Genomic DNA, 57,190 nt, shown 5'->3' with positions numbered 1-57,190 from the left:
CGGCGGTCCCGACTGCCATCGTGATCCGCTCCGGCGCAACGGTCACCGAGAGCCGTTCCTGCGCGAACAGCCCTGCGAACCCGAACCCGATGATCGCGCCGACCGCGATCGCACCGACCGTGCCCCACGGATCCGGCACGGCGGCGGCCAGCTCGAACACGCCGCGGAACGGAGCCCACGACAACCCGGCGATCCGCTCCGACATCAACCGCAGCAGGAGCACCAGCAGCGCCCCCACCAACGGGCAGATGATCCACGTACCCCGGCGGAGAAAAGCGTGCTGGGCCACAGTGGTCGGTCCGGATTCGGCAGCCATACGACCATTATCGCCGGAACCGGACAAAGGAAGGCCCGGGGTGCCGCCACAGCACCCCGGGCCTTTGATCCCCTCTCCGGTGTGGTCAGGCTCCTGCTTCCTTGAGTAGGCAGTCGACTGCCGCGTCGTTGCGGGCGGTTTCCTTCTCGATCACGTCGTCGGGCGGGTAGAAGCCGTCGATGCCGCCGCTGTCGGACGGGTACATCTCGAAGGTGTAGGCCAGGATCTTGTGCTGGGCCCACATCCAGTCGAGGATGTCGCCGTCGGTGATGTAGAGCGCGCTGGACTGCTCCGCGGTGTAGCCGTTGGTCTGGGCCATCTCACCGCCGACCTTGGCGAACCGGTCGTACTCCTCCTGGGTCATGCCCTCGGTGACCTGCTCCTGGGTGTGCCCGAACGGCCACAGCACCAGCTCGGAGTAGGTGTGGAAGTCGATCGAGGCCTTGATCTGCTGCTTGCCGCCGACCACGCGGGAGTCGATGAAGTCGCGCAGCGCCGTGGTTTCCGGCGCCGACCACGCGGCGGTGCCCCGGTAGTCCTCGGCGTTCGGGTCCTCGCTGGAACCGCCGCAGCAGCCCCACTTGTAACCCCAGTTGCGGTTGAGGTCGGTGCCGCTGTCCTGCCGGTTCTTCCGCCAGCCCGCGAAGTCACCGGACTCGATGTCGTGAGACGAGCCGTCCGGGTTGACGATCGGGATCACCCAGATCTCCCGGTTGTCGACCACGTCTTTGATCGCCGGGTCGGAGGCGTAGCCGTCGGTGAACCGGGTGGCGATGCGCAGGCACATCTCGGTGGTCAGGTGTTCCCGGGCGTGCTGGTTGCAGTCGAACAGCACCTCGGGCTCGTCCTCGTCCTGCCCGACGTTGTCGCTGATCTTCAGCATCGGGATGTCGCGGCCCTCGAAGGACTTGCCGATGCTGGACTTCGCCGCAATGTCCGGGTGGTCGGCGACGATCTTGTCGAGCGCGGCGTTCGTCTCGTCGTAGGTGTGGTAGCCCTCATAGCCGGGCGGGAACTCGCCGGGGGCCGCCTTGCCGCGGTTGATCCGCTGCAGCGCCTCGCCGATCCCGGTTCCGCCGTCGAGCGAGAACCCGGAGGCCCGCAGCTGCGCGGCCTGGTCGGGGGTGGCTTCCACGGTGGCCACGCCGTCGCGGACTCCAATGACCTGCGCGCCGGTCCGGTTGATCTCGGTGCGGCTGGTGCTGTCGGTGTTCGGAACCGTGTAGACCGCTGGGCCCTGCGCGGCGGCCGTCGGCTCCGCGGACACGCTGGCCTGGATCGGGGCCAGCAGGACCAGACTCGCGGCGGCCGCCACGGCCGCTGCCTTGCGCCGTGAGCTGAACATCGGGTCTCCGATCGATCACTGGTGGTGATGTGGAGAGGTTGTAGGAGGGCATCGATGTTGGCAAGCCACTGGCGAACAATGGTCGCCCGTTGACGTTTTCCCGAATGGGGTCTTTTCCGGCTCACCCTGCGTGGCGGTGCGGGAGGCGGAACCTCAGACGCCGCCTGGACTGCGGGAACCCGCGGCGGTGCAAGCTGCGAGGGTGGGTCCGAAAGCGCCTGTCGGCTGGCGGCACCGTGACGTGCCGGTCTGATCGGGCGATGCGGCTGCGGGCGCCGACCAGGCTGAAAAGGGCTCGATGGCGGACGCGGGGTGTGACCGCCGACCGGGTTCGGGGACAGCTCTCGGTGGCGGCGATTACCCTGGTTGGTGCAACCTCGAGGCCTTTGGAAGGACGCTCATGCTCACCCGTACCGACCTGCGCGGTCGCGTTCCGTCCACCGTCGAGCTGCGCGCCACGCTGCCGCGCGCCGAGATGGACGTGGAGCACGTGCTGCATCGGGTTCGGCCGGTAATCGAGGCGATTCGCGACCGGGGTGTTCCCGCGGTTCAGGAATTCACCGAGAAGTTCGACGGAGTTCGACCGGAACGGGTGAGGGTCGAGGCGGCCGAGTTGCGCCGCGCGCTCGACGAGCTGGACCCGGCGGTGCGCGCCGCGCTGGAGGAGTCGATCTCCCGCGCCCGCAAGGTGCACGCCGATCAGCGCCGCACCGACACCACCACGCAGGTCGTGCCCGGTGGCACCGTGACCGAGCGCTGGGTGCCGGTCGCCCGCGTCGGCCTGTACGCGCCGGGCGGTCTGGCGGTGTACCCGTCCAGCGTGGTCATGAACGTGGTTCCGGCTCAGACCGCCGGGGTCGAGTCGCTGGTGGTGTGCAGCCCGCCGCAGGCGGAGTTCGGCGGCCTGCCGCACCCGACGATCCTGGCCGCCGCGCAGCTGCTCGGCGTCGAGGAGGTCTGGGCGGTCGGCGGTGCGCAGGCGGTGGCGCTGCTCGCCTACGGCGGCGAGGACACCGACGGCTCGGAGCTGACGCCGGTGGACATGGTGACCGGGCCGGGCAACGTCTACGTGACCGCTGCGAAGCGGCACCTGCGCAGCCTGATCGGCATCGACTCCGAGGCCGGGCCGACCGAGATCGCGGTGCTGGCCGACGGCACCGCTGACCCGGTGCACGTGGCCGCGGACCTGATCAGCCAGGCCGAGCACGACCCGCTGGCGGCCAGCGTGCTGGTGACTTCGTCGCCGGAGCTGGCCGACGCGGTCGACGCCGAGCTGGAGCGCCAGGTGGCGCAGACCAAGCACGTCGAGCGGATCCGCACCTCGCTGACCGGTGAGCAGTCCGGCTGCATCCTGGTGTCCACTGTGGAGGACGGCATCCGGGTGGTGGACGCTTACGCCGCCGAGCACCTGGAAATCCAGACCGCGGACGCGGAATCCGTTGCCGCGCAGGTGCGCAACGCGGGCGCGATCTTCGTCGGCCCGTACGCGCCGGTGTCGCTGGGCGACTACTGCGCCGGTTCCAACCACGTGCTGCCCACCGGCGGGTGCGCGCGGCACTCGTCCGGGCTGAGCGTGCAGAGCTTCCTGCGCGGCATCCACGTGATCTCCTACAGCGAGCAGGCGCTGCGCGACGTCGCCGACAAGGTCGTGGCGCTCGCTGACGCGGAAGACCTGCCCGCCCACGGCCAGGCGATCACCGCCCGTTTTCCCCGCTGACCCGAAGGTTGAACACATGAGTGACGTGCTCGGCGCCGAAACGACGTTGGCCGACCTGCCGTTGCGGGAGGACCTGCGTGGTCGGAGCCCCTACGGCGCACCGCAGCTGGACGTCTCGGTCCGGCTCAACACCAACGAGAACCCCTACCCGCCGCCGCCGGAACTCGTCGACGACGTGACCGCGGCGGTGCGCGAAGCCGCCACCGAGCTGCACCGCTACCCCGACCGCGACGCCAAGGCGCTGCGCGCCGACCTGGCCGCCTACCTGTCCGGGGCGACGGGGGTGCCGCTGGTGGCGGAAAACCTGTGGGCCGCCAACGGTTCCAACGAGGTTCTGCAGCAGATCCTGCAGGCCTTCGGCGGTCCCGGGCGCACCGCGCTCGGCTTTGAACCGTCGTACTCGATGCACCCGATCCTGTCCGCCGGCACTCGCACCGACTGGGTCCCGGCGCCGCGCCGCGCGGACTTCAGCCTGGACGGTGCCCAGGCCGCCCGGATCGTTGCCGAGAAGCAGCCCAGCGTGGTCTTCGTGACCAGTCCGAACAACCCCACCGGGCAGTCGATTTCGCAGGAAGACCTGCGTGCGATCCTCGACGCCGCACCGGGCGTGGTGGTGGTGGACGAGGCTTACGCCGAGTTTTCCGCCCGCCCCAGCGCGGTCGAGCTGATCGAGCAGTACCCGACGAAGGTCATCGTCAGCCGCACGATGAGCAAGGCGTTCGCGTTCGCCGGCGGACGGCTCGGCTACCTGGCCGCCGCACCGGCGATGATCGACGCGCTGCTGCTGGTTCGGCTGCCGTACCACCTCTCGGTGGTCACGCAGGCCGCCGCGCGCGCCGCGCTGCGCCACGCCGACGCGACGCTCGGTTCGGTGCGGGCGCTCATCGACGAGCGGGAGCGGGTGGTGCGCGAGCTGGCCGCGATGGGCTTCTCACCGGTGCCCAGCGACGCCAACTTCGTCCTCTTCGGACGGTTCGGGGACGCCCACCGCGCGTGGCAGCGCTACTTGGACGCAGACGTGCTGATCCGCGACGTCGGCATCCCCGGCCACCTGCGGGTCACCATCGGTACGCCGGAGGAGAACGACGCCTTCCTGGCGGCCGGCAAGGCAGTGAGCGAGGAGATCGAGCAGTGACATTCCAGCCGGGAACCCGCATCGGCCGGGTCGAACGCACCACCAGCGAGTCCTCAGTGCTGGTCGAGCTGGACCTCGACGGCACCGGGAAGGTCGACATCGACACCACGGTCCCGTTCTACGACCACATGCTCACGGCCCTGGGCACGCACGGCGCCTTCGACCTGAAGGTGAAGTCGACCGGTGACGTCCACATCGACGCCCACCACACGGTGGAGGACACCGCGATCGTCCTCGGCCAGGCCCTGCGCCAGGCGCTGGGCGACAAGAAGGGCATCCGCCGCTTCGGCGACGCCTGGATCCCGATGGACGAAACCCTCGCGCACGCGGCGGTGGACGTCTCGGGCCGCTCGTACTGCGTGCTCACCGGAGAACCGGAGCAGTACAACAGCTTCACGATCGGCGGCAACTACCCGTTCGTCCTCAACCGCCACGTGTTCGAGTCCCTGGCCTTCCACGCCCAGATCAACCTCCACGTCCGCGTGGTCCACGGCCGCGACCCCCACCACATCGCGGAAGCCCAGTACAAGGCGATCGCCCGAGCCCTCCGAGCAGCGGTCGAACCAGACCCCCGCTTCGCCGGAGTGATCCCCTCCACCAAGGGCGCCCTGTAAGGCGATGCCCATCCCCGCCGCTGCGGCGATCCGCTGCAGCGGCGGGATCCATCGCCTGGCGGAGCGAGCCCCCTGTCGCGGCGGCGGGTGCTGTCCGACCAGCATGTCACGATGCGCCCATGAACGTTGCTGACCGAACCATGCCCCCGTTGGACGCCGACGAGCGGACCACGTTGGAGAGCTGGCTCGATTTCTACCGCACCACGCTCGTGCAGAAGTGCGGCGGTTTGGCCGACGACCAGCTCCGCCGGGCCTCCGCGGAGCCCTCGCCGATCACGCTGGTCGGCCTCGTCCAGCACATGGCGGAGGTCGAGCGGAACTGGTTCCGCCGGGTGCTGGTGCAGGAGGACGCCCCGCCGATCTTCGACCCGAACGCGGACCCCGACGGCATCGACGGTGGCTTCGACCTCGCCGAGGACGCAACGCTCGACCAAGCCCTGTCCGTTTGGCGGACCGAGGTGGCGCGTGCCCGCGAGAACTGCGCAACCCGCGCCCTGGACGACAAGAGCCCCTTCATGGGAGCCCAGGTGACCCTGCGCTGGATCTACACCCACATGATCGCCGAATACGCCCGACACTGCGGCCACGCAGACCTGATCCGCGAACGGATCGACGGCGCCACCGGGGTCTGACTTCCCGCGCAGGCCGAACTTTTCGAGCTGAAGGCACCTTTTCGCCGCTTTCCGGCGCGGGCTTCGCGTACATTCCGTTCGGCCGGTGCTCAGCGATTTCTCCCTTCGCCCTTCCCCCTTTGGTATGACAGTGCGGAGAGTGCGTTGATCGGCACTTTCCGCACTGTCGTCAGAGGGGGATTCCGGTGGCGCGTCAGGAACGTCCGCTGCGCGATTTCGCGGTGTTGCTCTACGGGGCGGGCCTCGGGTTCCTGACGAACCTGGCGACCAACAGCACGGACGGCTGGGAACCGCCGTTCACGCTGGTCCGGGACCATTCGGAGTACCTGCTCGGCGCGGGTGTGCTGGTGCCCGCCGCGTACTACGCGTGGCGACAGCGGAAGCTGCGCACCGAGCACGACTGGGACGTGGCGAAGCAGGGCAACCCGTACCCGGGGTTGCAGTCCTTCGGGCCGGAGCACGAGAAGGTCTTCTTCGGCCGCGATCGCGCGGTCCGCGAGCTGCACGAGCGGTTGGAAGTGCCCGGCGGCGAGCCGGAGGACCGGTTCCTGCTGGTGGCGGGACCATCGGGTTCGGGGAAGTCGTCGCTGGTCAACGCCGGTTTGGCGGGGTTGTTGCGGCGGCGGAACTGGTGGCTGAGCGAGCCGGTCGCGCCGGGGCGCGACCCGTTCGGCGCGCTGGTGCACGCATTCCAGGGCGAACTCCCGAAGGCCGAGGGCGACGCGCTCGTCCGGGATCTGCGGATGGAAGCGCAACGCGCGCTGGAGCGCTTGAGACGCACCGACGAACCGCGATCGACGCATCCCGAGGTGCTGAACGCGTTGCTCGGAGAGGCGGTCCGACTGAACCGCCCGGCCGTGCTGCTGCTCGACCAGTTCGAAGAACTCGTGACGCAGGTCGATGCCCGGACCCGCCAGGAGTTCATGGCCCTGCTGCACGCCGCGCTGGCCGACCACCGGCGCCTGCACGTGGTGGCGACGATGCGCGCGGAGTTCATCGGTGTCTTCCTGCCGGAGCCCAGCGGTGAGCTGTTGCGCAACCCCTACGTCGTGACCCGACTCAACCGCGCGGAACTCCGGCAGATCATCACCGGCCCGGCCCGCAAGGCCGGAGTGGAGATCGAACCCGAAGCGGTGGCGGCCATGATCGACGACGCGACCGAAGCCGGTGCGGACGTCCTGCCGCTGCTGGCCTACCTCCTGCACAACCTCTACGAGGACTATGGCGGCGACGGCCGGATCACGTTGCAGGAGTACGTGGAATCGGGTCGCGTCGCCGAGGCGATCTCGTCCACCGCGGGCAAGGTCCTCGCTCGGCTCTCCCGCCAGTACGACGAAGCACAGGTGATGCGAACGCTGCTGAGGTTCGTCTCCTTCGCCTCGCACGCCGACGAACCGACGCGCAACCGGGTCCGGCTCGACGATCTGGACGAGGAGGAGAAGCACGTCGTCGAGGAGTTCTTGCAAGCACGACTGCTGGTCGACGACAGCGATGGTCATCGAGACCTGGCGCACGAGGCGCTGCTGCGCCAGTGGGAACCCCTGCGCAACTGCCTGGACCAGCAGCGCCCGCTGCTCCGCAAGCGCACCACCTTCCAGCAACGAGCCCAGGAGTGGGACCAGTCCGGCCGCCGCGGGGACCTGCTGCTCCCGGAGAGCCAGGTCGACGAGGCCGTGGAGGTCACGACGGCGGTCGAGTGCAGCGCGTTGCTCGACGAGTTCTGCGAAGCATCGGTGGAATCACGGCGGAAGGCCAGGAGGAACCGGGCGATAAGCGCGGCCCAGCAAGCAGATCTGGTGAAGAACTCGAATCCGCAACTGGCGCTCGCCATCGCCCGGGAGATCGCCGAGCTCAGCCCGGGAGAGGTCACCGCGGCCGTGCTCTGGGCCCGGCTGCGCGACCCCCTCGTCTGGAGCATGCGCCGCCACGCGGACCGCATCGTCGCCGCTCGCTGGGACGACGACGGGCGTTTGTGGGCGGTGGACGACGACGGCGTGCTGATGGTCCACGACGTCGAGCAGGAGCAACCCGTTCAGGTCCGCCACCTGCCGGGGAAGGGGCGCCGGTTCGTGGCCGAGTGGTCCAGCGGCAGCGAGTTGATCTTCGGTGATGCCGAGGGCTTGAAGCGCTGGGATCTGGTGGCCGACGAGGTCGAGTTCGTGGACCGGCGGGGCCCGGTACGGCACCCGCTCGCCAGGTCTTCGGACGGGTGGCTCGCCTACGACTGCGACGGCCAGATGGTCGTGCGGGCGCCTGGCGAAACCGGCCCTTCCACTCAGCTGGGGAGTTCGGACGTCGTCGGGCATGCGGAGTGGGCTCCGACGGGGTTGCTGGCCCTCGGCGACAACAACGGCCTCGTCCGCGCCTGGAACCCCGGAACGGGCGAGACGACGGTCGTTCATGAGCACGTCAGCGGGGTGAACTCCCTCTCGTGGTCGGAAACCGGTCTGCTGGTCAGCGCGGACGACCAGGTGGTTCGGGTGTGGGACCCCGAAACCGGTGAAACCGAGGTCCTGCGCGGCTGGGAGAACGGCCTCCTCGGTGCCACCTGGATGAGCCGGGAGCAGCTGGTCATCGGGACGGGGTCGGGTGGCAGTATTCGGATCGACGTCTGGAACTGCAGGACCAAGGCACTGCGCACGATTCGACGCTGCTCGGAAAAGGTGTGGGAGATCTTCCCCGCCCCGGGCGAGAACCTGCTGATCTGCATGAGGTCCGGTTCCGCGGAGCTCATCCGCACCGACCTGAGCCATCACGTGGGACACCGGCAAGGAGTCGCAGCCGCCGGTGGTTCCGCGCACGGCACCGACCTGCTCACCGTCGGAGCCGACGGCAAGGTCTGGCGGATCGACTCCGAGGGTTCTGAGCAGCTCGGGCGCGATTCGCATTCCGGTACCGCTGACGTGCTCGCTTGGTCGGCAGACGGCCTGCTGGCCAGCGCGAGGTGGGACTTCAAGAGCTACAACGAAGTGCTGGTGTGGGATCGGCATCGGGCAGCGACCTCGCTCGTGCAGCGCGGCAGCGGTGAGATCACCGACATCGCGTGGTCGCCGGACGGCTTGCTCGCCTGGGGCGACCAGAACGAAGTGCACGTCTGGGATGCGCAGCGGCGCGAGTCCCGGACCGTGCTGGAATTCGCCGGGCGACCGGAAGCCCTCGCCTGGTCCAACACCGGTCTGCTCGCGGTCGGCACGAGTTCCGGCGGGCTGAAGACCTGGGACCCGACTTCGGGGACCGCGAGGGTGCTGCAGAAGGAGGACAACCCGCTCAGGGAGATCGGAACTGTCGCTTGGTCGGCGGAGGGAGAGCTGGCCACCGGAGACTACAGCGGTGCGGTGCGGGTGTGGGACCTCGAATCCGGTTGGTCGACCTTGCTTGCCATGCACGCCGACACTGTGCAGGTGGTGGCGTGGTCCCCGGACGGACTGCTGGCCAGCGGAGGCGATCAGACGGTTCGACTGTGCGACCCGGAGAACGGGCGGAGCCTCATCGTCGATCAGCAGGACGATGATCTGAAAGCGCTGGCTTGGTCGATCGGAGGTGTGCTCGCCAGCGGGTGGAGCGAAGGCGCGGTGCGGATCCTGGAACCGGACACCGGCGAGTCCCGACTCGTGCACGAGCATCCGCACGGTGTCGAATCCATCGCCTGGTCCGGGGCCGGGCAGCTCGCGAGCAGTTCCGGAGCTCTGGCGGACCCGGTGCTCATCTGGGATGCGGACGCGTCCGCAACGCATCGGCCCGAACCCGACATCGGAACCACGTGGCTGGTCTGGTCTCCAGATGGCGAGCTGACCACTTCGGACGGTGATGCCCGGATTCGATTGTGGTCCAGGGATTTTCGGCGGAGTCAGGTCATCCGGCAGCACGACGGTCCGGTCGATGCCGTCGCGGTGTCCGGCACCGGTCTGGTCGCGTCGCTCGGTGTGGACGGCGATCTCCGCACATGGGACGGGAGGACGGGGGACAGCCGAGTGATCTCGGCCGACGAAGCCGATGTCAGCGCGCTGGCGTGGGATTCGGGCGATCGGCTCGCAGTGGCGCGCAGGGACCGCGGCGTCGCCCTGTGGGACCCGGCGACCGGTGAGTTCGCCGATCTGACGGCCCGGATCGCGCGCGTCAGCACGATGACCTGGAACGCGAGCGGCGTGCTGGCCATGGGTGGTGACGACTTCGTCGTCCGCCTCTGGCAACCGGAAACCGGGCAGATCAGCGAACTGCGCAGGCACACGGCTGTGGTGCGAGCCCTGGTGTGGCTGGACGAGGACCGGCTGATCAGCGCGGGCGACGACGGTCTGCTGATCTGGGACGTGCCCCGCGAGCGAGTGCTCGTCATCGGGGACGCGGTGGAGGTCGCCCACTTGGCCTGGATGCCGGGTCGGGGGCTGGCCAGCGCGGACGACGAAGGCCGGATCAGCCTGTGGGATCCGGAATCGGGCCACGTCATCGCGACCTTCCAAGCCCACGAGGACAACATCACCGTGCTCGCCTGGCGGGACGACGGCCTGCTGATGAGCGCGGGCCGGGACCGCAGGGTGCTCACCTGGAAATTCGACACCAACACCGAAGCACTCCTCCGCGAAGCGGACGAGCGCGGCGTGCGGCGTCTCTCGGACCAGGAGCGCGTCCGCTTCGGCCTGGCCTGATCACCGAGAAGCGCCGCCGACCGGGGCGGCCAACGGCGCTTCTGGCTATTCGCAGGCGACGCCGTCGTGATCCCGGTCCAGTCCGCTCCGGTATCCCGGTTCGCCGGCGTAGAGGGGAGCGGCGCCGGCCTTCTTCGCTGCGGTGCAGTTCGGGTAGTACGCCGAACTGCTGTCGCCGCCACCGGACTTCTCCTCCGGTGTCGGCGTCGGCGCTGGCGGCGGCGGTGGCTTCGGCGGTCCGTCGGGCTGGGCCCGGGTGCGCTGCGGGTCGTCTGGCGCGGGGTCGACGTGGTCGGGGTCGCCGTCGCCGTCGCGGTCGGGCAGCGTCGGCCGGAGGCTCAGGTTCGCCGACAGGCTGGGGTAGTCGAGCCCGGTCGGGCACGCCACAGCGTTCGGGGAGACGTAGAGCGTGATCGTCGCTGGTGGGCTGATCGACGCGCCGGCCGGGACGTTCGTGCCGCACACCAGCGTCTCGGCGATCCAGGTGACGTCGTCGGCGTAGGCGGCGACCACCTCCGAGGCGACCTCGCCGGGGAGTGCCTCCAGGTCCTGTTGCGCTTGAGCGGTGGCCGTCCCCACCAGTGAGGGCATCGTCGGGGGCGGTGGTGCGGAGGGGCTCGCCGGTTGCGTCGACGTGCTCGGAGCGGTGGTGGGGCTGTGGTCCACGGCTGATCCGCCGCACGAGGCGAGCGCTCCGGTCAGCCCGACCGCGCACGCACTGATCGTGAGTTTCCTTCGCGTTCGATTCACGGCGGGCAAGCTACCAACGTAAATCGCCACGCGTAGGCGTTTCCGGAAACCAAACACCGATCAGACCAACCCGACCAACCCCAGCCGTCCGCCGGGCCGGGTCCCCGGAGGGGGTGCCGTTGTGCTTCGTGCGAGGCGGCCCCTTTTGCACAGCAGACATTTGACCGAACGCCCGACACGGGATCGGCAGCCGAGCGCCGCACTCCGGTTTCCGTTGCCTGGCCTGTGATTACTCGGACCGGTGATTGGCCGGATTCCTTCGCCACTATGAAGGCGTAGCGATCCTGGAAGCTGACCTGGTCCTCGGGATGACACTGCGGATCTCGGTAATTCCTTTGGCGATCTCTTCGTCGGAGTACTGCCTCTTGGCGCGGGTTCCTGAACCGCCTCCGCTGATCCCGCTCCTCGTCTGTTCGCTGACGTCGATCACGTTGCGGGCCAGGTCGAACCGGTACAATCAGCGCTGCCGCCGTAGTAGCGGTCCCGGTAGTTGGTCAACGACGGCAGCCACACCACAAGGTGGAACTTCACCGGCGTGGTTCCCTCCACGGAGGGTGCCTCGCGGCGCGGCTTCTTCAAAGCGGCGCCACCAGAACATCATGCAACGTTCAGTTCGAGGGCCCTACGCGGATTGGATGGATGACTAACCTCCGTCCGGATTTGCCCCTCAGAACGGAATGCACATGTCCTCTTCTCTCGGTGCCCGGCTTCGGACGGTTATCGCTTCTGGTGTCCTTGCTGCCGGACTCATCGCTGGCGCGATGCCGAACGTCCAAGCTGCCCCGCAGAACACCAAACCGACCGCAATGCCCCCGAGCTCGAGCACTTGCGAGATCGGATTGTCCCCGCTGCTCCCGATGCCGAAGCCGAAAGCCGACGGCAGGGGAACAGCGATGGACGGGATGCAGCCGGACTACGCGCGTTCCTACGCCCGTGGCACGCAGTTGACCGACGAGGTGGTCAACTACCGACGCTGGGAATGGAACCAGATGTACACGTCACTGGACGTCCAGCAGAAGGCAACCCCGGACGACCTCGACGTGTACCGCCTGCAGGCCGACGCCTACCTTGTCAACAGCGCGTACCCGGAAGCCCTGTCCCAGCTCGACCAAATTCTGCGTCGCAAGCCCGACGACATCCAGGCACTGGCTGTCACGGCGCTGGTCCAGCACTTCATGGGCAACAGCGACGACGCGCGGTGTCGCCTTTCCCATCTGCAGAAGCAGTCTCCGGCCGCGGCTCTCGACCTCCAGGGCTTCATCGGGAACACCGACGCCGACCAGTACGCGGTGTACGGCTCCGAGCCGCGGCAGGACGCCGACCCCGACGTGATCGCGGTGTTCGGGCAGTCTCCGAACCCGGACGGCACACCGTCCGCGGGCCTGCTCACGCGACTGACGAAGGCGAAGGAGATGGCCGACCGCTTCCCCGAGGCGTGGATCGTCGTCAGCGGCGCCGCGGTTCGCACCCAGTACGCCGAGGCCGACGTGATGCGCGACTGGCTGGTCCAGCAGGGCGTCGACGCTGCGCGGATCATCACGGACGACAAGGCTCGCGACACCGTTGGCAACGCGATGGGCATGGTCGCCGCCTTCCAGCAGTACGACCTGCACAACGTCCTCGCCGTTGGCACCGTCCAGCACCTGCCACGGGCCGTGACGACGCTCAAGGCTCTCGCCGACCGGTATCACTGGCCGATTGCGGTCGATGCTGCCGGTGGCGGGGAGGTCCCTGAGCCATCGAGCCAGGTGGGAGAGCGTCGCTACACCTATGTCACGGCTGCACGCGCGGCCGGCCTGTTCGAGTTGGACGACTTCGCGAAGTACGGCAAGCGTTGAGGGCTGCAGTCGCCCGAGCGTGGAGAGTGCCTGCCGGGCAGGGATTAGCCACGGTGCGTGCACTTCCCGTTACGCCAACTGGATGACACGAATGGTTCATCGTTGCGTCACGACGGGTCTTTCGGCGCTTCGCACTCGTCGGTGACGATGTCTGCTTGTGACTGAGGTTTCTCGACGCCGGGTGCTTGTTGGGGCTGTTGGTGCCGTTGGCGCCGCTGCTGCTGGTTCGCTTCTGCCGCCTTCACTGCACCGGGCCATGGCCCAACCGGTGCCAGAAGGTGGTTTGGACGCGCTTGAGCACGTCATCGTGCTGATGCAGGAGAACCGGTCTTTCGACCACTACTACGGGACTCTGCAGGGGGTTCGCGGGTTCGGGGACCGGCATCCGCTGCAACAGCCCGATGGTCGTTCGGTGTTCCAGCAGCCTGCCGTCGGCGGCGAGGTGCTGCCGTTCTCGCTGCGGCAGGGGGCTGAGCGGGAGGGGCGGCCCGTTTCGGACATCCAGTACCTCGGCGCCCTGGACCACAGCTGGGGCGGCAGCGGCAAGGCCTGGGCTCGCGGCTGGAACAACGACTGGATCGCTGCGAAATCCGCCGCGACCATGACCTACTACGAGCGGCAGGACATTCCGCTGCAGTACGAGCTGGCGGACACCTTCACCATCTGCGACGCCTACCACTGCTCGGTCTTCGGCTCCACCAACCCGAACCGCAACTACCTGTTCTCCGGCACCACCGGCTACGAGCCGGGTACCACCAAGCGCGCGGTCGGCAACGACGCCTACGACTACGGCCACGCCGGTTACGAGTGGACCACCTACCCGGAGCGGTTGGAGCAGGCCGGGCTGTCCTGGCAGATCTACCAGGAGTGGGACAACTTCACCGACAACCCGGTGGAGTACTTCCAGACCTTCAAGGAGATCGGGCACAAGGTGCTCGGCCCGGTGGACGGGAAGTTCCGCACCACCGAGGAGTTCTACACCGCGCTGTTCGACAAGCCCGCCGAGGAGCAGGAACGACTGCTCGCGCAGCTGGAAACCGGTCGCGCGGCGTTGACCGATGCCGAGCGGAGCCTGTTCGACCGCGCGATGTACCGCAGCAAGCCGGGCACGCTGGTCGAGCGGTTGCGCGCCGACATCGCGGCGGACCGGTTGCCGCAGGTCGTCTGGGTGGTGCCGTCCTCGACGGACTCCGAGCACCCCGGCAGTTCGACGCCGGTCGGCAGCGCGAACCTGATCTACCAGGTTTTGGACGTGATCGCGGATCCGAAGGTCTGGCCGAAGTCCGCGCTGCTGCTCAACTTCGACGAGAACGACGGCTTCTTCGACCACGTGTCGCCGCCGGTGCCTCCGAAGCCCGAGTCGGGGGAGGGCGACGACTACTTCGAGGGGCAGCCGATCGGCCTCGGCCCGCGGGTGCCGATGACCGTGGTTTCTCCTTGGACCATCGGTGGTTTCGTCAACTCCGAGGTCTTCGACCACACTTCGGTTGTGCGACTGCTGGAACGCTGGACCGGTGTGCAGGAGCCGAACATCAGCTCTTGGCGGCGGACCGCGTGCGGCGACCTGATTTCGGTGTTCGACTTCGACAACGCTGCCGAGCCGCCCAAGCCCGCCCAGCCGGGGCCGGTGCCTGAGCCGATCAAGCGCTGGCACCCGAAACCCCCTGCGGAGCAGGCGCTTCCGGTGCAGGAGCAGGGACGTCGGCCGGCCCGGACGTTGCCTTACCAGCCGCAGGTTTCGGGGGCGTTGGACGGCGAAACCGTGGCGCTGCGACTCGGAAACGTCGGCGCCGCATCCGCGCACTTCGCCGTCTACCCGTACGCCGGGGAGCTGCCCGAACCATCCCATGTGGACGTTCTTGGCGAGCAGGTGGTGACCGTGCCGGTCCGCGACGAGTACCGCCTGGCGGTGCAGGGGCCGAACCGGTTCTGGTTCGAGCTGAGCGGATCGCGTGGCGGAAAGGCTGCCGACGTCGACGTCCAGACCCGCCACACGGACCGCGGTCTGGCGCTGGAACTGCGCAACGGCGGGCGGCAGGACATCACCCTCCGCTTGCGCTCCGTCGGCTACACCGTCCACGAGGAGCAGGTCCGCGTCGCGGCGGGCGGAGCTCAGCCGTTGGAGTGGCCGACGGACCAGGGCTGGTACGACGTCGAGGTCACCACGCCCCAGGACAAGACCTTCTGCCGCCGCATCACCGGCCGAGCCGAGAACGGCCACCCCGGCGTCACCGGCTGACCCGGGTGAGCAGAGCCCGCGCTGGTAGGCGCGGGCTCTGCCGCTCAGGTGGTGCGGCGGGACCGGGACAGCGCCAGCCAGCCGAGGGCCGTGGCGATCAGACCCACCACCAGGTCGATGTAGCCGCCGACTATGCCGTAGCCGGTGCCCGGGCCGCCTTCGGCGGCGGCCACGACGAATCCGCCGATGACCATGCTCAACAGCCCCGCCGCGAGTGCCGCGGTGGCGCCCCGCCGCCCGGCTCCGATGCGTTTGGTGGAGCGGACGAGTGCCAGTCCGCCGACGACCGCGCCGCCCAGCCCTGCCAGTGCGGCGATCACGGACCAGAGGCGCCCGGGGGCCATGGTGTAGGCGCTGACTTGTTGGGCTTCGAACTGGGTGGCGGTGTCGGCGAGCAGGCGCAGTGACATGAGGTGCTCCGCGTGTGGTCGGCCCGGACGGACCGGGCTGCTGGGTTTTCCGGGAGTTCGATCATGTCCGCAAGACCCGTCTCCAGTCGTCGTGCAGCTGCGGGCAATTCGTGCTGCCACGGATGCTGCAGAGTCCGCCGGACTACCGCGGCTGCGGTAGGTGGAAGCTCATCCGCCGAGAGGCGTTGCACACGCGGGAATCCGGCTAGGGTGCACGCATGCGCGGAGGCCGGATCACTGTCCTGGACTGGGTGATCGCCTTCGGCGTGGCCGCGGCCTTGCTGGTGACCGGGCTTTCCGAGCAGCACTCCGCAACGACGCTCGATCCACTCGGCTACGCATTGTTGGTCGCCGGTGGGCTGGCGCTCGTCGCGCGCCGTTGGCTCCCGGTCACCGTTCTCGTCGCGACCGGCGTGTCCGCGCTGGGGTACCAAGCCGTCGGGTTCGACGTGCCCGCTGTTGCGTTCCTGTTCGCGGTGTACGCCACGGTTCGGGCAGGACACCGCGTCGTCGCGATCGTCGGTTCGGTGCTCATGCTGCTAGCGCTGCCGTTCGCGGTGCTGGTGTCCCCGCTCGACTTGGCCGTCGGCGAGGCTTTCGCGCGGACCCGGGACGTCCTCCAGATCGCCTGGCTGATCGCCGCCGGGGCGGCGGGCGAGGCGCTGCGGCAAGCCGAGCGCCGGGCGGACGAGGCCGAGCGCACCCGCGAGGAGACCGCGCGGCGCCGGGCGGACGAGGAGCGGCTGCACATCGCACGGGAGCTGCACGATTCGCTCACCCACCAGATCTCCGTCATCAAGGTGCAGGCCGAAGCTGCCGTCCACCTGGCCCAGAAGCGGGGCGAGCAGCCACCGGAGGCTCTACTGGCGATCCGGCAGGCAGGCCGCGAGGCGGCCCGAGAACTGCGGGCGACGCTGGAAGCGCTGCGCGACGACGACAAGAACCCGCCGCGCGGGCTCGACCACGTGCCGGAACTCGTTCGCCAGGCCCGCACGACCGGCCTGGACGCGGAGCTGACGATCGAGGGCGAGCGCAACGACGTGCCGTCCGCGGTCGACCGGACCGCGTACCGGATCGTCCAGGAATCCCTGACCAACATCGCCAGGCACGCAGCCGCCACCACCGCGTCGATCCGGATCGACCATCGTCCCGATGCCCTGGTCATCCGCGTCGATGACGATGGCGAAGCCGCTCCGAAGGCCTCAGCACCCGGCGTCGGACTGCTCGGGATGCGGGAACGAGTCACCGCTCTCGGCGGCAAACTGCACGCGGCGCCACGCGACGAAGGCGGCTTCACCGTCCGAGCAGAACTCCCCGTGGAGCGAAAACCGTGATCCGAGTCCTGCTGGTCGACGACCAGCCGCTCATCCGCGGAGGATTCCGCGCGCTCCTCGACGCCGAGGACGACATCGAGGTGGTGGCCGAGGCCGCTGACGGCAGCGAAGGCGTGGCCCTGGCCAGACAGCACCTGCCGGACATCGCGCTCATCGACGTCCAGATGCCGGTCGTCGACGGCATCGAGGCAACTCGCCGCATCGCTGCGGATCCGGCGCTGGCCGAGGTGCACGTCGTCATCCTGACCAACTACGGCTTGGACGAGTACGTCTTCAACGCCCTGCGCGCGGGCGCGGCCGGATTCCTGGTCAAGGACATCGAACCGGAGGACTTCCTCCACGCCGTGCGCGTCGCTGCCCGCGGCGATGCCCTGCTCGCACCGTCGATCACCCGCAAGCTGATCGACCGCTTCGTCGCCCAGCCACTCGAAACCGGCACCAGCCCGGGGCTGGAGGAGCTGACCAACCGCGAGCGCGAGGCAGTCGCACTGGTCGCGCACGGCCTGTCCAACGACGAGATCGCCGAACGCATGGTGATCACCCCGATGACCGCGAAGACCCACGTCAACCGGGCCATGACCAAGCTCCACGCCCGAGACCGAGCCCAGCTCGTGGTCCTGGCCTACGAATCCGGCCTGGTAACCCCGCGAAACCCCTGACGGCCTTACCAGGCCATCCGACGCGTCGCAGGCATCGGAGCAGCCGGTTCGCGCTCGTCGTCCTCCGAAGTGGTCGCCCGGCGCGAGACCACGCGAGACAGCAGCGACGGCTTCTTCCGCAGCTGGGACAACGCCTTCGACGCTTCCGGATGCCCGTTGAACAGCGCTTCCCGGAGCCATTGCTCTGCCTCGTCGCGATCCCGGCCGGTGAACATGATTCCGAGCCGGAACATGGCCTCGACGTGGCCCTCGACCGCAGCTCGCTTGTACCGCTGCAGCGCCGCAACGCGCTCCTGCGCCGCTTCCGAAAGCACCCCCAGCCGGAACATCGCTTCGACGTCGTCGTCCGCGGCTCGCAGGTACCAGTCCTGCGCGGTCGCGGTGTCGCCGTCGTTCTCCGCGAGCGCACCCAGGTTGAACATCGCGATGGTTTCGCCGCGATCGGCCGCCAGCCGGTACCAGTTGCGCGCTTCCGGGATGCGCCCGTCGTCCTCGCAGAGCACGCCCAAGTTGTTCATGGCGCTGGCGTGGCCGACCTTGGCCGCGCGCCGGTACCACTGCTCGGCCTCCTCCTGCCGGTCGTGCTCGTGCAGGAAGAAGCCGAGGGCGAAGACCCCCTTCAGGCTGTTCTTGGCCGCTGCCGAGCGGTAGTGGAACTCGGCCTCGCGCAGCCGGCCGGCCTTCTCCTCAACACCCCCGAGATCGGCGCTGGCGTCGGCGTCACCCGCGTCGGCGGCGTCCCGGAACTGCCTGCTGTCCTTGGCCTCGGCGCTGGCCTCGCGCAGCGATTCGGCGAAGTTGGCCACGGCTCTCTCGCGCTCGCGCGCTGCCTCCGAGAGGTTCGTCTTGGCGTCGATCCGGCCCAACCGCTGCACGAGTTCGCTCAGCTCGTGCTCGGGGACGCGTCCGGAGACCGCCGCCATGCGGAACCAGCGCACGGCCTGGGTGACGTTGCCCTGCCGTCCTTCCACGATGCCGAGGTGGAGCATCGCGTCGTCGTCGCCGTTGGCCGCCCCTCGCCGGTACCACTCCTCGGCCTCGGTGCGCGAGCCGTTCTCCTCGCAGAGCGCACCGAGGTGGAACATCGCGCCGGGGCTGCCGGTTTCCGCCGCGCGCTCGAACCACTGGACCGCCTCCTCTCTGCGGTCCTGCGATTTCAACAGGATGCCGAGGGAGAACATCGCTTCGGGGGATCCGTCTTCCGCCGCTTCGCGATACCAGGTCTCGGCGTCCGAGGGCTTGCCCTCGGCCCAGAGGTTCTGGCCGAGCCGCAGCATGGCCTCGGGGTGGCGGGCTTCGGCGGCGCGGCGGATCCAGGTGGCGGCTTCCGATTTGCGGCCGCGTTCGCCGAGGACGATCGCGAGGTTCAGCATCGCGTCGGTATCGCCGTTGCGCGCTGCCTGCTCGTACCACTGCTGAGGAGTCGTGGTGTCCGCTTCGGCTGCTGGCTCTGGTTCGGGTTCCGGTTCGGGCTCGGGTTCCGGTGGTGCGTAGGCCTGGTTCGGCGCGAGGGCGAGCATGTCGGACGTTTGGGTGCCGAGCCGTTGCGGCGGTGGCTCGTTGCGACTCGCCATCACCCGCCGCAGACCCTGGTACAACGCGTCCAAGGTCAGCAGTTCCGGCTCGTCCGCGATGCCGTCGCGCAACAGGGCGAGCAGCTCACCGGTGAACGTGGTGTGCTCGGCGCCTTCCGGAGCGGTGGAGGGGTCGTTGGCCGGTGCGGAGGTCAGGGTGTAGGAGCCGTCGATCTCGATCTGCCCGGCCACCATGGTTTCCTGCTCGCCCATGGCAGCGATCGCGCGTCCTGAGAAGCAGCAGTCGAGGATAACCACGCGGTTGCGCGCGGTGGAACTCGCGATGATCTCGCGGATGCCGCTGAACGGCAGAGCGCTGAAACTCAGCAGATCGCTCTGGGTTTCGGGAAGCGACAGGTACAGGTGCCCGCTCTTCAGGCCCACCAGCCCGTGTCCCGCGTAGTAGACCAGCAGCATGTCCTGAGCCTGCGAGGCGGCGTTCTTCAGATGTGCGCCCAGTGCAACGCGGTCGTCGGGATCTGACAGCACCGTGCAGTGCTTCGGATCGAGCCCCGCTCCTCGCTCGCTCGTCAGCGCGGCGGCGAGGTCCCGCAGGTTGTTGCGGACAGCGGGCAAGCCGGTCAGGTGGGCGAAGGTACTGGTTCCGATCAGGACGGCGCGCGAGGTGTCCCGGCAGGGTAATCGCACGTCATTCCCCCCTGCTCGGACCGCGCCTCCGACGGTGGGTGCGCTTCGAGCTGCCGCAGCACGCGCACCACCTCCTCCGGGTTCGGGACGCGTTTGGCATCGAACTTCACGCGCCGCTTCGACCCGTCGTCCTCGATCTCGACGGTGAGGTCCGAATGCCGCTGCTGGAGCCACACCCACAGCGAACGGGCCAGCACGGTCACCGCTCCACCTGCGCCCAGCGAGACCACGAGCGCATCCGCGAGCGCCCCCATCTGGCCGGGCTCCGGTGCGGGCTGGTCGAGCGAGACCTGCCCGCGGAGCTCGTTCTCCAAAATCAGCCATTGATACAGAGACAGCAGCTCTCCGTGCTGATCGGATGCGTCCGTCACCTGAATTCGCGCTGCCATCTGTCCCCCAGCAGGTCACATCGAGTCGATCTTGTAACTGATAGTGACTTTATTGCCGTGTGGTTCCGGAAGGCAAGCGTCCTAGGTGTGCAACGCCCTCAGCTGCGGAGCTGCTAGGAGTGGCTCGGTAGGCTGCTGGGTATGGGCGATTTCCTCCCGATCCTCCTGCTCGCGCTCGCGGGCTTCCTCATCGGCGGCGCTTACTCGACGTGGAAGACCGCGCGCGGGTTCGCGATCATGCTCGCCGTCGCCGCCGTCATGGCCGTCGCCGGCGGCATCGGCTGGATGATCTACGGGTGAACCGCCAGCGCGATTTCGCGTGATCTTCGAACGTAGAAGGGCGCCTTGAGTCACGAGCTGGCTCAAGGCGCCCTCCGCTTCAGGCCGAGTGAGCAACGAGGTCCTGGTCGGCGATAGCGACCGCGTCGCGGAGCAATGCGAAACCGCGGCGAGTGCAGGTGAGCACCAGCTCGTCGTTGCCCTGGAAGATCAGATTCACCTCGTCTCCCGCCGCGTCGTACTCGTGCGTGACCACAGCGGTCTCCGATATCCCGACCAGCGTGGCGGTTTCAACCCCTTGCCCTCGATACACGGCCGACTCCCCTCCGGGTACATGACCCGAACTAGGTAAGGTTCAACTGACGAATTCTTCAAGGGGAGTAACTCCCCTTGAAGAAGAGTTATGGGTAGTCATACGCTTCTCGTAAGTCCCTGAACGGGTGGTTGGAGGCCGCGACATGGGCTACGGCCGACCGACGGTGGAGCGGCGTCAGCTCGGCCTGATGCTCAAGAAGTTGCGAGAGCGGAAGGGTGTCTCGCAGAACGACGCGGCGGCAGCGATCGGCCGGAAGCAAGCCCGCATCAGCAGGGCGGAGATCGGCGTCGGATCGCTCGCGCAGGACGAACTTGCCGAGCTGCTGAATTTCTACGGAGTACCCGAGGGCGAGCAAGCCACTGCACTTGCTCTAGGTGCACAAGCCCGAAAACGGCAACGCGGTCGGGCCTACGCGGACCAGCTGCCGCATTCCTTCGAGCGCCTTGCCGACCTTCAGGCCGACGCCAAGTCGATCGGGTTCTACGAGGCCGGTGTTGTTCCGGGATTGGCTCAATCGGCCGATTACGTTCGTGCGGTCATCGATGCTGGTGACGGCGTCTGGTGGAGCTCGTCGGAACACGAGGTGGAAAGCCGGGTCGCATTTCGTCTCGAGCAACAGCGCCGGGTTCTGGAGGCCAACGAGCCCAAGCGTGTCGCCCTCGTTCTCTCCGAGGCCGCCGTGGACCAGGTTGTCGGCAGCGCGTCCGTGCTGCGTGGGCAGCTCTTGCATCTCCTCCAGCTCGGTGAGCGTCCGAACGTCACGGTCCAGGTGCTGTCGAGCGGTGTGCGGAACAACCCGTTGTTGGGCGGAGGGCTCGTCACGCTCGACTTCGGGAGCGCGGTTCCCCGAATCGCTTTCGTCTCGGTGCTCTACGGACCTGGGATCTACCACGATCAAGAAGAGGACACTGCTCCGATGTTCCGCGCTTTTGAACGGGTGCAGGAACTGGCGTTGGACGAGGCGTCAACCCGAGACTTGCTGATCGACAAGCTGAAGGATCTCAGGCAATGAGCTATGACACCGGATGGTTCAAGAGCAGTCGCAGCTCCGCAGCCAGCAACACGTGCGTAGAGGTTCGATTAACCGACTTCGCCGTGGCGGTGCGGGATTCGAAGGCTCCTGACGACGGGCACATCCAAGTCAGCCACACCGCATGGCGGAGATTCCTGGCCAGCCTCAGCTGAAGCACTCGGCGCATCGCTGGTCGCTAGATGAGCGAAGGGCGTCTTCCCGTTGATCGGGGAGGCGCCCTTCGCGCTGTTGGGGCAGCCCTCGGTGTCCGCCGCTTCGGATGGTCTGTCCAATAGGGACTATTCCCTGCTGGAAGAACGGCTTTATACTTCGGGGTTCTCCAAAGAGTCTTCCCTTTTCGGAACTCTTCCGGTCCACCCGCCAGCCGGAAAGAGTTCACGGCTTCGGCACTGATCGGAAACCGGCCGCCCTCTACATTTCCTGAGGCCTGTTTTGGCCGGTTTCGGCCTCAGGTCCTCTGTTTCCGCTCTTGGAGAGGGACACCATCGTGGAAAGACGGAATTTCCTCCGCGCCGCCGTGGTCGGTGGCACCGCGGTCACCCTGGGATTCAGCGTCACCCGGGAATCCATCGCCTACCCCGCCCAGACCGGTACCAGCCCTTACGGAGCTCTGCAGGCCGCTGACGCCAACGGCATCCAGCTGCCCGCCGGCTTCACCAGCCGCGTGATCGCCCGCTCCACCAAGACCGTCGGCAACACGGGCTACACCTGGCACAGCGCGCCCGACGGCGGCGCGTGCTTCGCCGACGGAACCGGCTGGATCTACGTCTCCAACTCCGAGATGAGCAGCGGCGGCGGTGGTGTCAGCGCCGTCAAGTTCGACGCCGACGGCACCATCACCGGCGCCTACCGCACCCTCTCCGGCACCACCCGCAACTGCGCCGGCGGCGCCACTCCGTGGAACACCTGGCTGTCCTGCGAGGAAACCGACTTCGGCTACACCTGGGAAACCGACCCCCGGGGCATCAACCCCGCTGTCCGGCGCGATGCGATGGGCCAGTTCAAGCACGAGGCCGCCGCCTGCGACCCCGACCGCAGGGTCATCTACCAGACCGAAGACCAGTCCGACGGCTGCTTCTACCGGTTCATCCCCACCACCTGGGGCGACCTGTCGGCCGGCGGCACGCTGCAGGTGCTCGTGGAGAACGGCAGCACCCTGTCCTGGGTGAACGTCCCCGACCCCGACGGCAACCCCACCGCCACCCGCAAGCAGGTCTCCGGTGCGAAGCTCTTCAACGGCGGTGAAGGCGCGTTCTACCGCAACGGCACCTGCTACTTCACCACCAAGGGCGACAACCGCGTCTGGGCCTACGACGCGGTGAACAACCAGCTGCACATCGCCTACGACGACAACCTGACCTCGAATCCGCCGCTGACCGGCGTGGACAACATCACCGGTGCCGCCGTCGGCGACCTGTACGTCGCCGAAGACGGCGGCAACATGGAGGTCTGCATCATCACCCCCGACGACGTCGTCGCCCCGTTCCTCCGCATCAACGGCCAGTCGGGCTCCGAGATCGCCGGTGTCGCGTTCAACCCCGCCGGAAACCGCCTGTACTTCTCCTCCCAGCGCGGCGCCACCGGCACCAGCAGCGGCGGTATCACCTACGAAGTCACCGGCCCCTTCCGCACCACCCTCTGATCCCGCCTGATCACCTTCTGGCACGTGGCGGTCGGCGCCGAAACCGCCGACCGCCACACCGGATGTGCGAAGGGCGTCTCCCCGTTGATCGGGGAGACGCCCTTCGCGCTGTCGCGTCAGCTCTTGGCCGCGACCTTCTCGGTTTCGTCCTCAGCGGAGGGTTTGCCGTCGTGGTCGTCGGCGAAGGACTGCTCGTTGAACGGGATTTCGCCCGCGAACACCTGCTTCATCTGGTCCCGGTCGATCTCCTTGGTCCAGGAGCCGATGAGGACCGTGGCCACCGCGTTGCCCGCGAAGTTGGTCAGGGCGCGGGCCTCGGACATGAAGCGGTCGATGCCCACGATCAGGCCGACGCCGTCCAGCAGTTCCGGGCGGTGCGACTGCAGACCGCCGGCCAGGGTCGCCAGGCCCGCGCCGCTGACACCGGCCGCGCCCTTCGAGGCGACCATCATGAACAGCAGCAGGGACACCTGCTCGCCCAGCGACAGCGGGTCGCCCAGGGCGCTGGCGATGAACAGCGACGCCATCGTCAGGTAGATCATGGTGCCGTCGAGGTTGAACGAGTAGCCCGTCGGCACCGTGATGCCCACGACCGGCTTGCTCACGCCGAGGTGCTCCATCTTCGCGATCAGCCGCGGCAGCGCCGCCTCCGACGACGAGGTGGACACGATCAGCAGGAACTCGCGGCCCAGGTAGCGCAGCAGCGAGAAGATGTTGACCCGCGCGAACATCCAGAGGATCGGTCCCAGGACCAGGAAGACGAACAGCAGGCAGGTCGTGTAGAAGCCGACCATGATGATGGCCAGGCCCTTGAGCGCGGCCACGCCGGTTGCGCCGACCACCGCCGCGATCGCGCCGAACGCGCCGATCGGGGCCGCCCACATCACCATCGCCAGCATCTTGAACACCAGTCGCTGGATGTGCTCGATGCCGCGCAGGATCGGGGTGCCCTTGTCGCCCAGCGCCTGCAGCGCGAACCCGGCCAGCAGCGCGACGAGCAGCGTCTGCAGGACCTGGCCCTCGGTCAGCGAGGACACCAGCGTCTTCGGGATGATCCCGAGCAGGAATTCCGTGGTGGTCTGCGTTTCCTCGCTGGCCTGCTCGGCGCCCTGACCGCGCATCTCGTCGGTGATTTGCAGGCCCTCGCCGGGGTGCAGCACGTTGCCGACCGCGAGGCCGATGATCAGGGCGACCACCGACATGATCATGAAGTAGCCGAGGGCGAGACCGCCGACCTTGCCGACCTTCGCGGCCTGCCGGACGCCGCCGACGCCGAGCACGATGGTGCAGAAGATGACCGGCGAGATCATCATCTTGATCAGTTCGACGAAGCCGGTGCCCAGCGGCTTGAGGGCCTTGCCGAGGTCGGGGGCCAGGAACCCGACGGCGATACCGGCCAGCACGGCGACGATCACCGCGATGTAGAGGTAATGCGTCCGGTCCCGGCGACGTGGTGTCGCAGCGTCTTTGCTTGCCACTGTTGCGCTCCTACCTGGACGAGCCGGGTCATACTCGCGGCCACCCGTGGTCCAGGTCACGGTGTGGCCGGGAGAGACTATCTGTGCCCGGCAACACTTTCGTCACGCTTGTGTTCATTCTGTTCACAAATGTGATGCCTCGTCCGGATTCCCGGCGCGGCCGTGCAGGGCGATCTCGGCAGCTCGTCGCACGACGTCGGAGGTCGTACCTGCGATTTCGGCGTGCATGGCGGCATCGATCGCTCCGAGCAGTGCGCCGGTGAGCTCAGCTCGTCGAGTTCGTCGGGGTAGGCGTCGCGGAGGGCGTGCGCGAGCTGCTGCTGCAGGGATGCGTTGCGCAGCAGCGCGCCTGCGCGCAGAGCCGGGACTTCGGCGGATCGCGGCGACTACTACCAGACCGCCGGAGCGCGCTCCGGCATTCGCCAGGCGGAGCCCGATGTCCGGAGAACCTGTCTCCGGTGGTCGTTTTGCGTGGCGGTGCGGGTGGCGGAACTCAGACGCGGCCTGGACTGCGGGTGCCCGACGCAAAAGATCAAGAAACCGGGTCGAAGACAGGCTCCAAAAGGACTCAGGCGCCGCAGGTGGCCGGATTTCCGCAGGTCGAGGGTGATGTAGCCTCCTGGAGTCACACCCCCATTCGTCCACGGGTCCGTCATGCCTACTGCCGATGCGCGCAACTGGTCCGGCCGCGTTCGACCGCAGTGGAGCCTCGCCAGACAGCTGTTCGTGCTCCAGGTCGTCGTGGTGGCCGTCGTGGTGCTCGCCGGCACCGCGCTGGCCTGGTACGACGCGCGGCAGCGCAACGAGGACGCGGCCCGCGACAAGGTCGTGGCGGTGGCCCGCACCCTGGCCGCGCAACCGGACGTCCAACGCGGGCTGGTCGAGCCGAACCCGACCGCGAACCTGCAGCCGCTGGCCGAACGGGTTCGCGCCGACACCGGGGTCGACTTCATCACGATCATGTCCCCGCAGGGCATCCGCTACACCCACCCCGACCCGACGCAGATCGGCCAGCCGTTCCTCGGCCACATCGAGCAGGCCGTCGCCGGGCAGGTGTTCACCGAGATCTTCCCGGGCACGCTCGGGTTCTCGGTCCGAGCCGTGGTGCCGGTCTACGACGACGCGCGTCGGCTGCTCGGGCTGGTCTCCGATGGCATCACGGTGCAGACGATCTCCTTGGAGCTGGAGAAGCGCGTCACCTGGCTGGTGCTGGTCGCCGCGGGCGCGCTGCTGGTCGGCGGGCTGCTGACGTACCTGGTCAGCGCCGGGTTGCGCCGCCACACCCACGGCCTGCGCCCCGCCGAGCTCAGCCGCATGTACGAGTACCACGACGCGATCCTGCACGCGGTGCGCGAAGGCCTGCTTCTGATCGCCCCGGCCGGCCGGGTGACGTTGTGCAACGACGGGGCCGGTCTGCTGCTCGGCTTGGATCCGGTCGCGGTCGAAGGTCGGAAGGTGTCAGAGCTGGGACTGCCGGAATCGCTCGTCGAGACCCTCGGCGCGGGGCGGACGGTGTGCGACGAGGTGCACCTGACCGACGAGCGGGTGCTGCTGGTCAACGTCTCGCAGATCCGCAGCGGCGGCCGCGATCTGGGCACCGTGGTCACCTTCCGGGACCACACCGAGCTGCAGGCGTTGAGCGGGGAGCTGGACTCGATGCGCGGCTTCGCCGAAACGCTGCGCTCGCAGGCCCACGAATCGGCCAACCGCCTGCACGCGGTGGTGTCGCTGATCGAACTCGACCGCGCGGACGAGGCCGTCGCGTTCGCCACCGCCGAGCTGGAGCTCGCCCAGCGGCTCACCGACCGCGTCGTCGGGGCGGTCGGGGAACCCGTGCTGGCCGCGGTGCTGCTGGGCAAGAGCGCTGAAGCCGGGGAACGCGGGGTGGAGGTCGTGCTCACCGACGACACCGAGATCGACGACGTCGACCTGGCGCACGTCGACTCGCGGGACCTGGTGACGATCCTCGGCAACCTGATCGACAACGCGGTGGAAGCCGTGGCGGAGCGCCTGCAGCCGCGCGTGGCGGTGACCGTTCGGTCCACTTCGGACGGTGTGCTGATCCGGGTCGCCGACAACGGGCCGGGCGTGGATCCGCAGAGCGCTCGGCGGCTCTTCGAGCGCGGCTGGTCGACGAAGGATTCGGGCCGCGGTCTCGGGCTCGCGCTGGTCGGGCAGAGCGTGCGCCGCCACCGCGGCAGCATCGAGGTGACCAGCGACGGCGGCGCGGTGTTCACCGTGCGGCTGCCGTCCGGATCGGACGTGGTGCGGTGATCTCGGTGCTGGTGGTGGAGGACGACCCGCTGGTCGGCGAGGCCCACGAGGCCTACGTCAACCGCATCGACGGCTTCGAGGTAGCCGGCCGGGTCCGAACCGGGCAGGCAGCGCTGCGCTTCGTCGAACGCACCCCCGTCGACCTGGTCCTGCTCGACCTGCGCCTGCCCGACATGGACGGCCTGCAGGTGGCGCGAGGCCTGCGCAACGCGGGTAGCACCGCGGACGTGATCGCGGTGACCTCCGTCCGAGAGCTGAAGGTGGTGCGCGCCGCGGTGTCCAGCGGAGTGGTCCAGTACCTGCTGAAACCGTTCACCTTCGCAGGAATGCGGGAAAAGCTGGAGCACTACGCCCGATTCCGGGCAAGCCTCGGCCACGACCGAGAGGTCAGCGGCCAAGGCGAAATCGACCGAGCCTTCGCAACCCTCCGAGGAGTAGACCGCGCAGCCCTCCCAAAGGGAATGAGTGACGAAACCCTGGCATCAGTGGTCTCAGCACTCCGCGCAGCCCCGGAAGGCGCCCCAGCAGGCACGGTAGGCGAAGCCGCTGGAGTCTCCCGAGTGACGGCCCGCCGCTACCTCGAATACCTGGTGAACAACGGCATGGCAGAACGCCGCCCCCAATACGGCGGCGTAGGCCGCCCAGAAATGACCTACCGCTGGACAGGCGAAGCCTGACACCCACTGTTCAAGCGGTGGTGACGGCCGTCGATTTTTCCTGGAACTGGCTCCCTCCCGACCGCAGGCTCCGTCGAGAACGCGGCCAGTATTAGGAAAGATCGCCTCGCCCCAGGTGACCACCTACCGCTTTGAACCCGAAGCAACCCCGTCCCCAACGGCACCTCTCATCGCACAGCCCGCCCGGGCTGTCACCCGCGGTCCGCGGTCGGCCGAAGAAGCGGCGCCCCCGGCCCGAGCTCCGCGAGCTTGTCGTCGGCGTTGTGCAAGGTGCAGGTCCGCAGCGACAAACAACCACACCCGATGCACCCGGTCAGCCGATCGCGAAGCCGCTGCAACCCGTCGATCCGCGCGTCCAGCTCGTCCCGCCACCGCCGAGACAGCCGCGCCCAGTCCGCCTTGGTCGGCGCGTGGTCGTCGGGCAGCGTGGCGAGCGCTTCGGCGATCTGCTCCAGGCTCAGGCCAACGCGTTGCGCAGAACGGATGAACGCCAGCCGGCGCAGCACCGACCGGTCGTAGCGACGCTGGTTGCCGGTGGTCCGGGTGCTGGAGATCAGCCCGCGGTCCTCGTAGAAGCGCAGGGCGGTCTGCGCGACTCCGCTCCGGTGGGCGACTTCGCCGATGGTGAGCAGTTTCGGAAGCTTCGACACGCCCGCCAGGCTAACCCGAAACACTTCGAGCATGCTCGAGGTTTTCCCGAAATCGGGTCTTGACCTCCAGTTCGCTCGAAGTTCCACCCTGGCTGCATGACGATCACCACGACGTACGGCTACGCCGATCTCCGGCCGCTGATGAGCGCGATGACCGGCGACGAGAAGCACTCGGCCGCCGCGACCTCCACACTCGACGTCCTGTGGGTGCTCTACGACCAGGTCCTGTCGGTCGACCCGCAGCGCCTCGACGACCCCGAACGCGACCGCTTCCTGCTGTCCAAGGGCCACGGCCCGATGGCCTTCTACGCGGTGCTGGCCGCCAAGGGCTTCCTGGATCCCGCCGAGCTGCCCGGCTTCGGCCAGTTCGACTCCAGACTCGGCTTCCACCCCGACCGCGTGCTGGCTCCCGGTGTGGAGATCGGCAGCGGCTCCCTCGGACACGGCCTGCCGCTCGGCCTCGGCGTCACGCTGGGCCTGCGCGCTCAAGGGCACGACCGGCCACGAGTCGTCGTCCTCGTCGGCGATGCCGAACTCGACGAGGGCAGCAACCACGAGGCCATCCAGGTCGCCGGGCGGTGGGGACTGGAGCAGCTGACCACCGTGGTGGTGGACAACAGCTCCTCCAGCACCGGCTGGCCCGGCGGCATCGCCGACCGCTTCGCCCGCGAGGGCTGGGCCGCGCGCACCGTCAACGGCCGCGACCACGGCGAACTCCGCCGCGCCCTCACCGACACCCACCCGGACCGCCCGCTCGCGGTGGTCGCCGAAGTCGAACCCAAGGAGCTGTGATGACCGCCCCGACGATCGCCGCCACCATGCGCGACCAGTTCGCCCAGACCGTCGGCGAAGCGCTCGACGCCGACCCGCGAGTGGCCGTCGTGCTGGCCGAGATCTCCGCGGACCGCTTCACCGAAGCCGCGCAGCGCCATCCGCGCCGGGTGCTCAACGTCGGCATCCGCGAGCAGGCCATGGTCGGCGTGGCCGGCGGGCTGGCGCTGACCGGACTGCGGCCGGTGGTCCACTCGATCACGCCGTTCGCGGTGGAGCGACCCTTCGAACAGCTCAAGCTCGACCTCAGCCACCAGGGCGTCGGCGCGATCGTGGTCAGCACCGGCGCCTCCTACGACTACCCGACGGCGGGGCGCACGCACATGGCGCCCGGCGACGTCGCGCTGATCGACACGCTGCCCGGCTGGACCGTGCACGTCCCCGGCCACCCGGCCGAGGTCGACGCACTGCTGCGCTCGGCGCTGCCCGGCGACGACCCCGTCTACCTGCGGCTTTCCGAACGGGTCAACGCCGAGCCGCTGGTGACGGGTCCGGGCTGGCGGACGGTCCGCAGCGGCAGCAGGGGAGTGGTGCTGGCCGTTGGACCGATGCTCGACCCGGTGCTGACCGCCACCGCCGCGCTGGACGTGACCGTGCTGTACACGGCCACGGTCCGGCCGTTCGACGCCGCCGGACTCCGCGAAGCGGTGGGCGCGGCGGGCCCCGAGGTGGTGCTGGTGGAGCCGTACCTGCGCGGAACCTCGACGCACGAGGTCAACGACGCGCTGGCCGACATCCCGCACCGGTCGCTGGCCCTGGGCGTCCGCCGCGATCAGGAGTTGCGCGCGTACGGAACCGCCGAGGAGCACGAGTCCGCGCACGGCTTGGGGCCGACCGCGATCGCCGCGTCGATCCGCGACTTCCTGGACGGAGGCCGATGACCTTCACCGACAGCGAGGTCGAGTACTTGGAGAGCCAGACGCTGGGGCGGCTGTGCACGCTCGGACCGGAAGGGCAGCCGCAGGCGCGACCGGTCTGGGTGCGCCTCGGGCCGGACGGGACGATCGACATCGTCAGCTGGTCCAACACGACCTCGCAGAAGTGGCGGAACGTCAAGCGGGATCCACGGGTCTCGTTCGTCGTCGACGACATGGACGGGAAGTGGGGAGCGCGCGGCATCGAGATCCGCGGGGCGGCCGAGGCGCTGCTCGGGGTCGGGTCGACCGAAGACGGGTTGAGCGGCGATGTCATCCGCATCCGCCCGGAGCGCGTCCTCGCGTGGGGCATCGACGTGGAACGCCTCGAAGCCCGCAACGTGGGGTGACCGCCTGCGCCGGTAGCCTGGGGCCGTGGCACGAGTCGTCATCTTGGACTACGGATCAGGCAACCTCCGCTCCGCCGAACGCGCGCTAGAGCGCGTCGGCGCCGACGTCGAGGTGACCGCCGACCATCGTGCCGCGATGGAGGCCGACGGCCTGGTGGTCCCCGGCGTCGGGGCGTTCGCGGCCTGCATGGAAGGCCTGCTGGAGGTCGGCGGCGACAAGATCATCGATCACCGGCTGGCCGGTGACCGTCCGGTGCTGGGCATCTGCGTCGGCATGCAGGTGCTCTTCGACGAGGGCGTCGAGCACGGCATGCAGGCCAACGGCTGCGGCCAGTGGCCGGGCACCGTCGAGCGGCTGCACGCCGATGTCCTGCCGCACATGGGCTGGAACGAGGTCGACGCCCCGGAGGGCAGTGCGCTGTTCGCCGGGATGGAGCCGGGCACCCGCTTCTACTTCGTGCACTCCTACGGCATGCGCCGCTGGGAGCTGGATCCGTCGGACTCGATCGCGCCGCCGCTGGTGACCTGGGCCGAGCACGGCGAGCGGTTCGTCGCCGCGGTGGAGAACGGCCCGCTGACGGCGACCCAGTTCCACCCGGAGAAGTCCGGCGAGGCGGGCGCTCAGCTGCTGCGCAACTGGCTGGGCACCCTGTGACGCGCCGCTCCGGCATGATGAGCCAGCGCACGATCCGGCTGATCGCCATCGTCCTAGCGGTCGGCCTGGTCTCCGGCATGGGAGCCCCCTACCTGATCCAAGCCGGCTTCCCCCTCTGGACGGTCCTGCTCCTCGTCGTGATCGTCCTGGCAATCCCGGTCACTGCAGTCCTCTACGCGGAACGCTCCCGCCGCTGAGCCGTCCTGGGGGGTGTCAATTTCGCGAGAAATTGGGCCAGCCCTTCGCCCGACCACCGCCCCTCAAGGTGGCGCTACGCGCCGCTGTCATTTACACCCGGGTGAACGTCAATTTCTCGCGAAATTGACCAACTCAGGCGTGCCGGCGGGTCGCTCGGGTGGGGGAAGGGGTGCCAATTTCTCGCGAAATTGGCAGGGCCTCGGGTGACGTCGGGGTGCGTTGGGTTGGGCTGGGTCGTGGGTGGTCGGGGCGCTGCCAGTAGGGTTGGGGCGTGAGCTTCACCTTGCTTCCCGCAGTTGACGTTGCCGACGGGCAGGCAGTCCGCCTAGTGCAGGGCGCCGCCGGTTCCGAGACCTCCTACGGTGACCCGTTGGAGGCCGCGCTGACGTGGCAGCGCGCGGGGGCGGAGTGGATCCATCTGGTCGACCTGGACGCCGCGTTCGGCCGCGGCTCGAACCGCGAGCTGCTCGCCGAGGTGACCGGCAAGCTCGACGTGCAGGTGGAGCTGTCCGGTGGCATCCGCGACGACGCCTCGCTGGAGGCCGCGCTGGCCACCGGCTGCGCGCGGGTCAACCTCGGCACCGCCGCGCTGGAGAACCCGGAGTGGGCGGACCGCGTGGTCGCCGAGTACGGCGAGCGGGTCGCGGTCGGCCTGGACGTGCGGATCACCGAGCAGGGCCACCGGCTGGCCGCCCGCGGCTGGACCAAGGACGGCGGCGACCTCTGGGAGGTGCTGGCGCGCCTGGACGCGGCTGGCTGCCGCCGCTACGTGGTCACCGACGTGAGCAAGGACGGCACCCTGCAGGGCCCGAACACCGAGCTGCTGCGCGAGGTCTGCTCCCGCACTGACGCCCCGGTGATCGCCTCCGGCGGTGTGTCCAGTGTGGACGATCTGGTGGAGCTGTCGAAGCTCGCCCCGGTCGGCCTGGAGGGCTCCATCGTCGGAAAGGCGCTGTACGCCCAGAACTTCACCCTCGAAGACGCCCTGGCGGCCGTCCGCTGACCCAGCGGTCGGATCCGGCTCGGGCGTACTTGCCCGGCGGGATGCCCAGGATCCGCTTGAAGTGCCGGGCGAGGTGGGACTGGTCGTAGAACCCCGCCTCGGTCGCCACCTCGCCAGGTGGCCGTCCTTCGAGGAGCATGCGGCGGGCGAGGTCGACGCGCCGCGACGTCACGTACTGGTGCGGTGCGATGCCGAACGCCGTGCTGAAGGCCCGCACGAGATGCGCGGGATGGGCGTGGAGCATCTGCGCCGTCTCCGCCAACGTGGTGCCTTCCAGCAACCGTGAGTCGAGCACGTCGCGCAGGTCTCCAGCGATGCCACGGTCAGATGCCGTGACGACGGCCAGCTTCGGTCGCAGGTGCTCGCGCAGACGCTGGCTGATGAGGGCGAGTCTGCTCTCTGCCTCGAACTCGTCTCCCCGGTTGGCCAGAGCGGCGTGCAGCTGCCCGATGCTCTTGCGCAGCAGGGGATCGGTGAAGTCCGGGTCGTCGACGGCCGCTCCGATGAAGCTCTCGTCCAGCTGCGTCGTGTCGAGGTAGAGCACGCGCTTGCGGAAGCCGTTCGGGGTGGCGGGCGAGCCGTTGTGCGGGACCTGCGGCGGCAGCAGGCTGACGGTGTCGTCCGGGGTGCCGCGCTCGTGGCGGTCCAGGTCGTAGCGGACCGCGCCGTCGTCGACGATCAGCAGCGTCCACGCGTCGTGGACGTGCATCGGGTACGCGTGCTCGGTGAGATGGGCGTGCAAGACCTCCGTGACGCCCGGAACCGACGGCCGCCAAGCAGAGATCTCCTGCTGGTGCGCCATGCAAAGAACGTACAAGACGGCGGCGGCGTGCACGGCGCAGTCTCGGAGCATGGAAACATCGCCTGCCCCGATCCGCTTCGACAACAAGATCGCCGTTCTGCTGCGCGAAGACCTCGAACCCTGGCAGCGGCTGAACGTGACGGCCTTCCTCGTCAGCGGGCTCGGCACGGCGGAACCCGAGGTGATCGGCGAGCCGTACGCGGACGCCGACGACGTCGAGTACCTGCCGATGTTCCGCCAGCCCGTGCTGGTCTTCGAAGGCGCGAAGGAGCTGCTGACCACCGCGCACACCCGGGCGCTGTCCCGCTCGCTGCGCACCGCGGTGTTCACCGCTGACCTGTTCAGCACGGGCAACGACCGGGACAACCGCGCAGCCGTGCGCGCGGTGGGCACCGACGCGCTCGACCTGGTCGGGATCGCCGTGCACGGGCCGCGCAACGGGGTGGACAAGGTCCTCAAGGGGGCGCGGATGCATCACTGACGGCGCCCGTCCACAGTGCCGCGCGGCCGTGTCTCTACCCTGGAGGCATGGCCGTTGCGGTGCGTGTGATCCCCTGCTTGGACGTCGATCAGGGGCGGGTCGTCAAAGGTGTCAACTTCACCGATCTCCGGGATGCGGGCGACCCCGTCGAGCTCGCCCGCGCTTACGACGCGGAGGGCGCTGACGAGCTGACCTTCCTGGACGTCACGGCTTCCTCCGGTGATCGGGAGACCACCTTCGACGTGGTCCGCCAGACCGCCGAGCAGGTGTTCATCCCGCTGACCGTCGGTGGCGGCGTGCGCAGCACCGAGGACATCAACCGGCTGCTGCGCGCCGGCGCGGACAAGGTCAGCCTGAACACCGCTGCGATCGCCCGTCCCGAGCTGCTCAGCGAGGCCTCACAGCGCTTCGGCGCCCAGTGCGTGGTGCTGTCGGTGGATGCACGCCGGGTGCCCGAGGGCGAGCAGCCGACGGCGTCCGGATACGAGGTCACGACGCACGGCGGTCGGCGCGGCACCGGGATCTGCGCGGTCGAGTGGGCGGCGAAGGGCCAGCAGCTGGGCGTCGGCGAGATCCTGCTGAACTCGATGGACGCCGACGGCACCAAGGCCGGGTTCGATCTGGAGATGATCCGCGCGGTGCGGGCGGTCGTGGACGTGCCGCTGATCGCCAGCGGCGGCGCCGGAGCGGTCGAGCACTTCGCGCCCGCCGTGCACGCGGGAGCGGACGCGGTGTTGGCCGCCAGCGTGTTCCACTTCGGGCAGCTGCGGATCGGCGAGGTCAAGGACGCCATGCGGGCGGAAGGGATCACTGTTCGATGAGCGGTCTGGACCCGGCGATCGCGGCTCGTCTCAAGCGCAACGCCGAAGGGCTGGTCCCGGCGATCGCGCAGCAGCGCGGCACCGGCGAGGTGCTGATGATGGCGTGGATGGACGACGAGGCGCTGCACCGCACCCTCACCACCCGCCGCGCCACCTACTACTCCCGCAGCCGCCAGCAGTACTGGGTCAAGGGTGAGACCTCCGGCCACACCCAGCAGGTGCACGACGTCCGCCTGGACTGCGACGGCGACACGATCCTCCTGGTCGTCGACCAGGAAGGCGCGGCCTGCCACACCGGCGACCGAACCTGCTTCGACGCCGACGCCCTCCTCCCCCCCGAGTCCTGAGCCCGATCAGAGGTTTCCAAATTTAGGGAAATTCGGAATCCCCGGTGATTCCGGTTTTAGGGAAATTCGGGATCCGGTCAGCGGTCGGTGGGGCCGAGGTCGCCGGTGAGGTAGCGCTGGAGGTTGGGGCCGACCGCGGCGACCACCGTGTCGTGGTCGGCCGACGCCAGGGGTTCCAGGTGGACCACGTAGCGGGCCATGCCCAGGCCGACGATCTGCGATCCGGCCAGCGAGGCGCGCAGCTCCGGGCGATCCACCCCGAGCGCCTTGACCAGCTGGTTGAACATGACGTTCTGGATGAAGTCGCGCAGCATCGACACCGCGCTCTCGTTGGCGGAGATGCTGCGCACCAGGGCGGCGAACTGACCGCCCTCCGCGTTGTCCCACACCGTCAGGAACCGCCGCAGCAGCCGCTCGGCGAGCTCCTCGCGGTCACCGGCCAGCAGTTCCGGCACCACTTCGTCCGGGTTGACCGGGATCTGCACCGCTGCGGAGAACAGCCCCGCCTTGCCGCCGAACCAGTGGTTGACCATTGCCGGGTCGACTCCGGCCTGCGCCGCGATGGCGCGCACCGTGGCCGCGTCGTAGCCCTGCTCGGTGAACACCTCGCGCGCAGCCGCCAACAGCGCGGCTTTGGTGTCCTCGCCGCTGGGGCGCCGCCCGCGCCGCTTCGGCTCGGTGCCGTTCGTTGCACTGCTCACCCGTTCATCCTGGCCGCCTCGGCGGGCCGGGGGCAAAGCGGCCCGGAGGGCGCGCGCGGCGGGAAACGGGTGCGCGGCACAATGACGACATGGTCGGCGACGGTGATATCGGCTCAATCAGTCCCGGACGCGAGGAGTTCCGCGCTCTCGCGGCGGACCGCCGGGTCATCCCGGTGGTGCGACGGCTGCTCGCGGACGACGAGACTCCGCTCGGGGTGTACCGCAAGCTCGCCGGGGACCGCCCCGGGACGTTCCTGTTCGAATCCGCGGAGAACGGGCGTTCCTGGTCGCGATGGTCCTTCGTCGGCGCCCGCAGCGCCGCCGCGCTGACCGTCCGAGACGGAGAAGCGCACTGGACGGGCACCCCGCCCGTCGGCCTGCCCGACGGCGGCGACCCGTTGCAGGCGCTTCGCGAGACCGTCCGGCTGCTGCAGACCGATCCGCTGCCGGGCCTGCCGCCGCTGACCGGTGGCATGGTCGGCTACCTCGGCTACGACTCGGTGCGCCGCCTGGAGCGGCTGCCCGACCTCACCGAGGACGATCTGCAGATCCCCGAGCTGGTCATGCTGCTGGCCACCGACCTGGCGGCGCTGGACCACCACGAGGGCACGATCACCCTGATCGCCAATGCGGTGAACTGGGACGACAGCCCGGAGCGGGTGGACGCGGCCTACGACGACGCGGTGCGCCGGCTCGACGAGATGGCCGAGCAGCTGTGCACCCCGTCGGAGCCGACGGTGGCCGCTTTCTCCCGGCCCAGCCCGCAGTTCGTCCGCCGCCGCCAGCCCGAGGAACACTACGAGGCGGTGGAGAAGGCCAAGGAAGCGATCCGGGCCGGCGAGGCGTTCCAGGTCGTGGTCTCCCAGCGCTTCGAGATGGACACCTCCGCCGACGCGCTGGACATCTACCGCGTCCTGCGCACCACCAACCCCAGCCCGTACATGTACCTGCTGCGGTTGGAGGCGCCGGACGGTGGCACCCCGTTCGACATCGTCGGCTCCAGCCCGGAGTCGCTGGTGACGGTGCGCGACGGGCAGGCGACCACGCACCCGATCGCCGGGACCCGCTGGCGCGGCGCGGACGAGGACGAGGACTCGGCGCTGGAGAAGGAGCTGCTCAACGACGACAAGGAGCGCGCCGAGCACCTGATGCTCGTCGACCTCGGCCGCAACGACCTGGGCCGGGTCTGCAAGCCGGGTTCGGTGCACGTCGTCGACTTCTTCCGCATCGAGCGCTACAGCCACGTCATGCACATCGTGTCGACGGTGACCGGGCAGCTCGCCGACGACAAGACTGCCTTCGACGCGGTCGCGGCCTGCTTCCCGGCGGGCACCCTGTCCGGTGCGCCCAAGCCGCGCGCGCTGGAGCTGATCGAGGAGCTGGAACCGACGCGGCGCGCCCAGTACGGCGGCGTCGTCGGGTACCTGGACTTCGCCGGGGACGCCGACACCGCGATCGCGATCCGCACCGCGCTGGTCCGCGACGGCCGGGCCTACGTGCAGGCCGGTGGCGGGATCGTGGCCGATTCGAACCCGGTCGCGGAGGACCAGGAGTGCCTGAACAAGGCGCGCGCGGTGCTGAACGCGATCGCGACGGCGGAGACGTTGGCCCGCCCGCGCGGCGAGCAGGTGACGGAGGAGCGGGTTGACCACCGAGCCGGGATCTGAGCCGAAGCCGCGCTCCAAGGGACTCCTGTGGCTGGTCGTGCTGCTGGCGCTGGCCGCCGCCGGGGCGTTGTGGGGTGCCAGCGCGCTGAACTGGGCCGAGCAGCTGTTCCGCAGCCCGTTCGGCACCGAGGTCCCGGTTCGGCTCGCGGGCGCGGACCTGCGCCCGGAGCTGGTCCCGATGGCGCTGGCCTCGCTGACCGCCGTGGCGGCGGTGCTGGCCACCGGTGGCTGGCTGCGTCGCCTGGTGGGCGTGCTGGTGGTCGTCGCGGGTGCCGCGCTGGCCTGGCGGTCGGTGCAGGCGTTCACCTCGGGCTTGTCGGTGCAGAGCGCGCCGGAGGCGCCGCCGGGCAGCAGTCCCGTCGGTGCCATCACCACGCAGCCGTACGGGCCGCTGCTGGTGCTGCTCGCCGCGGTCCTGCTGCTGCTCGCCGGGTTGTTGGTCGTGCTCCGGGCCGGGAGAATGCCGGCGATGGGTGCGAAGTACTCGGCGCCGAGCGCGGCGAAGCAGAAATCCCACGATCCGGACAGGCAGATGTGGCAGGACCTGGACGCCGGTCGCGATCCGACTGACGACCAAGACCGGTGAATTGAATTCGAGTTTCCTTCGCAAGGCCGGAAAACCCAGTTCGGCACGGTTCCGAATGGACGAGTCCCCTGCGCGCAAGGGCCGAAGGTCCTTGCTGCGCTGGGACGTTCCGGACACCCCTTGGTGGGCCGGGGCCCGGGCGAGGTTTAGCATCGGCCATGCGACGGCACGGCGGGAAGGGGAGTGTCGTGATCGAGCGCAATGAGTTCATCTGCGCATGCAACTCGCGGATCAGGGACTTGCGGGTGGCTGTTCGGGGCAGGGCCGGCGAGGTGTTCGTGTGACCGTTCTGGAATCCATCATCGAAGGCGTTCGCGAAGATCTGGCAGTTCGCGAATCCGCGATTCCGTTCGACGAGATCAAGCAGCTGTCCGCGGCGGCTCCACCGCCGCACGACGTGCTCGCGGCGCTGCGGGCGCCCGGCGTGGGCGTCATCGCGGAGGTCAAGCGGCGCAGCCCGTCCAAGGGCGAGCTGGCCGAGATCGGCGAGCCGGCCGAGCTGGCCGCCGACTACGCAGCCGCTGGTGCGCGAGTGATCAGCGTCCTCACCGAGGAGCGCCGCTTCGGCGGTTCGCTCGCCGATTTCGACGCGGTGCGGGCGAAGGTGGTCAACACCCCGCTGCTGCGCAAGGACTTCATCGTCAGCCCGTACCAGGTGCACGAGGCCCGTGCGCACGGCGCGGACATGGTGCTGCTGATCGTCTCGGCGCTCGAGCAGAACGCGCTGGAAGCTCTGCTCGACCGGGTCGAATCGCTGGGCATGACGGCGCTGGTCGAGGTGCACACCGCCGAGGAGGCCGACCGGGCGCTGGAGGCGGGTGCGAAAGTCATTGGCATCAACGCCCGCAACCTGCATACGCTCGAGGTGGACCGCGACGTGTTCGGCCGGATCGCGCCGGGGCTGCCGCAGCACATCGTCAAGATCGCCGAATCCGGCGTGCGCGGGCCCAGCGACCTGATGGCCTACGCGGGCTCGGGTGCGGACGCGGTGCTGGTCGGCGAGGGTTTGGTAACCAGCGACAATCCCAAGACGGCCGTCACCCAGCTGGTGACCGCCGGGTCGCACCCGGCATGCCCGCGGCCGAGCCGCTGACGGGCAGCGCGGGGTCGGCGAAGCACAGGAGGTAAGGCAATGACCGTGGGGGCGGACACCGCGCGCGCACACCGCCAGGGCAAGCCCGTTCCGGACGGGCACGACCCGGACGAGCGCGGGCACTTCGGGGACTACGGCGGCCGGTTCATGCCGGAAGCGCTGATCGCGGCGCAGGACGAGCTCGCGGCCGAGTACGCCAAGGCGCAGCGCGACCCGGAGTACCTGGCCGAGCTCGACGACCTGCTGCGCAACTACGCCGGTCGCCCGTCGCTGCTGACCGAGGCCAAGCGCTTCGCCGAGCACGCGGGCGGCGCGCGGATCCTGCTCAAGCGGGAGGACCTCAACCACACCGGCTCGCACAAGATCAACAACGTGCTGGGGCAGGCGCTGCTCGTCAAGCGGATGGGCAAGCGCCGGGTCATCGCCGAGACCGGCGCCGGGCAGCACGGCGTGGCCACCGCCACCGCCTGCGCGCTGCTCGGCCTCGACTGCGTGATCTACATGGGCAAGGTCGACACCGAGCGGCAGGCCCTCAACGTGGCGCGAATGCGGCTGCTGGGCGCGGAGGTCATCCCGGTCAACACCGGCTCGGCGACTCTCAAGGACGCCATCAACGAGGCGCTGCGGGACTGGGTCGCCAACGTCGACCACACGCACTACCTGCTGGGCACCGCCGCGGGCGCGCACCCGTTCCCGATGATGGTCCGCAACTTCCACCGGGTCATCGGCGACGAGGCCCGCGAGCAGGTGCTGGAGATGACCGGTCGGCTGCCCGACGCGGTCGTGGCCTGCGTCGGCGGCGGGTCCAACGCGATCGGCATCTTCCACGGCTTCATCGACGACCCCGACGTGCGGTTGGTCGGCTTCGAACCGGCCGGGCACGGCATCGAATCCGGCGAGCACGGCGCGACCCTCGGCGAGGGCACGCCCGGCACGCTGCACGGCGCCCGCTCCTACCTGCTGCAGGACGACGACGGGCAGATCGTCGAGGCCTACTCGATCTCGGCCGGGCTGGACTACCCCGGCGTCGGGCCGGAGCACTCGTACCTGAAGGACAGCGGCCGCGCCGAGTACCGGTCGGTGACCGACGACGAGGCCATGCAGGCGTTCAAGCTGCTGTCGCGCACCGAGGGCATCATCCCGGCCATCGAGTCCGCGCACGCGCTGGCCGGGGCGCTGGATCTCGGCAACGAGCTCGGCCCGGACGCGATCATCGTGGTCAACCTCTCCGGGCGGGGCGACAAGGACATGGACACTGCGGCGAAGTACTTCGGTCTCGTCGACGAGGCTCAGGAGGGTGCGCGGTGAGCCTGCGCGAGGTTTTCCAGGGTTGCCGCGAGGAGCAGCGCGCCGCGCTGATCGGCTACCTGCCCGCCGGATACCCGACGGTGCCGGAGTCCAAGGACCTGTTCCGGGCGATGCTGACCGGCACCGACGGCTCGGCAGGCTGCGACATCGTCGAGGTCGGCATCCCGTTCTCCGACCCGGTGATGGACGGCCCGACCATCCAGGCGGCCAGTGACAAGGCGCTGCGCGCGGGCTTCCGGCTGCGCGACGTCTTCGACATCGTGTCCTCGATCGCCGAGGCCGGTGGGAACGCCGTGGTGATGACCTACTGGAACCCGGTGCACCACTACGGCGTGAACGCCTTCGCCCGCGACCTCAAGGCCGCAGGCGGGCTCGGCGTGATCACCCCGGACCTGATCCCGGACGAGGGCGAGGACTGGATCGCCGCGACCGACGAGCACGGCTTGGACCGGATCTTCCTGGTCGCCCCGTCCTCCACGGAGGAGCGGCTGGCCCTGACCGCGAAGGCCACCAGCGGTTTCGTCTACGCGACGTCGGTGATGGGCGTGACCGGTGCCCGCTCGAGCGTCGGCTCGGCGGCAGCGGGCCTGGTCCAGCGCACCCGCGCGCACACCGACCTGCCGATCGGCGTCGGCCTCGGCGTCCGCTCCGGTGAGCAGGCGGCGGAGGTCGCATCCTTCGCGGACGGCGTCATCGTCGGCTCGGCCTTCGTGACCCGGGTCGAGCAGGACGGCGTCGAAGGCGTCCGGGAGCTGACCGCGGAACTCGCCCGAGGCGTCCGCAGCCGCTGATCCGGGAACGGCCTGTTCACTCCACCTTTTGGTGTGAACGGACCGTTTGCCTCGTCTTGCGGGGCGGACGGTCCGTTCGCGCTTTTGGGCGAAATGGTTGATCCGTTCGCGTCAACGGGCGGGACGAGTTCTCCGTTCGCCCCAACGGGTCTTTGGGGGGTGCGAGCTCCGGCGCGGGGCGACCGATACCGTTAGCGCTGTGAATGCCCCGGTTGCCGCCACGGCGAATTCGTTCTTGGCCACCATTCCGAGCCCGCCGCAAGGGGTTTGGTACATCGGCCCGATTCCGCTGCGCGCGTACGCGCTGTGCATCATCGCGGGCATCATCGCCGCGGTCTGGATCGGCAGCCGCCGCTGGGTGGCACGAGGTGGGGCCGAAGGCACCGTCATCGACATCGCGGTGTTCGCGGTGCCGTTCGGCCTGGTCGGCGGTCGGCTGTACCACGTGGCCACGGACTGGCACAAGTACTTCGGCCCGGGCCGCAACCCGCTGGACGCGCTCAAGGTCTGGGAAGGCGGCCTGGGCATCTGGGGCGCCGTCGCGCTCGGTGCCGTGGGCGCCTGGATCGGCTGCCGCCGGCGGGGCGTCCCGCTGGCCGCGTTCGCCGACGCCGTCGCGCCCGGCATCATCCTGGCGCAGGCCATCGGCCGCCTCGGCAACTGGTTCAACCAGGAGCTCTACGGCGCGCCGACGACCCTGCCGTGGGGCCTGGAGATCTACCGCCGCGTCGACCCGGCCACCGGCCTCAACGACCCGATCGGCGGCGTGGCCCTGGACCACACCCCGATCACCGTCGTGCACCCGACGTTCCTCTACGAACTGGTCTGGAACCTGCTGATCTTCCTGTTGATCATCTGGGCGGACCGCAAGTTCCGGATGGGCCGCGGCCGGGTGTTCGCGCTCTACGTCGCGGGCTACACCCTCGGTCGGCTGTGGATCGAGATGATGCGCACCGACGAGGCCACCCTGATCTTCGGGATCCGCATCAACATCTTCACCTCCCTGATCGTCTTCGCCGGCGCGGTCCTGTACCTGGTGCTGGTGCACGGCAAGCGCGAGGACCCCGAGCTGCTGAAGGGCAAGCCGGAGCCGGGCGCAGCCCCGGCGGAGGCTTCGGAGCCATCGGAACCTGCGGAGCCGGAGGCGGAGAAGGCGCCGGAGGCGACTGAGCCCGAGCCGGAGGCGACCGAGGCGAAAGCCGAGGACGCTGAAGACGACTCGCAGGCGCGGAGCGCCGAGAGCGCGAAGAGCGAGAAGGACTGACGCTACGGAGCGCCGAGCGAGTGGGAGAGCCGCGAAGCGGCGTCGACCACCGCCGTCGCGGCGCGGGCGAGGTGGTCCGGCGGTAGCCGGAAGACCGGGGCGGAGACGTTGAGCGCAGCGACCGTCGTGCCGCGGAAGTCGCGGACCGGGGCCGCGACGGCGACCAGGCCCGGTTCCGACTCTTCGACGGCGGCGCTGTAGCCCGCGTCCTGCTCGGCGCGCAGGCGTTCTCGCACTTCCTCCGCCGTCCGGGGCGCCCGTTCGGTGCCGGGGAGCCTGTCCGGTTGGGCGGTCAGCAGCGCGTCGAGCTCGTCGCTCGGGCGCCCGTACAGCAGGGCTCGGCCGCTCGCCGTGCAGTTGAGCGGGGAGAGTCGGCCGATCCATTCGTTGGCCTGGAGCGCCCGTCCCGGGCGTTCGGCCAGCACCGTCACAGCGGCGTTGCCGCTGAGAACCGTCAAGTACGCCGCTTCGCCGGTGGTGCGCATCAGGCCACGCGCCACCGGCGCTGCTTGTTGCAGCAGGCGGCTGTCGCTGGCCGCGCCGGCGAGGGCGAAGAGCTGCCAGCCCAGGCGGTACTCCAGCGTTTCCGGGTCGCGTTCGACGAAGCCGCCTTCGGCCAGCACCTTCAGCGTGCGCGATACCTGCGTCTTCTCCTTGCCCAGTGCTACCGCGACCGACTGCACTCGCAGCGGTCCGGATCCGAGTGTCCGCAGCACGTCCAGAGCTCGCTGGACGCTGCTCAAGCTATCGGTGGTCACCAGCTCATATTCGCGGATCAGTGCGCATGGAGCAACTTATGTTGCCTTATGTGCTCCTGATTTCTACGGTCGAGTTCCATGTGTGGAATTGCCGCCTTGCACCATCCGACGTCCGTCCTGACCGCAGCGGGGGAGTCGATGCTCGACGCGATCGCGCACCGCGGCCCCGACGACACCGATCAGCGGGAGGTCGGCGGGCACGCGTGGCTCGGGCACGTCCGGCTGTCGATCGTCGACCTCGACGGCGGGCGCCAGCCGCTCAGCGGACCGAACGGCTGGACTCTGGTCTGCAACGGGGAGATCTACAACCACGCGCAGCTGCGCGACGACCTCGGCGAGCAGGACTACCGCACCTCGTCGGACAGCGAGTCGGCGTTGGTGCTCCTAGCGCGGTTCGGCCCCACGGCGCTGGACCGGTTGCAGGGCATGTGGGCGCTGTGCGCAGCCACGCCGGACGGTCGGTTCGTCGCTGGCCGCGACCGGCTGGGCATCAAGCCGCTGTACTGGGCCGAGGTTGGCGGAACCCGCTACTTCGCCTCCGAGCTGCGCGCGTTCCCGGTCGACGTGCAGGCAGCCGTCGAGACCTTCCCGCCCGGCTGCTTCTGGACGCCGGAGACCGGGCTCGTCCGGTTCGCCGAACCCGTGCCGGAACCGGTCGGGCTGCCGGACTGGGCCGGGATGTCCGCCGAGATCGCGGAGAAGGCCACCCGCGAGGTGCTGATCGACTCCGTCCGGCGGCACCTGATGGCCGACGTCGAGGTCGGGGTGTTCCTCTCCGGCGGACTGGACTCCAGCATCGTCGCCGCGATCGCCGCAGCGGAATGCGCTGACGCCGGGCAGCGGCTGAAGACGTTCGCGGTCGGCACCGCCGACTCGCCGGACCTGCTGGCCGCCCGCGCCGCCGCGGAACACCTCGGGACCGAGCACCACGAGGTGGTCTTCGACGCCGAGCAGGCGATCGCCGCGCTCGACGACGTCGTGCAGTCCGTGGAGTCCTTTGACGCGAGCCTGATCCGCAGCGCGGTGCCCAACTGGTTCCTGTCCGAACTGGCCGCCCGCCACGTCAAGGTGGTGCTGACCGGGGAAGGTGCGGACGAGCTGTTTGCCGGATACGGCTATTACCACCGAAAGCACGCTGACGACCTGCAGGACGAACTCGCCCGCTCCCTCGGCGAGCTGCACGGGCTCAACCTGCAGCGCTGCGATCGCGTCACCATGGCCCACGCTCTGGAAGCCCGCGTCCCGTTCCTCGACGCCGACGTCATCGCGCACGCCATGTCGCTGCCGGAGGAGCTGAAAGCGCTCGAGGACGGCGTGGAGAAGGCGCACCTGCGCCGCGCGTTCACCGGTTGGCTGCCCGACGAGCTGCTGTGGCGGCGCAAGGTCCAGTTCGGCACCGGCAGCGGCGCCCAGGACTTGCTCACCCCGCACTGGGAATCCCGCGTCACCGACGCGGAACTCAAGTTCACCCACGCACCCGTGCGCACCAAAGAAGAACTCGCGTACTACCGCGTCTTCCGCGCCGCACTCCCGGACATCCGTCCAGAAGCAGTCCTCACCCGCTTCGCCACGGTCTAGCAGTCGCCCGTCCGGAGGACGGGGGACGCAATTTCCATTGAAATCGCACGTCCAATTTCAATGGAAATTGCGTCCCGCCCAGGAGGCCGCGCGCTTCGGGCTCCCAGTCGATCAGGACGTACCGCGCCGCTGGTTCGTTGAACACCCAGCGGGCGAAGTTCGGCCCAGAGCTGATCCTCTTCACCGCGGGCGTCCATCGTGCTTCGCCGCGTGCTGGCTGCTTACCGGGCGCCGAAAGCGACCGCGCTGCTCCCGGTGTCCTCACCGTTGGTGGCGTCGTGTGGCGATGCCACCAACTCCAAGCGGACGTCTACGGCTTGCCCGAGGCGGTCCAGCAGATCGATGGTCGGCAGGCTGCCGCCGCTTTCCCAGCGGGCCACCGAGGACTGCGTCGTGCCCATTCGGTGCGCGAGCTCGGTCTGGGTGAGCCCGGCCTGCGTGCGCAACCCGTGCACCAGACGTGCCAGCGCGAAGGCCAGTGACGCTTCCGCGTACGACTTGTCGCACTCCTCCTGGTCGGTGATCGGATTCTCGCGCCTCACTCGATCGAGTTGCTTGTCTCGCATCCACCGATTATAGCTGGCGCGCGATATCTTGACGACGCTATATTCGATGCCTAGTTGATCTCGAAGTGAGTAACTGGGGCGGTGTAAATGGAGGTATATACAAGGGTGTTTTCGTATATACTCAGGGGTATGAAACATCTGGTTGATGTGGATGAAGATGCCCTGGCTGCGGCGCGAGAACAGCTCGGCACCAAGACGATCAAGGACACGATCAACGTCGCTCTGCGGCAAGCGAGCGGGATGAGTTTGCATGGCGACGATGTCGAGGCCGCGCTCGACGTTCTCGCGGGAATCGACTTCGAGGACCGTGAGTCCGCGTGGCGCTGAAGTATCTCGCTGACACGAGTGTGCTGTCTCGGTTGCGGAAGGAGTCCGTGCGGAAGACCGTCAGCGAGCTCGTCCGGTCGCATGCTCTTGCCCGCTGCACGATGACTGATCTCGAGCTCGGGCATTCCGCCCGCAATGCGGCGGAGTGGGATGCAATCCAGCGCGCGATCGCCGCCTGTCCGCTGATCGAGATCGAACATGCCGACTTCGTTCGTGCTCGGGGTGTGCAACGCGCGTTGTCTGCGCAAGGACTCCGTGGTCGAAAGATCCCGGATCTGTTGATCGCCGCAGTCGCTGAGCGGAGTTCGCTTGCACTGCTCCACTACGACCAGGACTTCGACTTCATCGCGGAGATGACCGGTCAACCGGTGGAATGGGTCGTGGCACGCGGTTCCATCGATTGATCAGTTCCGGATCGGGGCGATGACGGGGGAGCCGTCGGGGGTGTGGAGGACCGTTACCCGGGCTGTGTAGCGCTTTTCGAGAGCTGCGGGTGTCAGGACTTCGGTGGGGGTGCCTTCGGCTGCGACGCCTCCGTCGTCCAGGAGGAGGAGGCGTTGGGCGTACTGGGCTGCGAGGGTCAGGTCGTGGAGGGTCATGACGACCGTGGTGCCCAGTTCCTGGCGGAGTTCGTCGACCAGGTCGAGCAGGGCTTGTGCGTGGCCGACGTCCAGGCCGGTCGTCGGTTCGTCGAGCAGCAGTACTCCCGCCCGCTGGGCCAGAGCGCGGGCCAGCACTGCGCGCTGGCGTTCGCCGCCGGACAGCGTGGCCAGGGCGCGGTCCGCCAGTCGCCTGAGGTCGAGGCGGTCGAGCAGTCCGCGCACTACTTCCAGGTCCGCCGGGCCTTCGCGGCCCAGGACGCCCAGGTGCGGGGTGCGGCCTAGGAGCACGTAATCGGTGACGGTCAGGCCGATCGGCAGCTGCGGGATCTGCGGGGCGTAGCCGATCGCGCGGGCTCGTTCGCGGCGGCGCAGCTGGGCCAGCGGGCGTGCGTCGACCAGCACCTCGCCGGAGTGGCGCACCAGGCCTGCGATGGCCTTCAGCAGCGTCGACTTGCCCGAGCCGTTGGGGCCGATGATGCCCAGCCAGCCACCGGTGTCCACAGTGGTCGAAATGCCGGAGATCACCGTGTCGCGCCGGTAACCGGCCGACAGCTCGCGCACCTCCAAGCTGCTCATGCCGGTTCCGCCTCTCCACGATTCACAGTGGTGGTCGCGTTCGGGATTGATCTCCCGTTTTGCGGTTTCTTGTGGCTGGGTTGCGTCACGGTCCCCTGAGGTGCGGTTGGGTAGGAATTGGCGCAGGTTGGTGCTGGGCTGTTCATGCGCGCCTCCGGTGCAGCAGCAAGGCGAAGAACGGCGCTCCGGTGAACGCCGTGATCACGCCGATCGGGATTTCCGCCGGGGCCAGCAGGGTGCGGGCCAGCATGTCAGCCAGCACCAGGAACACTCCGCCGAACAACAGCGACATCGGCACGATGATCCGGAAGCTGCCGCCCATCGCCAGCCGCACCAGGTGCGGCACCACCAGGCCGACGAAGCCGATCAGCCCGGCCGCCGATACCGCAGCCGCGGTGGCCAGCGAAGCCGCCACGAGCACCAGGAACCGCACCCGACCCGGGCGCACGCCCAGCGCGGCGGCTTCCTCGTCGCCGGTGCCCAGCAGGTCCAGCAGTCGTGCGCAGAAGCACAGCACGACCGCCGAGACCACCAGGTACGGCAGCACGATCAGCACTTCCCGCCAGCCCGTGGTGGACAGCCGCCCGAGGATCCACATGTAGACCTGCTGCAACGACTCCACGCGCATCTGCTGCACGAAGGTCTGCGCAGCGGTGAGGAAGGCCCCGACGGCGACCCCGGCCAGCACCAGGGTCGCGGTGTCGCGCCCGGCCGAGCGCCCGACCAACCAGGTCAGGCCGACCCCGCCGAGGGATCCGGCGAAGGCCGCAACCTGCACCGGGATGGACAGCGCGGTCTGCGGTGAGCTGGTGAGCACCACCGTGACCGCCAAGCCCGCGCCGGCCGCCGCACCCAGCAGGTACGGGTCGGCCAGCGGGTTGCGGAACACACCCTGGAACGCCGCGCCGGAGACCGCGAGCGCAGCGCCCACCAGCACCGCGAGCACCACCCGCGGCACCCGCAGGTACCAGAGGATGGCCGCTTCGCGTTCCGACAGCGGTGAAACGCCGCCGGTGAGCTGCGCGACGATCTCGGCGAGCACTCGGCGCCAGCCGAGTTCGGCCGCGCCGAGCAGCACCGACAGCAGGACGCTGGCGACGAGCACCGCGACCCCGAGCACCACGTGCCGGGGTCGCAGCTTGGTCTGCGGCAGGGGCGTGCTCGTCACCCCTGCTGCGCCTTGGTGACCCCGTCGGCGACGGAGCGCACCAGGTCGACCACCCGCGGACCCCAGCGGCCAGCGAGGTCGTCGTCGATCTCGAACACGTGCTTCTTGTGCACCGCGTCGAGGGTGTTCCAGCCGGGGCGCTCGCCGACCGAGGCGGCGGTGACCTGGCAGCACTTGACGTCCGAGACGAAGATCAGGTTCGGGTTGGCCTGCAGGACGTGCTCCTCGGACAGCTGCGGGAAGTCGCCGCCGGCCGGGTCGGCGATGTTGTGCAGGCCGAACAGGTTGTAGACGTTGCCGACGAAGCTCTGCGAGGTCGCGGTGTAGTAGTCCGGGCTGACCTCGTGGTAGTAGGTCATCGGCTCCGGCGGCTTCGGGGTGTTGCGCACGATCTTGTCGATCTCACCGCGCATCTTGGTCACCAGGTCGCGGGCCTGCTGGGTGTGCCCGGTGGCCTGGCCCAGCACCTCGATCTGCCGGTAGGCGTCGTCCAGGTTCTTCGCCGCCGGTGTGAGCAGCGTCGGCACGTTGGCGGCCTTGAGGCCCTCGGCCAGCTGACCGGAGCTGTCCGGGGCGATGACCAGGTCCGGGTTGTGCCCGCCGACGGCCGCGGCGTCGGTGTTGAACGCGGAGAGGTCGGTGCGCGGCGCCTGCTTCGGGAAGTCGGAGAACTGGTCGACCGCGATGACCTGGTCCCCGGCGCCGATGGCGTAGAGGGTTTCGGTGGCGGTCGGGGACAGCGAGATGATCCGCTTCGGCTGCTGGGGGAGCGTCACCGGCGGCTGGCCGGGCAGAGTCACCTTGACCGGGAACGCCGAGGCCGGGTCATCGGCCGGAACGGTGGTTTCGGAGTGGGGTCGGCTGGCGCACCCGGTGACCCCGGCGAGCAGGGCCAGCGCGGCGAGCAGCAGGGTGGCGAGTCGGCGGAACCCGGTCATGTCTTCCCTACGGTTTCGGCCGGTGCATGAGGGCGCGGCCGGGGAAGCCGACACCGCACCCCTGCACCGGGGGTGGCGGACATCGACACCACGCGCAAGGCGACCTGGCTCGTACCCGGTTGAGACCGGGCCATCGCAGTTGCGGCACAGCACCGGGTTCACACCGGTTTCGCTTGGCGCTGGCGTCCCGCGAGTCCCCGCGGACGGGGGCTCTGAGCTGGAAAGATATCAGGGCTCGATCAACGGTCCGAGCCGCTGAGGGGTGTCTTCGAGCACGGGCTACCACCAGCGGCCACCCAGCGGTTAGATTTGGCAACGGATCGTGTTCACCGGTGCCCGGCTCGAGCAGCCGACGGGTCGTGGCCCGGAGTGTTCTGCTCGGTGAGCGGCATCGCCGCCTCACGCGGCGGGTGAAGCCCGCCAATCGCACGCACGAGGAACGGCCCCGGACTCGCATCGGGAGGTCTGCGATGACAAAACCCCTGGGCAGCCGCCGTTCGCGCGGATTTTTGTAACCCACACGGGTGCGTTACAACAAGATGGTCAGCATCACTCCTCGACTACTGCTTCCGGGTATCCTGGCTGTTAAAGTTCTCTGAACACTCCGGTCACGAGCGGGCTTTCGAAAGCCCGAAAACTTCTGTCGTGACACCGGAAGTCATCTGCGGGCCAGCGTCGTCCCGTGCCCAGAAGTCATGAAGTCAGGTCAGCCGATGCGGCTGTCGACTTTTCGAGCACGAGAACCGACGAGGGAGGTCTGCGAATGGTCTTCTCCGCCGTCCCAGCAGCCCAGGGCCTGTACGACCCGGCTGCGGAGAAGGATTCCTGCGGTGTCGCCATGGTCGCCGACGTCCGCGGACGCCGTTCCCACGGCATCGTCGCCGATGCGCTGACCGCGCTGGCGAACCTCGAACACCGCGGTGCCGCTGGCGCCGAGCCGACCAGCGGTGATGGTGCGGGCATCCTGGTGCAGCTGCCGGACGAGCTGCTGCGCGCCGAGGCCGGCGTCGAGTTGCCCGAGGCCGACGAGTTCGGGCAGCGCCGCTACGCCGCGGGCATGGTGTTCCTGCCCGCCGACGAGGACCAGCGCCGCCGCGCGATCGAGCTGGTGGAGCAGGTCGCCGCCAATGAGCAGCTGAAGGTGCTGGGCTGGCGCGACGTGCCGATCACCCCGGAGAAAGCGGGCGTGGGCACCACGGCGCTGAAGTGCATGCCGCACTTCGCGACCTTGCTGGTCGCCGGGCAGCGCGACGAGGCGGGCATCGAGCTGGACCGCCTGGCGTTCTGCCTGCGCAAGAGCGCCGAGCGGGCCGCCGCGCAGGAGGGCTTGGAGCTCTACTTCCCGTCGCTGTCCAGCCGGACCATGGTCTACAAGGGCATGCTGACCACCGGGCAGCTGCCCGCGTTCTTCCCGGACCTCACCGACGAGCGGCTGGTCAGCGCGATCGCGCTGGTGCACAGCCGGTTCTCCACGAACACCTTCCCGTCGTGGCCGCTGGCGCACCCGTTCCGCTTTGTCGCGCACAACGGCGAGATCAACACGATCCGCGGCAACCGCAACCGGATGCGGTCCCGCGAGGCGCTGCTGGCCTCCGACCTGATCCCGGGCGACCTGTCCCGGCTGTACCCGATCTGCGCAGAGGACGGTTCGGACTCCGCCTCCTTCGACGAGGTGCTGGAGCTGCTGCACCTGGGCGGCCGCAGCCTGCCGCACGCGGTGCTGATGATGGTGCCGGAGGCGTGGGAGAACCACGCCGAGATGGACCCCAAGCGCAAGGCGTTCTACCAGTTCCACGCCAGCCTGATGGAGCCGTGGGACGGCCCGGCCTGCGTCACCTTCACCGACGGTTCGCTGGTCGGCGCGGTGCTGGACCGCAACGGCCTGCGCCCGGCGCGCTGGTGGCGCACCGCGGACGACCGCGTGGTGCTGGCCAGCGAGACCGGTGTGCTGGGCGTCGACCCGGCAGAGGTTGTGGCCAAGGGCCGGCTGCAGCCGGGCCGGATGTTCCTGATCGACACCGAGCAGGGCCGCATCGTCGACGACGAGGAGATCAAGTCCGACCTGGCCGGTGAGCAGGCCTACGACGAGTGGCTGCACGCCGGGCTGCTCAACCTCGACGAGCTGCCCGACCGCGAGCACGTGGTGCACACCCACGAGTCCGTGGTGCGCCGCCAGCTGGCCTTCGGCTACACCGAGGAGGAGCTGAGCCTGCTGCTGGCGCCGATGGCGACCAGCGGTGGCGAGCCGCTGGGCTCGATGGGCTCGGACACCCCGCCCGCAGTGCTCTCGCAGCGCTCGCGGATGCTCTACGACTACTTCGTCCAGCAGTTCGCGCAGGTCACCAACCCGCCGCTGGACGCCATCCGCGAGGAGATCGTCACCTCGGTGGCGCGCGTGATGGGCCCGGAGCAGAACCTGCTGACGTCCTCGGCGACGTCCTGCCGACACATCGTGCTGCCCAACCCGGTCATCGACAACGACGAGCTGGCCAAGCTCATCCACGTCAACGACGACGGCGACCTGCCCGGTTTCGCCTCCGCAGTACTGTCCGGCCTGTACGAGGTCGACGGCGGTGGTGAGGCCCTGGCTGCGGCCATCGAGCGGGTCCGCGAGGAGGCTTCCGAGGCCATCGCCGCCGGTGCGCGCGTGCTGGTGCTCTCCGACCGCGACTCCGACCACAAGATGGCGCCGATCCCGTCGTTGCTGCTGGTTTCCGCAGTGCACCAGCACCTGGTGCGGACCAAGGAGCGGCTGCAGGTGGCGCTGGTGGTGGAGAGCGGTGACGCCCGCGAGGTGCACCACATCGCCACGCTGCTCAGCTACGGCGCCGCGGCGGTCAACCCGTACCTGGCGTTCGAGACCATCGAGGACATGATCGGCACCGGGCAGATCACCGGTACCCGGGCCAAGGTGGCGATCCGCAACTACGTGCAGGCGCTGGTCAAGGGCGTGCTGAAGGTGATGTCCAAGATGGGCATCTCCACCGTCGGCGCCTACACCGCGGCGCAGGTCTTCGAGGCCGTCGGCCTGTCCGCCGGGCTGGTCGGCGAGTACTTCGAGGGCACCACCTCCAAGCTCGACGGCGTCGGGCTGGACGTGCTGGCCGAGGAGGTCGCGCAGCGGCACCGCCGCGCCTACCCGGACAACCCGACCGAGCGGGTGCACCGCAAGCTGGAGGTCGGCGGCGACTACTCCTACCGACGCGAGGGCGAGCTGCACCTGTTCAGCCCGGAGACGGTGTTCCTGCTCCAGCACTCCACCAAGACAGGCAAGTACGACGTGTTCCGCCGCTACACCGCAGAGTGCGACCGGTTGTCGGCGGAGGGCGGCACGCTGCGCGGGCTGTTCAAGCTGGACAGCGGCCGGGAGCCGATCGACATCGACGAGGTCGAGCCGATCTCGGAGATCCTGAAGCGGTTCTCCACCGGCGCGATGAGCTACGGCGCGATCTCCGCCGAGGCGCACGAGACGTTGGCGATCGCGATGAACCGGATCGGCGGCAAGTCCAACACCGGCGAGGGCGGCGAGGACGTCGACCGCCTCTACGACCCGGAGCGGCGCTCGGCGGTCAAGCAGGTCGCCTCCGGCCGGTTCGGCGTGACCAGCGAATACCTGGTCAACGGCACCGACATCCAGATCAAGATGGCGCAGGGCGCCAAGCCCGGCGAGGGCGGTCAGCTGCCCGGCTACAAGGTGTACCCGTGGGTGGCCAAGACGCGGCACTCGACGCCGGGCGTCGGGCTGATCTCGCCGCCGCCGCACCACGACATCTACTCGATCGAGGACCTGGCGCAGCTGATCCACGACCTGAAGAACGCCAACGAGCACGCCCGCGTGCACGTCAAGCTGGTCTCCGAGATCGGCGTCGGCACGGTCGCGGCGGGTGTGTCCAAGGCGCACGCGGACGTCGTGCTGATCTCCGGCCACGACGGCGGCACCGGTGCGGCGCCGCTGACCTCGCTGAAGCACGCGGGCACGCCGTGGGAGGTCGGACTGGCCGAGACGCAGCAGACGCTGCTGCTCAACGGCCTGCGCGACCGCATCACCGTGCAGGTCGACGGTGGGTTCAAGACCGGCCGCGACGTCGTGGTGGCCGCGCTGCTGGGTGCCGAGGAGTACGGCTTCTCCACCGCGCCGCTGGTGGTCGAGGGCTGCGTGATGATGCGCGTGTGCCACCTCGACACCTGCCCGGTGGGCGTGGCCACCCAGAACCCGGAGCTGCGCAAGCGCTACACCGGCCAGGCCGAGCACGTGGTGAACTTCTTCGAGTTCGTCGCCCAGGAGGTGCGGGAATACCTGGCGCAGCTGGGCTTCCGCACCCTGGACGAGGCGATCGGTCAGGTATCCGCGCTCGGCGTGGATGACGCGGTGCAGAACTGGAAGGCCCGCGGCCTGGACCTGACCCCGGTGTTCGCCGAGCCGCAGACCCCGTACTCGCCGGTGCGACGCCGGGTCCGCGAGCAGGACCACGGCCTGGACCAGGCGCTGGACCGCACGCTGATCCAGCTCGCCGAGGCAGCGCTGGAGGACGCCCGCCCGGTGAAGCTGGAGCTGCCGGTGCGCAACGTCAACCGCACCGTCGGCACGCTGCTGGGCGCCGAGGTCAGCCGCCGCTACGGCGGTCAGGGCCTGCCCACCGACACCATCCACGTCGAGCTGGTGGGTTCGGCCGGGCAGTCGCTGGGCGCGTTCCTGCCGCCGGGCGTCACGCTGGACATGGTCGGCGACGCCAACGACTACGTCGGCAAGGGCTTGTCCGGCGGGCGGATCGTGGTGCGCCCGCACCCGGATTCGGCGTTCGCCGCCGAGAACCAGGTGATCGCGGGCAACGTGATCGGCTACGGCGCGACCAGCGGCGAGGTCTTCCTGCGCGGTCGGGTTGGCGAGCGCTTCGGCGTCCGCAACTCCGGTGCGCTGCTGGTTTCCGAGGGCGCTGGTGACCACGCCTTCGAGTACATGACCGGCGGTCGCGCGGTGGTGCTGGGCGGCACCGGCCGCAACGTCGGCGCGGGCATGTCGGGCGGCATCGCCTACGTTCTGGACCTGGACCCGGTGCGGCTGAACACCGCGATGGTGGACCTGCAGCGGCCCAGCGCCAAGGAACTCAAGTGGTTGCACGAGATCGTGCAGCGGCACCACGAACTGACCGGTTCGGCGGCGGCGGCCTCGCTGCTGGGCGACTGGCGGCGGCGATCGGCGGCGTTCAGCAAGGTGATGCCGCGCGACTACCAGCGGGTCCTGGAGGCCAAGCGGATGGCCCAGATCGAGGGCCGGGACATCGACGAGGCGATCATGGAGGCTTCCCGTGGCTGACCCGAGGGGATTCCTGAAGCACACCCGGGCCGATGCCCCCAAGCGTCCCGTCGACGACCGGTTGGGCGACTGGCAGGAGGTCTACGCCGCTCTGTCCACTGAGGACCGCCGCGCGAAGGTCGCGGAGCAGGCGTCGCGGTGCATGGACTGCGGCATCCCGTTCTGCCACTCCGGTTCGGCCGGCTGCCCGCTGGGCAACCTGATTCCGGAGTGGAACGACATGGTGCGCCGCGGCCAGTGGCAGGCGGCCAGCGACCGGCTGCACGCCACCAACAACTTCCCGGAGTTCACTGGCAAGCTGTGCCCCGCGCCGTGCGAGGCGGCCTGCGTGCTGGCGATCTCCCCGGACGCCGGTGGTGCGGTGGCCATCAAGCGGGTCGAGGAGACCATCGCCGAGGTCAGCTGGGAGAACGAGTACGTCGCCGCGCAGGTGACCGAGGCGCACACCGGCAAGCGGGTGGCCGTGGTCGGTTCCGGACCGGGTGGGCTGGCGGCTGCTCAGCAGCTGACCCGCGCCGGGCACGAGGTGACCGTTTACGAGCGCGATGACCGCATCGGCGGTCTGCTGCGCTACGGCATCCCCGAGTTCAAGATGGAGAAGTCCGTCCTGGACCGGCGGTTGACGCAGATGCGCGACGAGGGCACGAAGTTCATCACCGGCTGCGAGGTCGGCGTGGACCTGACGGTCGAGGACCTGCGGGCCGGTTACGACGCGGTGGTGCTTGCGGTGGGCGCGCTGCGTGGCCGCGATGACACGACGATCCCGGGGCGCGAGCTCAAGGGCGTGCACTTGGCGATGGAGCACCTGGTCCCGGCGAACAAGGAGTGCGAAGGCGACGGCCCGACGTCGATCTCGGCGCAGGGCAAGCACGTCATCGTCCTCGGCGGCGGCGACACCGGCGCGGATTGCTACGGCACCGCGACCCGTCAGGGCGCGCTGTCGGTGACCCAGCTGGACAACTACCCGCAGCCGCCGACCAGCCGCGACGACGACCGTTCGCCGTGGCCGACCTGGCCGTACATCCTGCGCACCTACCCGGCGCACGAGGAGGCGGGGGAGCGCAAGTTCGCGGTGGCGATCGAGTCGTTCGTCGGTGACGACGAGGGCAACGTCCGCGCGGTCCGCCTGCGCGAGGTGACGGTCCAGCGCGACGCCGACGGCCGCCGGCAGGTAGTCCCGGTCTCCGAAGAGGCCGAAGAACTGCCCTGCGACCTGGCCCTCCTGGCGATCGGCTTCGAGGGCGTGGAGCACATGCCGCTGCTCGAGGGCCTGGGCATCGACCTGACCAAGCGAGGCACGATCGGCTGCGGCTCCAACTGGGAGACGAAGTCCCCAGGTGTCTTCGTCTGCGGCGACGCCCACCGGGGAGCCTCCCTGGTCGTCTGGGCGATCGCCGAAGGCCGCTCGGTCGCCAACGCGGTCGACGCCTACCTCACCGGTTCGTCGCAGCTCCCGTCCCCGGTCCACCCGACGGCGTTGCCGCTGGCGGTGTGATCTTTCGCCACTGGCGCAAGAAGAAACCCCTGCGTGGATCGATTTCCGCGCAGGGGTTTCTTCTTTTTGTCAGCCGAGGTGTCGGCCGTCCTTGATGCTGTTGGTGAACGCTCGGAACTGCGCGGGGGCGAGTACCAGTGCGGGACCATTCCGGTCTTGTTCTTCGGCGCTCCGGTGCTGGTGGTGGTCGGAATCATCTTGCTGGTCAACAGCTTCCGGCCGTTCAAGATGCGGATCGACGAGCGGGGGATCCTGCTGGACACCCCGCCGACAAGGTGCGGATCGCGCTGGGCTGGCAGTACATCGCGAAAGTCGCGGTCGAGGAACTGCCCAAGCCGAAGGGGAGGAGGGCACCGCGACCTACCTGGTGGTGTGGCCGCAGGGCGGCGCGAACTCCGGTGTGCCGCAGACCGGATGATCCAGCGCAACGGTTGGACCGGCTACCGCCTGATCGACGTCGACGACGTCCGCGAGGGCAAGGAAAAGCTCACCGCAGCCTTGGCCCAGTACGCCGCCCCGATCTTCCGCTGACGGCTCCCCAGGCCCGTGAGCACTTCGTGGGGCTATGGCTGGCTATGGCACCAGAAAGTGCTCACGGGTCTTGACCAGGCCGAACCGGCTCATTCGCCGATTCACCGCTTGCGGCGGCGATGCCCCAGCGGGGAGACGGCGCGGATTCGGTCCATGCGGAACTGGCGGTCGTCTTCTCGCAGGTGGCAGTAGGAATCCAGGTAGGGCCCGGCGATGAAAAGCGGTGTGATGACGCGGGTTGTGCAGCTTCCCTGCTGGTCCTGATATTCGATTTCCACGTCGGTTTCGGTCGCTATCGCCTCTTCGAGGAGTTCGATTTCGAGGTCGGACAGCCCGGCGGTCCGTTCGGCGAGGATCTGGCTCCTGCTGGCCGGCATGTTCTCCAGCAGATCCACCATGACCGGAGGTCGTGCGACGTCGTCCGGTTGGGCGAGCAGGTGCTCGGCCACTTCGCGGAGGTCGGCTTCGTCCGGCAGGGCCAGCGCCGGACCCAGGTAGTACGGCTGCGCCACCAGAACCGGCGGACGATCGTCGGCCACGGCGCGCTCGATCACGACGGCGCCGTCGTTCGCTTGCTGCACCGGGGAATACCCGGCCTTCCGCAATGCCGTCAGGGTTTCCTCGGGTGGTTTGCCCGACGCGAGCACGGTCGGCGCCAGGACCTGCAGCGACAGCTCGCGCAGCGCGCGGTGCCTGCTGACCTCCAGCACCAGGGCTTCTTCCCCGAGCACGCAGCACCGCACGCTGCGCACCTGCAGCTGCCCGAACCGCCGTGCGACGTCTTTGATCAGGTACTCCAGCGGCTGCGGAACGTCAGCGCGGGAGATCTCGGCGAGCCGGCTCAGGAGTTCCTCGGCGGAGTGCCCCTGATCCATCGCGCGGCGCACGGATTCGGGGCTGAACCGCCAGGTCGATGCGGTGTCTCGGCCTTCG

At 69.1% G+C, this 57,190-nt stretch carries 53 protein-coding genes (2 of these 53 only partly in view); 36 read left to right on the top strand and 17 right to left on the bottom strand.

Annotated features, from left to right (window positions below; genetic code table 11):
- Positions 1-316, bottom strand: the start of a protein-coding gene (locus ACWCO2_RS08730; RefSeq protein WP_450127109.1) for a YqeB family protein. It extends 362 nt beyond the left edge of the window; 316 of the gene's 678 nt are visible here — the first part of the coding sequence; the start codon lies at positions 314-316; the stop codon falls past the left edge of the window.
- Between the two features lie 85 nt (positions 317-401).
- A complete protein-coding gene (locus ACWCO2_RS08725) occupies positions 402-1,661 on the bottom strand; it encodes a M14 family metallopeptidase (protein WP_450127108.1) in 1,260 nt (419 codons plus the stop codon).
- A 400-nt stretch (positions 1,662-2,061) separates the two neighbouring features.
- On the opposite strand from ACWCO2_RS08725, the gene hisD reads away from it, so the two are divergent.
- The 5 genes from hisD to ACWCO2_RS08700 all read left to right on the top strand — a co-directional run bounded on the left by hisD (position 2,062) and on the right by ACWCO2_RS08700 (position 10,402).
- Complete coding sequence (gene hisD, locus ACWCO2_RS08720) at positions 2,062-3,378, top strand: histidinol dehydrogenase (RefSeq protein WP_450127107.1); 1,317 nt, start codon at positions 2,062-2,064, stop codon at positions 3,376-3,378.
- A 16-nt stretch (positions 3,379-3,394) separates the two neighbouring features.
- The gene (locus ACWCO2_RS08715; protein ID WP_450127106.1) at positions 3,395-4,513 is read left to right on the top strand and encodes a histidinol-phosphate transaminase; all 1,119 of its coding nucleotides are present in this window, start codon (positions 3,395-3,397) and stop codon (positions 4,511-4,513) included.
- Complete coding sequence (gene hisB, locus ACWCO2_RS08710; RefSeq protein WP_450127105.1) at positions 4,510-5,127, top strand: imidazoleglycerol-phosphate dehydratase HisB; 618 nt, start codon at positions 4,510-4,512, stop codon at positions 5,125-5,127. Before ACWCO2_RS08715 ends, hisB begins: the two co-directional genes overlap by 4 nt.
- A gap of 119 nt (positions 5,128-5,246) precedes the next feature.
- On the top strand, positions 5,247-5,759 hold the full coding sequence (locus tag ACWCO2_RS08705; RefSeq protein WP_450127104.1) for a DinB family protein: 513 nt from the start codon (positions 5,247-5,249) through the stop codon (positions 5,757-5,759).
- Between the two features lie 185 nt (positions 5,760-5,944).
- Positions 5,945-10,402, top strand: a complete 4,458-nt coding sequence (locus ACWCO2_RS08700) for an NACHT and WD repeat domain-containing protein (protein WP_450127103.1) — start codon at positions 5,945-5,947, stop codon at positions 10,400-10,402.
- 45 nt (positions 10,403-10,447) lie between these two features.
- Here the strand turns inward: ACWCO2_RS08700 and ACWCO2_RS08695 are convergent, their stop codons facing one another.
- Positions 10,448-10,993 carry an excalibur calcium-binding domain-containing protein gene (locus ACWCO2_RS08695; RefSeq protein ID WP_450127102.1) on the bottom strand — a complete coding sequence of 182 codons (546 nt, stop codon included), beginning with the start codon at positions 10,991-10,993 and terminating at the stop codon, positions 10,448-10,450.
- Positions 10,994-12,009: 1,016 nt separating this feature from the next.
- On the opposite strand from ACWCO2_RS08695, the gene ACWCO2_RS08690 reads away from it, so the two are divergent.
- Together ACWCO2_RS08690 and ACWCO2_RS08685 are read left to right on the top strand one after the other, a co-directional pair.
- Positions 12,010-12,990: an ElyC/SanA/YdcF family protein gene (locus tag ACWCO2_RS08690; protein ID WP_450127101.1), complete on the top strand. Its 981-nt coding sequence runs from the start codon at positions 12,010-12,012 to the stop codon at positions 12,988-12,990.
- A 157-nt stretch (positions 12,991-13,147) separates the two neighbouring features.
- Complete coding sequence (locus ACWCO2_RS08685) at positions 13,148-15,229, top strand: phosphocholine-specific phospholipase C (protein WP_450127100.1); 2,082 nt, start codon at positions 13,148-13,150, stop codon at positions 15,227-15,229.
- A gap of 44 nt (positions 15,230-15,273) precedes the next feature.
- Here the strand turns inward: ACWCO2_RS08685 and ACWCO2_RS08680 are convergent, their stop codons facing one another.
- Positions 15,274-15,639, bottom strand: a complete 366-nt coding sequence (locus ACWCO2_RS08680; protein WP_450127099.1) for a DUF6223 family protein — start codon at positions 15,637-15,639, stop codon at positions 15,274-15,276.
- A 218-nt stretch (positions 15,640-15,857) separates the two neighbouring features.
- Here ACWCO2_RS08680 and ACWCO2_RS08675 point away from each other — a divergent pair, with 218 nt between their 5' ends.
- Positions 15,858-16,973 (top strand): sensor histidine kinase, encoded by a 1,116-nt coding sequence (locus ACWCO2_RS08675; RefSeq protein WP_450127098.1) that lies wholly within the window; start codon positions 15,858-15,860, stop codon positions 16,971-16,973.
- Positions 16,970-17,632: a response regulator gene (locus tag ACWCO2_RS08670; protein WP_450127097.1), complete on the top strand. Its 663-nt coding sequence runs from the start codon at positions 16,970-16,972 to the stop codon at positions 17,630-17,632. Before ACWCO2_RS08675 ends, ACWCO2_RS08670 begins: the two co-directional genes overlap by 4 nt.
- 5 nt (positions 17,633-17,637) lie before the next feature.
- On the opposite strand, the gene ACWCO2_RS08665 is transcribed toward ACWCO2_RS08670, so the two are convergent.
- Positions 17,638-19,782, bottom strand: coding sequence for a caspase, EACC1-associated type (locus ACWCO2_RS08665; RefSeq protein WP_450127096.1), 2,145 nt, complete (start codon positions 19,780-19,782; stop codon positions 17,638-17,640).
- Positions 19,783-19,814: 32 nt separating this feature from the next.
- Positions 19,815-20,225: an effector-associated constant component EACC1 gene (locus ACWCO2_RS08660; RefSeq protein ID WP_450127095.1), complete on the bottom strand. Its 411-nt coding sequence runs from the start codon at positions 20,223-20,225 to the stop codon at positions 19,815-19,817.
- Between the two features lie 159 nt (positions 20,226-20,384).
- Here ACWCO2_RS08660 and ACWCO2_RS08655 point away from each other — a divergent pair, with 159 nt between their 5' ends.
- On the top strand, positions 20,385-20,543 hold the full coding sequence (locus tag ACWCO2_RS08655; protein WP_450127094.1) for a hypothetical protein: 159 nt from the start codon (positions 20,385-20,387) through the stop codon (positions 20,541-20,543).
- Between the two features lie 79 nt (positions 20,544-20,622).
- On the opposite strand, the gene ACWCO2_RS08650 is transcribed toward ACWCO2_RS08655, so the two are convergent.
- A complete protein-coding gene (locus ACWCO2_RS08650; protein ID WP_450127093.1) occupies positions 20,623-20,835 on the bottom strand; it encodes a hypothetical protein in 213 nt (70 codons plus the stop codon).
- A 145-nt stretch (positions 20,836-20,980) separates the two neighbouring features.
- Here ACWCO2_RS08650 and ACWCO2_RS08645 point away from each other — a divergent pair, with 145 nt between their 5' ends.
- The 3 genes from ACWCO2_RS08645 to ACWCO2_RS08635 all read left to right on the top strand — a co-directional run bounded on the left by ACWCO2_RS08645 (position 20,981) and on the right by ACWCO2_RS08635 (position 23,513).
- Positions 20,981-21,850 (top strand): helix-turn-helix domain-containing protein, encoded by an 870-nt coding sequence (locus ACWCO2_RS08645; protein ID WP_450127092.1) that lies wholly within the window; start codon positions 20,981-20,983, stop codon positions 21,848-21,850.
- Positions 21,847-22,023 carry a DUF397 domain-containing protein gene (locus tag ACWCO2_RS08640; protein ID WP_450127091.1) on the top strand — a complete coding sequence of 59 codons (177 nt, stop codon included), beginning with the start codon at positions 21,847-21,849 and terminating at the stop codon, positions 22,021-22,023. Before ACWCO2_RS08645 ends, ACWCO2_RS08640 begins: the two co-directional genes overlap by 4 nt.
- Positions 22,024-22,358: 335 nt before the next feature.
- Positions 22,359-23,513 carry an alkaline phosphatase PhoX gene (locus ACWCO2_RS08635; RefSeq protein WP_450127090.1) on the top strand — a complete coding sequence of 385 codons (1,155 nt, stop codon included), beginning with the start codon at positions 22,359-22,361 and terminating at the stop codon, positions 23,511-23,513.
- Positions 23,514-23,629: 116 nt separating this feature from the next.
- On the opposite strand, the gene ACWCO2_RS08630 is transcribed toward ACWCO2_RS08635, so the two are convergent.
- The gene (locus ACWCO2_RS08630) at positions 23,630-24,991 is read right to left on the bottom strand and encodes a cation:dicarboxylate symporter family transporter (protein WP_450127089.1); all 1,362 of its coding nucleotides are present in this window, start codon (positions 24,989-24,991) and stop codon (positions 23,630-23,632) included.
- Positions 24,992-25,645: 654 nt separating this feature from the next.
- Here ACWCO2_RS08630 and ACWCO2_RS08625 point away from each other — a divergent pair.
- Both ACWCO2_RS08625 and ACWCO2_RS08620 read left to right on the top strand, forming a co-directional pair.
- Entirely contained in the window at positions 25,646-27,265 is a 1,620-nt protein-coding gene (locus ACWCO2_RS08625) for a sensor histidine kinase (RefSeq protein ID WP_450127088.1), read from the top strand.
- Positions 27,262-27,942, top strand: a complete 681-nt coding sequence (locus ACWCO2_RS08620) for a response regulator (RefSeq protein ID WP_450127087.1) — start codon at positions 27,262-27,264, stop codon at positions 27,940-27,942. Before ACWCO2_RS08625 ends, ACWCO2_RS08620 begins: the two co-directional genes overlap by 4 nt.
- 191 nt (positions 27,943-28,133) lie before the next feature.
- Here the strand turns inward: ACWCO2_RS08620 and soxR are convergent, their stop codons facing one another.
- Positions 28,134-28,625 carry a redox-sensitive transcriptional activator SoxR gene (soxR, locus tag ACWCO2_RS08615; RefSeq protein WP_450127086.1) on the bottom strand — a complete coding sequence of 164 codons (492 nt, stop codon included), beginning with the start codon at positions 28,623-28,625 and terminating at the stop codon, positions 28,134-28,136.
- Positions 28,626-28,688: 63 nt separating this feature from the next.
- Here soxR and ACWCO2_RS08610 point away from each other — a divergent pair, with 63 nt between their 5' ends.
- The 6 genes from ACWCO2_RS08610 to priA all read left to right on the top strand — a co-directional run bounded on the left by ACWCO2_RS08610 (position 28,689) and on the right by priA (position 32,543).
- A complete protein-coding gene (locus tag ACWCO2_RS08610; RefSeq protein WP_450127085.1) occupies positions 28,689-29,384 on the top strand; it encodes a thiamine pyrophosphate-dependent enzyme in 696 nt (231 codons plus the stop codon).
- Positions 29,384-30,304: a transketolase family protein gene (locus ACWCO2_RS08605; RefSeq protein ID WP_450127084.1), complete on the top strand. Its 921-nt coding sequence runs from the start codon at positions 29,384-29,386 to the stop codon at positions 30,302-30,304. The genes ACWCO2_RS08610 and ACWCO2_RS08605 overlap by 1 nt, the downstream gene beginning before the upstream one ends.
- A complete protein-coding gene (locus ACWCO2_RS08600; protein WP_450127083.1) occupies positions 30,301-30,687 on the top strand; it encodes a PPOX class F420-dependent oxidoreductase in 387 nt (128 codons plus the stop codon). The genes ACWCO2_RS08605 and ACWCO2_RS08600 overlap by 4 nt, the downstream gene beginning before the upstream one ends.
- Before the next feature lie 25 nt (positions 30,688-30,712).
- On the top strand, positions 30,713-31,342 hold the full coding sequence (hisH, locus tag ACWCO2_RS08595; protein ID WP_450127082.1) for an imidazole glycerol phosphate synthase subunit HisH: 630 nt from the start codon (positions 30,713-30,715) through the stop codon (positions 31,340-31,342).
- A 17-nt stretch (positions 31,343-31,359) separates the two neighbouring features.
- Positions 31,360-31,539, top strand: a complete 180-nt coding sequence (locus ACWCO2_RS08590) for a hypothetical protein (protein ID WP_450127081.1) — start codon at positions 31,360-31,362, stop codon at positions 31,537-31,539.
- A gap of 272 nt (positions 31,540-31,811) precedes the next feature.
- Positions 31,812-32,543: a bifunctional 1-(5-phosphoribosyl)-5-((5-phosphoribosylamino)methylideneamino)imidazole-4-carboxamide isomerase/phosphoribosylanthranilate isomerase PriA gene (gene priA / locus ACWCO2_RS08585; RefSeq protein WP_450127080.1), complete on the top strand. Its 732-nt coding sequence runs from the start codon at positions 31,812-31,814 to the stop codon at positions 32,541-32,543.
- Here priA and ACWCO2_RS08580 read toward each other — a convergent pair.
- Positions 32,509-33,345, bottom strand: a complete 837-nt coding sequence (locus ACWCO2_RS08580) for a helix-turn-helix domain-containing protein (RefSeq protein ID WP_450127079.1) — start codon at positions 33,343-33,345, stop codon at positions 32,509-32,511. The genes priA and ACWCO2_RS08580 overlap by 35 nt on opposite strands.
- 49 nt (positions 33,346-33,394) lie before the next feature.
- Here ACWCO2_RS08580 and ACWCO2_RS08575 point away from each other — a divergent pair, with 49 nt between their 5' ends.
- From ACWCO2_RS08575 to hisI, 3 genes are read left to right on the top strand one after another with little or no spacing between them, the layout of a single operon-like run.
- Positions 33,395-33,826, top strand: a complete 432-nt coding sequence (locus ACWCO2_RS08575; RefSeq protein ID WP_450127078.1) for a DUF2000 family protein — start codon at positions 33,395-33,397, stop codon at positions 33,824-33,826.
- A gap of 47 nt (positions 33,827-33,873) precedes the next feature.
- A complete protein-coding gene (hisF, locus tag ACWCO2_RS08570; protein ID WP_450127077.1) occupies positions 33,874-34,647 on the top strand; it encodes an imidazole glycerol phosphate synthase subunit HisF in 774 nt (257 codons plus the stop codon).
- A complete protein-coding gene (gene hisI, locus ACWCO2_RS08565) occupies positions 34,644-34,994 on the top strand; it encodes a phosphoribosyl-AMP cyclohydrolase (RefSeq protein WP_450127076.1) in 351 nt (116 codons plus the stop codon). The genes hisF and hisI overlap by 4 nt, the downstream gene beginning before the upstream one ends.
- 77 nt (positions 34,995-35,071) lie before the next feature.
- Here the strand turns inward: hisI and ACWCO2_RS08560 are convergent, their stop codons facing one another.
- On the bottom strand, positions 35,072-35,695 hold the full coding sequence (locus tag ACWCO2_RS08560) for a TetR/AcrR family transcriptional regulator (protein ID WP_450127075.1): 624 nt from the start codon (positions 35,693-35,695) through the stop codon (positions 35,072-35,074).
- A gap of 89 nt (positions 35,696-35,784) precedes the next feature.
- Between ACWCO2_RS08560 and ACWCO2_RS08555 the strand changes: the two genes are divergently transcribed.
- From ACWCO2_RS08555 to lgt, 6 genes are all read left to right on the top strand, one after another.
- Entirely contained in the window at positions 35,785-37,362 is a 1,578-nt protein-coding gene (locus tag ACWCO2_RS08555) for an anthranilate synthase component I (RefSeq protein WP_450127074.1), read from the top strand.
- Positions 37,340-37,948, top strand: a complete 609-nt coding sequence (locus ACWCO2_RS08550) for a Trp biosynthesis-associated membrane protein (RefSeq protein ID WP_450127073.1) — start codon at positions 37,340-37,342, stop codon at positions 37,946-37,948. Before ACWCO2_RS08555 ends, ACWCO2_RS08550 begins: the two co-directional genes overlap by 23 nt.
- A 280-nt stretch (positions 37,949-38,228) precedes the next feature.
- On the top strand, positions 38,229-39,041 hold the full coding sequence (gene trpC, locus ACWCO2_RS08545) for an indole-3-glycerol phosphate synthase TrpC (RefSeq protein ID WP_450127072.1): 813 nt from the start codon (positions 38,229-38,231) through the stop codon (positions 39,039-39,041).
- Positions 39,042-39,080: 39 nt separating this feature from the next.
- Positions 39,081-40,349, top strand: a complete 1,269-nt coding sequence (gene trpB / locus ACWCO2_RS08540; RefSeq protein ID WP_450127071.1) for a tryptophan synthase subunit beta — start codon at positions 39,081-39,083, stop codon at positions 40,347-40,349.
- Entirely contained in the window at positions 40,346-41,140 is a 795-nt protein-coding gene (gene trpA, locus ACWCO2_RS08535; RefSeq protein WP_450127070.1) for a tryptophan synthase subunit alpha, read from the top strand. Before trpB ends, trpA begins: the two co-directional genes overlap by 4 nt.
- Before the next feature lie 199 nt (positions 41,141-41,339).
- On the top strand, positions 41,340-42,404 hold the full coding sequence (lgt, locus tag ACWCO2_RS08530; protein WP_450127069.1) for a prolipoprotein diacylglyceryl transferase: 1,065 nt from the start codon (positions 41,340-41,342) through the stop codon (positions 42,402-42,404).
- 2 nt (positions 42,405-42,406) lie between these two features.
- On the opposite strand, the gene ACWCO2_RS08525 is transcribed toward lgt, so the two are convergent.
- Positions 42,407-43,162: an IclR family transcriptional regulator gene (locus tag ACWCO2_RS08525; RefSeq protein WP_450127068.1), complete on the bottom strand. Its 756-nt coding sequence runs from the start codon at positions 43,160-43,162 to the stop codon at positions 42,407-42,409.
- 78 nt (positions 43,163-43,240) lie between these two features.
- Here ACWCO2_RS08525 and asnB point away from each other — a divergent pair, with 78 nt between their 5' ends.
- Positions 43,241-44,740, top strand: coding sequence for an asparagine synthase (glutamine-hydrolyzing) (gene asnB, locus ACWCO2_RS08520; protein WP_450127067.1), 1,500 nt, complete (start codon positions 43,241-43,243; stop codon positions 44,738-44,740).
- Between the two features lie 221 nt (positions 44,741-44,961).
- Here asnB and ACWCO2_RS08515 read toward each other — a convergent pair whose 3' ends face one another.
- Complete coding sequence (locus ACWCO2_RS08515; protein ID WP_450127066.1) at positions 44,962-45,306, bottom strand: helix-turn-helix domain-containing protein; 345 nt, start codon at positions 45,304-45,306, stop codon at positions 44,962-44,964.
- Between the two features lie 129 nt (positions 45,307-45,435).
- On the opposite strand from ACWCO2_RS08515, the gene ACWCO2_RS08510 reads away from it, so the two are divergent.
- Positions 45,436-45,633, top strand: coding sequence for a hypothetical protein (locus tag ACWCO2_RS08510; protein ID WP_450127065.1), 198 nt, complete (start codon positions 45,436-45,438; stop codon positions 45,631-45,633).
- Positions 45,624-46,037 (top strand): PIN domain-containing protein, encoded by a 414-nt coding sequence (locus ACWCO2_RS08505; RefSeq protein ID WP_450127064.1) that lies wholly within the window; start codon positions 45,624-45,626, stop codon positions 46,035-46,037. The genes ACWCO2_RS08510 and ACWCO2_RS08505 overlap by 10 nt, the downstream gene beginning before the upstream one ends.
- On the opposite strand, the gene ACWCO2_RS08500 is transcribed toward ACWCO2_RS08505, so the two are convergent.
- From ACWCO2_RS08500 to ACWCO2_RS08490, 3 genes are all read right to left on the bottom strand, one after another.
- Positions 46,038-46,811 (bottom strand): ABC transporter ATP-binding protein, encoded by a 774-nt coding sequence (locus ACWCO2_RS08500; protein ID WP_450127063.1) that lies wholly within the window; start codon positions 46,809-46,811, stop codon positions 46,038-46,040.
- A 142-nt stretch (positions 46,812-46,953) separates the two neighbouring features.
- The gene (locus ACWCO2_RS08495; protein ID WP_450127062.1) at positions 46,954-47,979 is read right to left on the bottom strand and encodes a FecCD family ABC transporter permease; all 1,026 of its coding nucleotides are present in this window, start codon (positions 47,977-47,979) and stop codon (positions 46,954-46,956) included.
- The gene (locus ACWCO2_RS08490) at positions 47,976-48,917 is read right to left on the bottom strand and encodes an ABC transporter substrate-binding protein (RefSeq protein ID WP_450127061.1); all 942 of its coding nucleotides are present in this window, start codon (positions 48,915-48,917) and stop codon (positions 47,976-47,978) included. Before ACWCO2_RS08490 ends, ACWCO2_RS08495 begins: the two co-directional genes overlap by 4 nt.
- A 763-nt stretch (positions 48,918-49,680) precedes the next feature.
- Between ACWCO2_RS08490 and gltB the strand changes: the two genes are divergently transcribed.
- The 3 genes from gltB to ACWCO2_RS08475 all read left to right on the top strand — a co-directional run bounded on the left by gltB (position 49,681) and on the right by ACWCO2_RS08475 (position 56,257).
- The gene (gene gltB, locus ACWCO2_RS08485) at positions 49,681-54,231 is read left to right on the top strand and encodes a glutamate synthase large subunit (protein WP_450127060.1); all 4,551 of its coding nucleotides are present in this window, start codon (positions 49,681-49,683) and stop codon (positions 54,229-54,231) included.
- A complete protein-coding gene (locus ACWCO2_RS08480; protein ID WP_450127059.1) occupies positions 54,224-55,726 on the top strand; it encodes a glutamate synthase subunit beta in 1,503 nt (500 codons plus the stop codon). The genes gltB and ACWCO2_RS08480 overlap by 8 nt, the downstream gene beginning before the upstream one ends.
- Before the next feature lie 156 nt (positions 55,727-55,882).
- On the top strand, positions 55,883-56,257 hold the full coding sequence (locus ACWCO2_RS08475; protein ID WP_450127058.1) for a hypothetical protein: 375 nt from the start codon (positions 55,883-55,885) through the stop codon (positions 56,255-56,257).
- Positions 56,258-56,358: 101 nt separating this feature from the next.
- Here ACWCO2_RS08475 and ACWCO2_RS08470 read toward each other — a convergent pair whose 3' ends face one another.
- Positions 56,359-57,190, bottom strand: partial view of a helicase-associated domain-containing protein gene (locus ACWCO2_RS08470; protein WP_450127057.1) — the final stretch only. Its footprint extends 1,439 nt past the window's final position; 832 of the gene's 2,271 nt are visible here — the last part of the coding sequence; its start codon lies beyond the right edge, outside the window; its stop codon occupies positions 56,359-56,361.

This window comes from Saccharopolyspora sp. NPDC002376, assembly GCF_053593195.1.
The sequence above is the reverse complement of the archived record's forward strand: the minus strand, read 5'-3'. Positions and strand labels throughout refer to the sequence as shown.

Coding starts and splice junctions, on each gene's coding strand:
- ACWCO2_RS08655 (WP_450127094.1), top strand. CDS start 20,385: ATGGGCGATTTCCTCCCGATCCTCCTGCTCGCGCTCGCGGGCTTCCTC.
- ACWCO2_RS08695 (WP_450127102.1), bottom strand. CDS start 10,993: ATGCCCTCACTGGTGGGGACGGCCACCGCTCAAGCGCAACAGGACCTG.
- asnB (WP_450127067.1), top strand. CDS start 43,241: ATGTGTGGAATTGCCGCCTTGCACCATCCGACGTCCGTCCTGACCGCA.
- ACWCO2_RS08705 (WP_450127104.1), top strand. CDS start 5,247: ATGAACGTTGCTGACCGAACCATGCCCCCGTTGGACGCCGACGAGCGG.
- hisD (WP_450127107.1), top strand. CDS start 2,062: ATGCTCACCCGTACCGACCTGCGCGGTCGCGTTCCGTCCACCGTCGAG.
- ACWCO2_RS08590 (WP_450127081.1), top strand. CDS start 31,360: ATGAGCCAGCGCACGATCCGGCTGATCGCCATCGTCCTAGCGGTCGGC.
- ACWCO2_RS08690 (WP_450127101.1), top strand. CDS start 12,010: ATGCCGAAGCCGAAAGCCGACGGCAGGGGAACAGCGATGGACGGGATG.
- hisF (WP_450127077.1), top strand. CDS start 33,874: ATGGCCGTTGCGGTGCGTGTGATCCCCTGCTTGGACGTCGATCAGGGG.
- ACWCO2_RS08625 (WP_450127088.1), top strand. CDS start 25,646: ATGCCTACTGCCGATGCGCGCAACTGGTCCGGCCGCGTTCGACCGCAG.
- ACWCO2_RS08510 (WP_450127065.1), top strand. CDS start 45,436: ATGAAACATCTGGTTGATGTGGATGAAGATGCCCTGGCTGCGGCGCGA.
- ACWCO2_RS08555 (WP_450127074.1), top strand. CDS start 35,785: ATGGTCGGCGACGGTGATATCGGCTCAATCAGTCCCGGACGCGAGGAG.
- ACWCO2_RS08680 (WP_450127099.1), bottom strand. CDS start 15,639: ATGTCACTGCGCCTGCTCGCCGACACCGCCACCCAGTTCGAAGCCCAA.
- ACWCO2_RS08515 (WP_450127066.1), bottom strand. CDS start 45,306: ATGCGAGACAAGCAACTCGATCGAGTGAGGCGCGAGAATCCGATCACC.
- gltB (WP_450127060.1), top strand. CDS start 49,681: ATGGTCTTCTCCGCCGTCCCAGCAGCCCAGGGCCTGTACGACCCGGCT.
- trpB (WP_450127071.1), top strand. CDS start 39,081: ATGACCGTGGGGGCGGACACCGCGCGCGCACACCGCCAGGGCAAGCCC.
- ACWCO2_RS08575 (WP_450127078.1), top strand. CDS start 33,395: ATGGAAACATCGCCTGCCCCGATCCGCTTCGACAACAAGATCGCCGTT.
- ACWCO2_RS08725 (WP_450127108.1), bottom strand. CDS start 1,661: ATGTTCAGCTCACGGCGCAAGGCAGCGGCCGTGGCGGCCGCCGCGAGT.
- soxR (WP_450127086.1), bottom strand. CDS start 28,625: ATGCTCGAAGTGTTTCGGGTTAGCCTGGCGGGCGTGTCGAAGCTTCCG.
- hisI (WP_450127076.1), top strand. CDS start 34,644: ATGAGCGGTCTGGACCCGGCGATCGCGGCTCGTCTCAAGCGCAACGCC.
- ACWCO2_RS08610 (WP_450127085.1), top strand. CDS start 28,689: ATGACGATCACCACGACGTACGGCTACGCCGATCTCCGGCCGCTGATG.
- ACWCO2_RS08600 (WP_450127083.1), top strand. CDS start 30,301: ATGACCTTCACCGACAGCGAGGTCGAGTACTTGGAGAGCCAGACGCTG.
- ACWCO2_RS08490 (WP_450127061.1), bottom strand. CDS start 48,917: ATGACCGGGTTCCGCCGACTCGCCACCCTGCTGCTCGCCGCGCTGGCC.
- ACWCO2_RS08640 (WP_450127091.1), top strand. CDS start 21,847: ATGAGCTATGACACCGGATGGTTCAAGAGCAGTCGCAGCTCCGCAGCC.
- ACWCO2_RS08675 (WP_450127098.1), top strand. CDS start 15,858: ATGCGCGGAGGCCGGATCACTGTCCTGGACTGGGTGATCGCCTTCGGC.
- ACWCO2_RS08580 (WP_450127079.1), bottom strand. CDS start 33,345: ATGGCGCACCAGCAGGAGATCTCTGCTTGGCGGCCGTCGGTTCCGGGC.
- ACWCO2_RS08645 (WP_450127092.1), top strand. CDS start 20,981: ATGGGCTACGGCCGACCGACGGTGGAGCGGCGTCAGCTCGGCCTGATG.
- ACWCO2_RS08715 (WP_450127106.1), top strand. CDS start 3,395: ATGAGTGACGTGCTCGGCGCCGAAACGACGTTGGCCGACCTGCCGTTG.
- ACWCO2_RS08605 (WP_450127084.1), top strand. CDS start 29,384: ATGACCGCCCCGACGATCGCCGCCACCATGCGCGACCAGTTCGCCCAG.
- ACWCO2_RS08500 (WP_450127063.1), bottom strand. CDS start 46,811: ATGAGCAGCTTGGAGGTGCGCGAGCTGTCGGCCGGTTACCGGCGCGAC.